The sequence below is a fragment of the Mycobacterium sp. IS-3022 genome (assembly GCF_001500065.1).
Classification (GTDB): Bacteria; Actinomycetota; Actinomycetes; order Mycobacteriales; family Mycobacteriaceae; genus Mycobacterium.
In genome coordinates, this window is record NZ_LQIN01000045.1 from 57,430 (window position 1) to 113,397 (window position 55,968).

General features: G+C 67.6%; 57 protein-coding genes (2 of these 57 cut by a window edge). 19 read left to right on the forward strand and 38 right to left on the reverse strand.

The genetic code is table 11. From position 1 onward, the window contains the following. The 10 genes from tsaD to glmS all read right to left on the reverse strand — a co-directional run. On the reverse strand, positions 1–908 hold the 5' portion of the coding sequence (tsaD, locus tag AU188_RS19185; protein WP_059165093.1) for a tRNA (adenosine(37)-N6)-threonylcarbamoyltransferase complex transferase subunit TsaD. It extends 115 nt beyond the left edge of the window; the window shows 908 of its 1,023 coding nt (coding positions 1–908); the start codon lies at positions 906–908; its stop codon lies off the left edge, out of view. Beyond that, positions 905–1,357 (reverse strand): ribosomal protein S18-alanine N-acetyltransferase, encoded by a 453-nt coding sequence (gene rimI / locus AU188_RS19190; protein ID WP_059165094.1) that lies wholly within the window; start codon positions 1,355–1,357, stop codon positions 905–907. Before rimI ends, tsaD begins: the two co-directional genes overlap by 4 nt. Continuing rightward, positions 1,354–1,956, reverse strand: a complete 603-nt coding sequence (gene tsaB, locus AU188_RS19195; RefSeq protein ID WP_059165095.1) for a tRNA (adenosine(37)-N6)-threonylcarbamoyltransferase complex dimerization subunit type 1 TsaB — start codon at positions 1,954–1,956, stop codon at positions 1,354–1,356. The genes rimI and tsaB overlap by 4 nt, the downstream gene beginning before the upstream one ends. Next, positions 1,941–2,408: a tRNA (adenosine(37)-N6)-threonylcarbamoyltransferase complex ATPase subunit type 1 TsaE gene (gene tsaE, locus AU188_RS19200; protein WP_059165096.1), complete on the reverse strand. Its 468-nt coding sequence runs from the start codon at positions 2,406–2,408 to the stop codon at positions 1,941–1,943. Before tsaE ends, tsaB begins: the two co-directional genes overlap by 16 nt. Beyond that, on the reverse strand, positions 2,401–3,423 hold the full coding sequence (locus tag AU188_RS19205) for an alpha/beta fold hydrolase (RefSeq protein ID WP_082686716.1): 1,023 nt from the start codon (positions 3,421–3,423) through the stop codon (positions 2,401–2,403). Before AU188_RS19205 ends, tsaE begins: the two co-directional genes overlap by 8 nt. A 95-nt stretch (positions 3,424–3,518) precedes the next feature. Next, a complete protein-coding gene (gene alr, locus AU188_RS19210) occupies positions 3,519–4,682 on the reverse strand; it encodes an alanine racemase (protein ID WP_059165264.1) in 1,164 nt (387 codons plus the stop codon). Positions 4,683–4,775: 93 nt separating this feature from the next. Then, positions 4,776–6,158, reverse strand: coding sequence for a glutamate decarboxylase (gene gad / locus AU188_RS19215; RefSeq protein WP_059165098.1), 1,383 nt, complete (start codon positions 6,156–6,158; stop codon positions 4,776–4,778). 13 nt (positions 6,159–6,171) lie between these two features. Continuing rightward, the gene (locus AU188_RS19220) at positions 6,172–7,593 is read right to left on the reverse strand and encodes a bifunctional ADP-dependent NAD(P)H-hydrate dehydratase/NAD(P)H-hydrate epimerase (protein ID WP_059165099.1); all 1,422 of its coding nucleotides are present in this window, start codon (positions 7,591–7,593) and stop codon (positions 6,172–6,174) included. Between the two features lie 123 nt (positions 7,594–7,716). After that, positions 7,717–8,610: an alpha/beta fold hydrolase gene (locus AU188_RS19225; protein WP_059165100.1), complete on the reverse strand. Its 894-nt coding sequence runs from the start codon at positions 8,608–8,610 to the stop codon at positions 7,717–7,719. Next, complete coding sequence (gene glmS / locus AU188_RS19230; RefSeq protein ID WP_059165101.1) at positions 8,610–10,478, reverse strand: glutamine--fructose-6-phosphate transaminase (isomerizing); 1,869 nt, start codon at positions 10,476–10,478, stop codon at positions 8,610–8,612. Before glmS ends, AU188_RS19225 begins: the two co-directional genes overlap by 1 nt. 55 nt (positions 10,479–10,533) lie before the next feature. Here glmS and AU188_RS19235 point away from each other — a divergent pair, with 55 nt between their 5' ends. From AU188_RS19235 to AU188_RS19245, 3 genes are all read left to right on the forward strand, one after another. Continuing rightward, entirely contained in the window at positions 10,534–11,379 is an 846-nt protein-coding gene (locus tag AU188_RS19235) for a dienelactone hydrolase family protein (protein WP_059165102.1), read from the forward strand. A 36-nt stretch (positions 11,380–11,415) separates the two neighbouring features. Beyond that, positions 11,416–12,456, forward strand: coding sequence for an LLM class F420-dependent oxidoreductase (locus tag AU188_RS19240; RefSeq protein ID WP_059165265.1), 1,041 nt, complete (start codon positions 11,416–11,418; stop codon positions 12,454–12,456). 178 nt (positions 12,457–12,634) lie between these two features. Beyond that, the gene (locus tag AU188_RS19245; RefSeq protein ID WP_059165103.1) at positions 12,635–13,921 is read left to right on the forward strand and encodes a DEAD/DEAH box helicase; all 1,287 of its coding nucleotides are present in this window, start codon (positions 12,635–12,637) and stop codon (positions 13,919–13,921) included. A 637-nt stretch (positions 13,922–14,558) separates the two neighbouring features. Here the strand turns inward: AU188_RS19245 and AU188_RS19250 are convergent. From AU188_RS19250 to rplM, 6 genes are all read right to left on the reverse strand, one after another. After that, positions 14,559–16,034: a hypothetical protein gene (locus tag AU188_RS19250; protein WP_059165104.1), complete on the reverse strand. Its 1,476-nt coding sequence runs from the start codon at positions 16,032–16,034 to the stop codon at positions 14,559–14,561. Positions 16,035–16,036: 2 nt separating this feature from the next. Continuing rightward, positions 16,037–16,342, reverse strand: coding sequence for a type VII secretion target (locus AU188_RS19255; RefSeq protein ID WP_059165105.1), 306 nt, complete (start codon positions 16,340–16,342; stop codon positions 16,037–16,039). 39 nt (positions 16,343–16,381) lie between these two features. Then, a complete protein-coding gene (glmM, locus tag AU188_RS19260; protein WP_059165266.1) occupies positions 16,382–17,719 on the reverse strand; it encodes a phosphoglucosamine mutase in 1,338 nt (445 codons plus the stop codon). Positions 17,720–17,861: 142 nt separating this feature from the next. Next, entirely contained in the window at positions 17,862–18,254 is a 393-nt protein-coding gene (locus tag AU188_RS19265) for a hypothetical protein (RefSeq protein ID WP_059165106.1), read from the reverse strand. A gap of 364 nt (positions 18,255–18,618) precedes the next feature. Next, positions 18,619–19,092, reverse strand: a complete 474-nt coding sequence (gene rpsI / locus AU188_RS19270) for a 30S ribosomal protein S9 (RefSeq protein ID WP_082686701.1) — start codon at positions 19,090–19,092, stop codon at positions 18,619–18,621. Further along, a complete protein-coding gene (gene rplM / locus AU188_RS19275) occupies positions 19,089–19,532 on the reverse strand; it encodes a 50S ribosomal protein L13 (protein ID WP_059101413.1) in 444 nt (147 codons plus the stop codon). Before rplM ends, rpsI begins: the two co-directional genes overlap by 4 nt. Positions 19,533–19,852: 320 nt before the next feature. Between rplM and AU188_RS19280 the strand changes: the two genes are divergently transcribed. Beyond that, positions 19,853–20,044: an excalibur calcium-binding domain-containing protein gene (locus AU188_RS19280; RefSeq protein WP_059165107.1), complete on the forward strand. Its 192-nt coding sequence runs from the start codon at positions 19,853–19,855 to the stop codon at positions 20,042–20,044. Positions 20,045–20,147: 103 nt separating this feature from the next. Here the strand turns inward: AU188_RS19280 and AU188_RS19285 are convergent, their stop codons facing one another. The 4 genes from AU188_RS19285 to eccCa all read right to left on the reverse strand — a co-directional run bounded on the left by AU188_RS19285 (position 20,148) and on the right by eccCa (position 25,738). Then, on the reverse strand, positions 20,148–20,444 hold the full coding sequence (locus AU188_RS19285; protein ID WP_059165108.1) for a WXG100 family type VII secretion target: 297 nt from the start codon (positions 20,442–20,444) through the stop codon (positions 20,148–20,150). A gap of 10 nt (positions 20,445–20,454) precedes the next feature. After that, entirely contained in the window at positions 20,455–20,778 is a 324-nt protein-coding gene (locus tag AU188_RS19290) for a WXG100 family type VII secretion target (protein ID WP_059165109.1), read from the reverse strand. Between the two features lie 74 nt (positions 20,779–20,852). Further along, positions 20,853–21,998: a type VII secretion-associated protein gene (locus tag AU188_RS19295; RefSeq protein ID WP_216636194.1), complete on the reverse strand. Its 1,146-nt coding sequence runs from the start codon at positions 21,996–21,998 to the stop codon at positions 20,853–20,855. Next, the gene (gene eccCa / locus AU188_RS19300) at positions 21,995–25,738 is read right to left on the reverse strand and encodes a type VII secretion protein EccCa (RefSeq protein ID WP_059165111.1); all 3,744 of its coding nucleotides are present in this window, start codon (positions 25,736–25,738) and stop codon (positions 21,995–21,997) included. The genes AU188_RS19295 and eccCa overlap by 4 nt, the downstream gene beginning before the upstream one ends. A 119-nt stretch (positions 25,739–25,857) precedes the next feature. Between eccCa and eccD the strand changes: the two genes are divergently transcribed. Then, positions 25,858–27,204 (forward strand): type VII secretion integral membrane protein EccD, encoded by a 1,347-nt coding sequence (eccD, locus tag AU188_RS19305; protein WP_059165112.1) that lies wholly within the window; start codon positions 25,858–25,860, stop codon positions 27,202–27,204. Next, positions 27,201–28,565, forward strand: a complete 1,365-nt coding sequence (gene mycP, locus AU188_RS19310) for a type VII secretion-associated serine protease mycosin (protein WP_059165113.1) — start codon at positions 27,201–27,203, stop codon at positions 28,563–28,565. Before eccD ends, mycP begins: the two co-directional genes overlap by 4 nt. Here mycP and eccB read toward each other — a convergent pair. Continuing rightward, positions 28,533–29,924 (reverse strand): type VII secretion protein EccB, encoded by a 1,392-nt coding sequence (eccB, locus tag AU188_RS19315; protein ID WP_059165114.1) that lies wholly within the window; start codon positions 29,922–29,924, stop codon positions 28,533–28,535. The two genes, mycP and eccB, sit on opposite strands and share 33 nt — an antisense overlap. 149 nt (positions 29,925–30,073) lie before the next feature. Here eccB and AU188_RS19320 point away from each other — a divergent pair, with 149 nt between their 5' ends. Further along, positions 30,074–30,817 (forward strand): cutinase family protein, encoded by a 744-nt coding sequence (locus tag AU188_RS19320; protein ID WP_059165115.1) that lies wholly within the window; start codon positions 30,074–30,076, stop codon positions 30,815–30,817. Positions 30,818–30,881: 64 nt separating this feature from the next. After that, positions 30,882–31,577, forward strand: coding sequence for a cutinase family protein (locus tag AU188_RS19325; RefSeq protein WP_082686702.1), 696 nt, complete (start codon positions 30,882–30,884; stop codon positions 31,575–31,577). A gap of 52 nt (positions 31,578–31,629) precedes the next feature. Here AU188_RS19325 and truA read toward each other — a convergent pair whose 3' ends face one another. The 8 genes from truA to infA form a co-directional block, all read right to left on the reverse strand. After that, on the reverse strand, positions 31,630–32,526 hold the full coding sequence (gene truA / locus AU188_RS19330; protein WP_172799543.1) for a tRNA pseudouridine(38-40) synthase TruA: 897 nt from the start codon (positions 32,524–32,526) through the stop codon (positions 31,630–31,632). Continuing rightward, complete coding sequence (gene rplQ / locus AU188_RS19335; RefSeq protein ID WP_059165118.1) at positions 32,510–33,100, reverse strand: 50S ribosomal protein L17; 591 nt, start codon at positions 33,098–33,100, stop codon at positions 32,510–32,512. Before rplQ ends, truA begins: the two co-directional genes overlap by 17 nt. A 59-nt stretch (positions 33,101–33,159) precedes the next feature. Next, positions 33,160–34,212, reverse strand: coding sequence for a DNA-directed RNA polymerase subunit alpha (locus AU188_RS19340; protein WP_059165119.1), 1,053 nt, complete (start codon positions 34,210–34,212; stop codon positions 33,160–33,162). 82 nt (positions 34,213–34,294) lie between these two features. Then, complete coding sequence (gene rpsD / locus AU188_RS19345; RefSeq protein ID WP_059101401.1) at positions 34,295–34,900, reverse strand: 30S ribosomal protein S4; 606 nt, start codon at positions 34,898–34,900, stop codon at positions 34,295–34,297. Between the two features lie 14 nt (positions 34,901–34,914). Next, complete coding sequence (gene rpsK, locus AU188_RS19350) at positions 34,915–35,334, reverse strand: 30S ribosomal protein S11 (protein WP_059165120.1); 420 nt, start codon at positions 35,332–35,334, stop codon at positions 34,915–34,917. Between the two features lie 4 nt (positions 35,335–35,338). After that, complete coding sequence (gene rpsM, locus AU188_RS19355) at positions 35,339–35,713, reverse strand: 30S ribosomal protein S13 (RefSeq protein ID WP_059101399.1); 375 nt, start codon at positions 35,711–35,713, stop codon at positions 35,339–35,341. Positions 35,714–35,864: 151 nt separating this feature from the next. Next, on the reverse strand, positions 35,865–35,978 hold the full coding sequence (gene rpmJ / locus AU188_RS25070) for a 50S ribosomal protein L36 (RefSeq protein ID WP_003879483.1): 114 nt from the start codon (positions 35,976–35,978) through the stop codon (positions 35,865–35,867). Positions 35,979–36,038: 60 nt separating this feature from the next. Further along, complete coding sequence (gene infA, locus AU188_RS19360) at positions 36,039–36,260, reverse strand: translation initiation factor IF-1 (RefSeq protein ID WP_003418601.1); 222 nt, start codon at positions 36,258–36,260, stop codon at positions 36,039–36,041. Positions 36,261–36,533: 273 nt separating this feature from the next. Between infA and AU188_RS19365 the strand changes: the two genes are divergently transcribed. The 4 genes from AU188_RS19365 (at position 36,534) to AU188_RS19380 (ending at position 41,521) form a co-directional block, all read left to right on the forward strand. Beyond that, positions 36,534–38,234 (forward strand): NAD(P)/FAD-dependent oxidoreductase, encoded by a 1,701-nt coding sequence (locus AU188_RS19365; RefSeq protein ID WP_059165121.1) that lies wholly within the window; start codon positions 36,534–36,536, stop codon positions 38,232–38,234. 63 nt (positions 38,235–38,297) lie between these two features. Then, a complete protein-coding gene (locus AU188_RS19370; RefSeq protein ID WP_059165122.1) occupies positions 38,298–39,785 on the forward strand; it encodes an ATP-binding protein in 1,488 nt (495 codons plus the stop codon). A 29-nt stretch (positions 39,786–39,814) separates the two neighbouring features. Next, the gene (locus AU188_RS19375) at positions 39,815–40,660 is read left to right on the forward strand and encodes an LLM class F420-dependent oxidoreductase (protein ID WP_059165123.1); all 846 of its coding nucleotides are present in this window, start codon (positions 39,815–39,817) and stop codon (positions 40,658–40,660) included. Positions 40,661–40,675: 15 nt separating this feature from the next. Continuing rightward, entirely contained in the window at positions 40,676–41,521 is an 846-nt protein-coding gene (locus tag AU188_RS19380; RefSeq protein ID WP_059165124.1) for an LLM class F420-dependent oxidoreductase, read from the forward strand. Here AU188_RS19380 and AU188_RS19385 read toward each other — a convergent pair. After that, entirely contained in the window at positions 41,518–41,985 is a 468-nt protein-coding gene (locus AU188_RS19385; protein WP_059165125.1) for a MarR family winged helix-turn-helix transcriptional regulator, read from the reverse strand. The genes AU188_RS19380 and AU188_RS19385 overlap by 4 nt on opposite strands. 39 nt (positions 41,986–42,024) lie before the next feature. After that, positions 42,025–42,441, reverse strand: a complete 417-nt coding sequence (locus AU188_RS19390; protein ID WP_082686703.1) for a PAS domain-containing protein — start codon at positions 42,439–42,441, stop codon at positions 42,025–42,027. Between the two features lie 98 nt (positions 42,442–42,539). Here AU188_RS19390 and AU188_RS19395 point away from each other — a divergent pair, with 98 nt between their 5' ends. The 5 genes from AU188_RS19395 (at position 42,540) to mmsB (ending at position 48,192) form a co-directional block, all read left to right on the forward strand. Next, complete coding sequence (locus AU188_RS19395) at positions 42,540–42,980, forward strand: Fur family transcriptional regulator (RefSeq protein WP_059165127.1); 441 nt, start codon at positions 42,540–42,542, stop codon at positions 42,978–42,980. Beyond that, positions 42,977–44,470, forward strand: coding sequence for a catalase (locus tag AU188_RS19400; protein WP_059165128.1), 1,494 nt, complete (start codon positions 42,977–42,979; stop codon positions 44,468–44,470). Before AU188_RS19395 ends, AU188_RS19400 begins: the two co-directional genes overlap by 4 nt. A gap of 104 nt (positions 44,471–44,574) precedes the next feature. Further along, positions 44,575–46,095 carry a CoA-acylating methylmalonate-semialdehyde dehydrogenase gene (locus AU188_RS19405; protein ID WP_059165268.1) on the forward strand — a complete coding sequence of 507 codons (1,521 nt, stop codon included), beginning with the start codon at positions 44,575–44,577 and terminating at the stop codon, positions 46,093–46,095. Between the two features lie 35 nt (positions 46,096–46,130). Beyond that, entirely contained in the window at positions 46,131–47,297 is a 1,167-nt protein-coding gene (locus AU188_RS19410) for an acyl-CoA dehydrogenase family protein (protein WP_059165129.1), read from the forward strand. Further along, entirely contained in the window at positions 47,203–48,192 is a 990-nt protein-coding gene (mmsB, locus tag AU188_RS19415) for a 3-hydroxyisobutyrate dehydrogenase (protein ID WP_286137584.1), read from the forward strand. Before AU188_RS19410 ends, mmsB begins: the two co-directional genes overlap by 95 nt. A 12-nt stretch (positions 48,193–48,204) precedes the next feature. On the opposite strand, the gene AU188_RS19420 is transcribed toward mmsB, so the two are convergent. Both AU188_RS19420 and AU188_RS19425 read right to left on the reverse strand, forming a co-directional pair. Further along, positions 48,205–48,906, reverse strand: a complete 702-nt coding sequence (locus AU188_RS19420; RefSeq protein WP_059165131.1) for a nitroreductase family protein — start codon at positions 48,904–48,906, stop codon at positions 48,205–48,207. Between the two features lie 16 nt (positions 48,907–48,922). Beyond that, positions 48,923–49,726 carry an HAD family hydrolase gene (locus AU188_RS19425; protein WP_059165132.1) on the reverse strand — a complete coding sequence of 268 codons (804 nt, stop codon included), beginning with the start codon at positions 49,724–49,726 and terminating at the stop codon, positions 48,923–48,925. 106 nt (positions 49,727–49,832) lie between these two features. Between AU188_RS19425 and AU188_RS19430 the strand changes: the two genes are divergently transcribed. Beyond that, positions 49,833–50,495 carry a response regulator gene (locus AU188_RS19430; protein WP_059165133.1) on the forward strand — a complete coding sequence of 221 codons (663 nt, stop codon included), beginning with the start codon at positions 49,833–49,835 and terminating at the stop codon, positions 50,493–50,495. A gap of 43 nt (positions 50,496–50,538) precedes the next feature. Here the strand turns inward: AU188_RS19430 and AU188_RS25075 are convergent, their stop codons facing one another. Then, a complete protein-coding gene (locus AU188_RS25075; protein ID WP_082686705.1) occupies positions 50,539–51,723 on the reverse strand; it encodes an RNA-guided endonuclease InsQ/TnpB family protein in 1,185 nt (394 codons plus the stop codon). A 107-nt stretch (positions 51,724–51,830) separates the two neighbouring features. Between AU188_RS25075 and AU188_RS19435 the strand changes: the two genes are divergently transcribed. Continuing rightward, complete coding sequence (locus tag AU188_RS19435; protein ID WP_059165134.1) at positions 51,831–53,063, forward strand: GAF domain-containing sensor histidine kinase; 1,233 nt, start codon at positions 51,831–51,833, stop codon at positions 53,061–53,063. A 101-nt stretch (positions 53,064–53,164) separates the two neighbouring features. On the opposite strand, the gene AU188_RS19440 is transcribed toward AU188_RS19435, so the two are convergent. The 4 genes in view from AU188_RS19440 to AU188_RS19455 are tightly spaced (at most 6 nt apart) and all read right to left on the reverse strand, a layout consistent with a single transcriptional unit that may run on beyond the window. After that, positions 53,165–53,677, reverse strand: a complete 513-nt coding sequence (locus tag AU188_RS19440; RefSeq protein WP_059165135.1) for a MarR family winged helix-turn-helix transcriptional regulator — start codon at positions 53,675–53,677, stop codon at positions 53,165–53,167. Positions 53,678–53,683: 6 nt separating this feature from the next. After that, the gene (locus AU188_RS19445) at positions 53,684–54,751 is read right to left on the reverse strand and encodes a pyridoxal phosphate-dependent aminotransferase (protein ID WP_059165269.1); all 1,068 of its coding nucleotides are present in this window, start codon (positions 54,749–54,751) and stop codon (positions 53,684–53,686) included. After that, complete coding sequence (locus AU188_RS19450; protein ID WP_059165136.1) at positions 54,751–55,761, reverse strand: 3-oxoacyl-ACP synthase III family protein; 1,011 nt, start codon at positions 55,759–55,761, stop codon at positions 54,751–54,753. The genes AU188_RS19445 and AU188_RS19450 overlap by 1 nt, the downstream gene beginning before the upstream one ends. A gap of 6 nt (positions 55,762–55,767) precedes the next feature. Next, positions 55,768–55,968, reverse strand: partial view of a hypothetical protein gene (locus tag AU188_RS19455; protein WP_059165137.1) — the end only. Its footprint extends 465 nt past the window's final position; 201 of the gene's 666 nt are visible here — the last part of the coding sequence; its start codon lies beyond the right edge, outside the window — the gene reads right to left on this strand; the stop codon is at positions 55,768–55,770.

Sequence of the window (55,968 nt, forward strand, 5' to 3'; positions counted from 1 at the left end):
TTGTCGGTGCACAACCTGGGCCGCGGGATACGCAGCGTCAGCCCGTTGGCGACGCACCGCTCCTGAGCCAGTTCCCGTAGCCGCGAGTTCGCCGCCACCCCGCCGGCGATCAACAGCGTCTTGACTCCCAGTTCGTTGCACGCGCGCACGGCCTTGAGCGTCAGCACGTCGGCAACCGCCTCCTGGAAGCCCGCGGCCACGTCGGCCTGCGACGCATCCGGGTGGCTCTCGACGTAGCGCGCCACACTGGTCTTGAGTCCGGAGAAGCTGAACGCATACGGGTCGTCGCGTGGGCCGGTCATTCCGCGAGGGAACACGATCGCGTCGCGATCCCCCTCTCGCGCAAGGTCGTCGAGCACCTTGCCGCCGGGATAGCCGAGGCCGAGCAGTCGCGCGACCTTGTCGTAGGCCTCGCCTGCGGCGTCGTCGACGGTGCTGCCCAGTTCGATGATCGGCTCGCCCAGCGACCGCACGTGCAACAGGTTGGTATGCCCACCCGACACCAGCAGGCCGACGCTCTCGGGCAGCGGGCCGTGGTCGTACACGTCGGCGGCCAGGTGCCCGCCCAGGTGGTTGACGGCGTAGAACGGCACCTGCCACGCCGCCGAATACGCTTTGGCCGCAGCCACTCCCACGAGTAGCGCACCCGCCAGGCCGGGACCGATCGTCGCCGCGACGATGTCCGGTTTGGCCAATCCGGCTGCCTGCAGCGCGCGTCGCATCGTGGGGCCCAACGCCTCCAGGTGCGCACGGGACGCGATCTCCGGGACCACTCCGCCGAACCGTGCGTGTTCGTCGACGCTCGATGCGACCTCGTCGGCGAGCAGCGTCACCGATCCGTCAGGACCCAATTCGGCGATCCCGACGCCGGTTTCGTCACACGAGCTCTCGATGGCCAGGATGATCATGTCGAATCGCGCCTCATCGTATAGGCGTCCGCGCCGCTGGCGCGATAGTAGCGCTTGCGTATCCCCACGTTGACGAAGCCGACGCTCTCGTAGAGCTTGATCGCCGCTTCGTTGTCCGTGCGGACCTCGAGAAATACCGCGCCGCCTGCCGCGTGCTCGAGCAGTTCGGCGAGCATCCGGCGGCCGATACCCTGCCCCTGATAGGCGGGGTCGACGCCGATTGTGTGAATCTCGTACTCGTATGGCTTCTTTCGGCCCAGCCGCGCGATTCCGGCGTATCCGACGAGCTTGTCCCCATCGCGCGCGGCGACGTAGCGGATGTGCTTGGCGGCGAGTTCGGCGAGGAATGCACGCGTGGGCCACGGGTCGTCACCGTCGAACAGCTGCGCCTCCAATTCGGCGCACCGAGTGGCGTCGGACGGCTCGAGCGGGCCGTACTCGATGTTCATCGGCGGGCGACCGACGGTTTGGCGTCGGGGCGACGCAGATACAGCGGCATCAGGGGCGCCGGCTCGGACGTCCAGTCCGCCACCGCACGCACGAGCCCCGCGACGGTCGGGTAGACGGGCGGTCGGGCGAGCGCCTCCGCGGCCCCGGGCACGTCCGCCGGTGCGTTCACCGCCGGCCCGTCGACACGGACCCCGTCGCGGTAGCGCGCCCAGTACACCTCGCGGCGGCGCGCGTCGGTCACCACAAGAACCTCCGAGCCGTCGCCTCTGCTTTCTATGCCGATCGCGTCGAGGCTGCACACGCCACGCACCGGTATGGCGAGGGCGTGCCCGAAGGCGGCGGCGCTGGCCATCCCGACGCGCAGGCCGGTGAACGGCCCGGGCCCGCAGCCGACGACGACGGCGCCGAGGTCGGCGACGGTCACCTGGGCGTCGGCGAGCGCGGCGACCACGTTGGGCGTGAGCTGTTCGGCGTGTGCCCTGGCGTCGACGGTGACCCGCTCGGCCAGCACCTCGAGCCCATCGAGGCGGACGACACCCGCGGTGACCGCCGGCGTCGCAGTGTCGATGGCCAGGATGAGCGTCACGGGCTGCTCCACTTCCAGATCGCCGTGCGGACCTCGGTGTCGCGAGCCCGTTCCAGCCGGATGTCGAGATGGCTGTCGGAGAGCCGTTCGGCCAGTCCCTCACCCCATTCCACGACGACCACGGCGTCGTCGAGATCCGTGTCCAGATCCAGCGAGTCGAGTTCGGCGAGCAGATCTACCGAACCGTGGTCCAGGAGCCGGTACAGGTCGACGTGGATCATTGCCGGCGCGGCCGGGCGGCGGGCACGGTGCACCCGCGCCAGTACGAACGTCGGCGAGATCACCGGTCCCTCCACCTCCATCGCCTGCGCGATGCCCTTGGCCAACACCGTTTTCCCTGCACCCAGCGGTCCGGACAACACGACGACGTCGCCCGCGCGCAGTTGCTGCCCGAGTTGCACACCGAGCGCGACGGTGTCTTCGGCGGTGGGAAGTTCTGCTGTGCCCGAGGCGCGTTCAGCCATGGTTGCGGACCTTCTCGCGTACCCGGCGGGTGAGCGCGACGAGCTTGGACGGTGTCGAGCGTTCGACGAGCCGCACGAGTGCATCGTTGATGGCCTCGGGCTGCTCGAGCTGGACGAGATGGCCTGCGCCGCCGACGATCACCAACTGGGCTTTCGGCAGCGCGGCGGCCATGGCCTGCGAGTACTCCATCGGTGTGAGCAGGTCGCGGTCCCCGCACGCGATCAGTGTCGGTACCTTGCGCAGCGTCGCCAAACCCTCGCTCTCGTCGTGCACTTCGAGGGCGTGCAGGAACTCGACGAGGGTCGCGATCGGGGTGCCGTGCATCATCCGTTCCGAGAAGGCAACGACGCTCGGGCTGATCTCCTCGTCACCGTAGGACGCGGCCCGCAGAACCGGGGCGATCACCGACTTCGCGGCGCCGCGTGTTCGGTGCACCGCCTTCGGCGCGTAGCGCACCGCGAATCGGGCCGCCTCCAGCGCCGGGTTCTTCAGGATCTCGCCGAGTGGGGACCGCGAAACACCTTCGGCGGCAGAGGCGATGAGCGCGGCACCGACAACACGGGTCGGATAGCGGTGCGGGAACTGCCGCGCGTGCGACAGTACGGTCATCCCTCCCATCGAGTGACCCACCAGCACCACCGGACCGCGCGGTGCCACCACCGCCAACACAGCTTCCAGGTCCTGACCGAGCTGTGACACCGTGTACGTTTCGGGCGGCGCCTCGTCCGACTGCCCGTGACCACGCTGGTCGTAGAACACCATCCGGACCTGGGCGCCCCACTGCTCGGTCAACCTGACGCGCTGAAAGTAGAAGGCGCCCATCCGCAGACAGAATCCGTGCGCGAACAGCACGGTCAACGGGGCGTCTTCGGGGCCGACCTCGCGGACGGCCAGCGATACCCCGTCCGCGGTGGTGACGACGGAACTGCGGTCGGCGTCGAGAAGCTCGAAATCCTCGTCGCGGTACTGGTCGTCGGCGGTGACGCGGCGCCGCAGCGAACGGGCGACCGACATTCCGGCGGCGCTGCCGACCGCGGTCAGGCCAGCTGCGCCCGCGAGCCAGCGCGTGTTCGAGTTGCGGCCGCGGGGCCGGGGGAAATCGAGTTCACTCAACGTGTTTCGCCCGTCGACCCGGTGTAGGTCCGCACGAAACGACCGCGCGGGCTGGTCACCACTTCGTAGTTGATGGTGCCGAGCAGATCGGCCCAGTCCTGAGCGGTCGATTCACCCCGGGTGCCCGGCCCGAACAGGATCGCGTCGTCACCTTCGACGACGTCGCCATCGGGTCCGAGGTCGACGACGAACTGATCCATGCAGATTCGCCCGACACCGCGGCGGAGCCGGCCGTTGATCAGCACGTCGATGCGGTTGCTCAAATTACGGAAGACACCGTCGGCATATCCGACGGGCAACAGCGCCACCGTGGTGTCGCGGTCGGCGACCCAGGTGTGCCCGTAGGACACACCATCTCCGGCACGCAGCGACCGCACCAGCGCGACCGGACATTTCAGCGTCATCGCCGGGCGCAGCCCCATGTCGCCGCGTTCGGGTATCGGTGTCTGTCCGTACACCGCGATGCCGGTGCGCACCAGATCGAAGGCCAGGTCGGGCCGCGTCATCGCCGCCGGGCTGTTGCTCAGATGCACGATCTCGAAATGCACGCCCTGTTCGGCCGCATAGCTTCGCATCTCGACGAGTCGTTGCGCCTGTTGGCTATTGAGCGGATCGTCCGGATTGTCGCCGTGCACGAGGTGAGACATCAGTCCGCGGACCCTGAGTGCGCCGTCGGCCTGGGCGCGCTTCACGGCGGCGATCATCGCCGGATAGTCGGCCTGACCGACGCCGTTACGGCTGAGCCCGGTGTCGGCTTTGACCGTGACCGACGCGCTGCGTCCGGTCCGGCTGACCGCGTCGAGCAGTTCGCCGAGCTGGCGCACCGACGACACGGCGATCTGCACGTCGGCGGCCACCGCGGGCGCGAAGTCGGTGCCGGGCGGATGCAGCCAGGCGAGCACCGGGGCGGTGATGCCGTCACGCCGCAGTGCCAATGCCTCGGCGACCGTCGCCACCCCGAGTTCGGCGGCGCCTGCGGCCAGGGCCGCCCGGCCGACCTGCGTGGCGCCGTGGCCGTAGCCGTCGGCTTTGACGACGACCAGCACCTGCGCCGTGCCCGCGCGTTCGCGCAGCAGCCGCACGTTCTGGGCGATCGCATCGAGGTCGACCACCGCCTGCGGGGCCGCGGTCGCGGTCGAATATGCCTGCAAGGTATCCATCTGGCCCAATTGTCCCAGACCGCCGACCCGGGCCGTCGACACATGAACTTGTGTTCGATTTTTCGCGCACAAGTCGACGTTCGACGCGCATTTTCAGTGCGCGAACGGCTGCTCGCGGTCGAAGTGGCCCTGCGGCTTGAGCTCGTCGAGGTGCGCCAGCACCGTGGCAAGATCGTCGTACAGCGCCCGGGCCAGGTCTGCGGACAAACCCTCCCGCACCACGATGCGCAGCATCGTGACGTCGGCGGCGCCTTCCGGCATCGTGTAGGCGGGCACCTGCCAGCCGTAGGAGCGCAACGCCTGGGACACGTCGAACTCGGTGTATCCGAAGTCGCCGGCCAGTTTGAAGCTGACCACCGGAATCGCCGACCCGTCGGCGACGACCTCGAAGTGCTTGCTATCGCGCAATTGGTCGCCCAACCACCGTGCAGTCTGCGAAAGGCACTGCATCACTTGTGAATACCCGCCCCGACCGAGACGCAGGAAGTTGTAGTACTGGCCGACCACCTGATTGCCGGGCCGCGAGAAGTTCAATGTGAAGGTCGGCATGTCGCCGCCGAGGTAGTTGACATGGAAGACCAGGCCCTCGGGCAGGCAGTCCGAATTGCGCCACACCACGAACCCGATGCCCGGATAGGTCAGGCCGTACTTGTGGCCGCTGACGTTGATCGAGACCACCCGCGGCAGCCGGAAGTCCCATTCCAGGTCGGGATGCAAAAAGGGCACCACGAAACCGCCGCTGGCCGCGTCCACGTGGACCGGAACATCCAGTCCGCCGCCCGCTGCGAGGTCGTCGAGCGCGGAGCAGATCTCGGCTATCGGCTCGAGTTCACCGGTGTACGTGGTGCCCAGGATGGCCACCACCCCGATGGTGTCCTCGTCGATGTTCTCCAGCACCTGCTCGGGGGTGATGACGTAACGGTCCTCCGCCATTGGCAGATACCGCGGTTCGACGTCGAAGTAGCGACAGAACTTCTCCCAGACCACTTGAACGTTGGACCCCATCACCAAGTTCGGCGTGCGGCCCTTCCAGTCTTTTCCGACGCGTTCGCGCCAGCGCCACTTCATCGCGAGGCCGGCCAGCATCACCGCTTCGCTGGAACCGATCGTCGACACCCCGACCGCGCTCGACGGGTCGTCGTCGCGCAGGCCCTCGGCGTGGAAGAGGTCGGCCACCATGCACACGCAGCGCTGCTCGATCGCCGCGGTCGCCGGGTATTCGTCCTTGTCGATCATGTTCTTGTCGAACGTCTCGGCCATCAGCTTTTCGGCCTGCGGGTCCATCCATGTCGTGACGAATGTCGCCAGGTTGAGCCGGGAACTGCCATCGAGCATGAGCTCGTCGTGGATGAAGCGGTATGCGGCATCGGGATCCATCGCATCGTCGGGCAGCCGCAGTGACGGCACGGGCGCCATCGCCAGCCGTCCGGTGTAGGCGGGGGCGACCTGCGGCGCGTGACTGCGCGTGGGCGACATGGCGTTCCTCTCGTTACAAACTGGCTAGGGCACTTCGGACGTGCGCGAGAATCCGCGAAGCAGAAGTCGGGGCGGGATGCGGTCCCGGATCGGAAGCGGCCAGATTTGCGGCGCGGGCGTGGACGAATGCCGCGGCGGCGGCGGCCTCGCCGGCGGGCAGACCCGCGGCCAGTAGCGCGCCGATGACGCCCGTCAGCACGTCGCCGGATCCGGCTGTGGCGGCCCATGATTGGCCTGCGGGGTTGAGGTAGACCGGCCCGCCCGGCTCGGCGATGACGGTCACGTTCCCCTTCAGCAGCACGGTCACGCCGAGCCGGTCGGCCAGCTTGCGGGTGGCTCCGACGCGGTCGTCGCCGGGAGCCGAACCGGCCAGTCGCGCGAACTCACCGGCGTGCGGCGTAAGCACCGTGGGCGCCGCGCGACCGTCGACGAGATCAGGATGCGCAGCCAGGATCGTCAGGCCGTCGGCGTCGACGACCACCGGCAGGCCGCTGTCCAAGGCGAACCACAGCGCCGCCGCGCCCGTGTCATCGGTACCCAGACCGGGCCCGACCGCCCACGCCTGCACGCGACCCGAAGCGCCCGCACTCGGCGCGGCAATCACCTCCGGCCACTGCGAAAGAACCTGCTGGCCAGCGCTTCCCGCGTATCGCACCATGCCCGACGTCGCCGCGACCGCCGCGCCGGTGCACAGGACCGCGGCGCCCGGGTAGGTGGCGGACCCCGCGAGGACGCCGGTGACTCCCTGGGTGTACTTGTCGTCCTTCGGCCCCGGCACCGGCCAACGGGCGGCCACATCGGCGGCGTCGAACGACATCATGTCCGACAACGGAAGATCGAGCCCGATGTCGACCAACTCGACGCGGCCGCAATCGCCCAGTGCGTGAACGGGTTTGAGGCCACCGAACGTCACGGTCAACGCGGCCCGCACATGCGGCCCGTCGGCGAACCCCGTCTGCACATCCACGCCGCTGGGTATGTCGACGGCGACCACGGGAATGGCGGCTTCCTCGACGGCGGTGAACACCTGGGCCGCGTTCGGCCGCAGTGGCCCGGTGCCGGAGATACCGACCACGCCGTCGATCACCAGGTCTGTCTCTGCGGGGACCTTTTCGACGATCCGTCCGCGCGCGCCGGTGAACGCCGCGAGCGCCGTGCCGTGTGTGCGGTCGGGGTTGAGCAGGATTGCGTCGGCCGCGGCGCCGCGACGCCGCAGGAACGTCGCCGCCCACAGCGCGTCGCCGCCGTTGTCGCCGGAACCGACCACCGCGCATACGCGGCGACCCGAAATCCCGCCGGTGCGCAACGTCAGTTCGCGGGCGATCGCGACGGCGAGACCGTAGGCGGCGCGGCGCATCAGGGCACCGTCGGGCAGGGACGCCAGGAGCGGCGCTTCAGCCTCGCGGACCTGGTCCGCGGTGTAATAGTGCCGCATCGCCGCCTACGTTAGTGCGCGAGGCGCCCTATCGTCAGGCATTCGCGCCGAGCGATGGAGGCGCCGGCCGACCGCCGAAACTGAACTCATCGTCGAAATTCCGACAGATTCGCGCGCATATGTTCAGTTTCGGCGGTCGGCCTGCTTCCAGAAATCCGCTGCCCGTTCGGCGATCTCGACCGCGTACTCGCCGTTGATCGCGTGCGAGGCGTCGCGCCACAGTTCGACCTGCCCGCGTGCCAGCAGGCTTCGCGCCCGCTCCGCCGCCCGCTCCGCGTCGTGCATCACGCTGCGGCCGCCGATCAAAGCCAGCACCGGGATGTCCAGCGAGCGCAACTGCTCATCGGTGGTCATCGTGGGCATCGCCTTGCGCACTGTGTAATCGCTTGAGCCGGCCGAGATCAGTGCCGCCTCGCTGGCCGCTTCGTCGATGTCCGCGCCCCCGGAGATCCAGCTGAGCACCCGCTTGCGCACGCCCGCGGGAACGCCGGGAAGGAACAACGCGGGCGACGCCAGCACGGCCTTGATGGCGATCGGGGCGAATGTGAACACCGGATCGAGCAGCACCAGTGAGGCGGCTCGGCCCGGGCGTCGGACGGCGTAGTTGGTCGCCGTCCATCCGCCGATCGACACTCCCATCAGGTGCACCCGGGAGAGCCCCAGGCCCGCAAGTGTTTCGTCCAGCCACTGCGCCTCATCGTTTGGGCCGGCGATCGGCTTCCTCTGCACGGACAGTCCCGCCTCGCCGAGCAGGTCGACGCCGAAGACGGGCCGGTGCTGCAGCAGGTGGACAATGTTGCCCCGCCACATCGGGGTGGACGCATTGCGCCCGGGTAGCAACATGACCGGCGTCCGCTCCGCAGGCTCGCCGAACCGATACACCCGCACGGTGCCGAACGAGGTTGACACATCCTGTGATTCGCTGACGGTCGGCAGCCCGGTCATCGCCGCCCGGTAGACGTCGAGGAAGTGGGCGCGAGCCTGGTCGCTCTTGAAGTCTCCGACCCGGCTCGGCACTACTCGACGGTGACCGACTTGGCCAGGTTGCGCGGCTTGTCGACGTCGTAACCGCGGGCCTGGGCAACGCCGGCGGCGAACACCTGCAGCGGAATCGTCGAGAGCAGCGGCTGGAAAAGCGTTGAGACGGCGGGAATCTCGATCAGATGATCGGCGTACGGGCGGACGGTGTCGTCGCCCTCCTCGGCGATGACGATGGTGATGGCCCCGCGGGCCTGGATCTCGCGGATGTTCGACAGCAGCTTGGCGTGCAACATCGGCGAGTTCTTCGGGGACGGCATCACGACGATGACGGGGAGGTCGTCTTCGATCAACGCGATCGGACCGTGTTTGAGTTCGCCCGCCGCGAAGCCCTCGGCGTGCATGTACGCCAGTTCTTTGAGTTTGAGGGCGCCTTCGAGCGCTACCGGGTAGCCGACATGCCTGCCGAGGAACAGCACGGTCTGCGACTGCGCGAAGCGGTGCGCCAACGCCTTGACCGGTTCGACGGTCTCCAGGACGCGGGCGACGAGGTCGGGCATGGCCTCCAGTTCGCGGTATTCGCGCTCCACCTCGTCGGGGTACTTGGTGCCGCGCGCCTGCGCCAGCGCAAGCCCGACAAGATAGTTCGCCGCGACCTGAGCCAGGAAGGTCTTCGTCGACGCCACCCCGATCTCCGGTCCGGCGCGGGTGTAGAGCACCGCATCGCACTCGCGTGGGATCTGGCTGCCGTTGGTGTTGCAGATCGCCAGCACCTTGGCCTTCTGCTCCTTGGCGTGCCGGACCGCTTCCAGAGTATCGGCGGTCTCACCGGACTGCGAGATCGCGACAACGAGCGTGTGTTGGTCCAAAACCGGGTCGCGGTAACGGAATTCGCTGGCAAGCTCGGCTTCGACCGGCAGCCGGGTCCAGTGCTCGATCGCGTACTTGGCCAGCAGCCCGGAATGGTAGGCGGTGCCGCAGGCGACCACGAACACCTTGTCGATCTCGCGCAGTTCCTGATCCGACAGGCGCTGCTCGTCGAGCACGATGCGGTTGCCGGCGAAATGGCCGAGCAGCGTGTCGGAGACCGCCGCGGGCTGCTCGGCGATCTCCTTGAGCATGAAGTACTCGTAACCGCCCTTTTCGGCCGCCGACATGTCCCAGTCGATATGGAAAGGGCGAGCACGCGCGGACGCATCATTGCCGTCGAAGTCGGTGATGCGGTAACCGTCTGCGGTGACGACGACCGCCTGATCCTGGCCGAGTTCCACCGCGTCGCGGGTGTGTTCGATGAACGCGGCGACATCCGAACCGACGAACATCTCGCCATCCCCGACGCCGACGACCAGCGGGGTGGAACGGCGCGCCGCGACGATCATGCCCGGATCGTCGGCGTTGGCGAACACCAGCGTGAAGTGGCCCTCCAACCGGCGCAGCACCGCGAGGACGGACGCGGGGAAGTCGCCCGCGGTGTTGCCGTGGCGGAACTGCCACGAGACAAGGTGCACCGCGACCTCGGTGTCGGTGTCGCTGGCGAACTCCACCCCGGCGTGCTCGAGTTCGGTCCGCAGTGCGGCGTAGTTCTCGATGATGCCGTTGTGGACGACCGCGATCTTGCCTGCGGCGTCACGATGCGGGTGCGCGTTGCGGTCGGTGGGCCTGCCGTGGGTGGCCCAGCGGGTGTGCCCGAGGCCGGTGCTGCCCGTCAGTCCGGCGGCGCCGGTTTCGGTGAGCGCCGTTTCGAGGTTGGCCAGCCGCCCGGCCCGGCGGCGGACCGTGAGCCCGCCGTGGCCGTCGAGCAGTGCGATACCCGAGGAGTCGTATCCGCGATACTCCATCCGGCGCAGCGCGTCGACGACGATCTCGCAGGCAGGACGCTGCCCGACGTAGCCGACGATTCCGCACATAGGCATTCAGGGTAGTGCAAGAGCCGGCTGAAACCCGGTCGGCTACGGTCGTTCTGTGGCCAGCACGAAGAAGCTCTTCAAGGCCCTGACCCGCCGCGGCCCGCACCGCGTTTTGCGCGGTGACCTGGCATTCGCCGGGCTTCCCGGTGTCGTCTTCACCCCCGAAGCCGGGCTGAACCTGCCCGGAGTCGCGTTCGGCCACGACTGGCTTGCGACAGCGGACCGCTACCACGGCACCCTGGAGCACCTGGCGTCCTGGGGCATCGTCGCGGCGGCGCCTGCGACGGAAACGAGCCTGGCTCCTTCCGCGCTCAATCTGGCCTATGACCTGGGCACGACGCTCGACATCATTTCCGGTGTCCGACTGGGTCGCGGCGACATCAGCGTGCACCCGACCAGGCTCGGCGTGCTCGGGCACGGGTTCGGCGGCTCGGCTGCGGTGTTCACCGCGGCCGGGATGCCCGTCAAACCGAAATCCGTGGTTGCGATCTTCCCCACAGTCACCGCGCCACCCGCCGAGGAGCCTGCGGCGACGCTGCAGGTCCCGGGGCTGGTGCTGAGCGGGCCGGGCGACCCGATGACGCTGCGGTCCAATGCGGTGGAACTGGCGCGGGCGTGGAAGACCGCGACGCTGCGCACCGTGAACAAAGCCAAGCCCGGCGGCCTCATCGAGGGCCGCCGATTGGCCCGGGTCGTCGGACTGCCGGGTGCCGACCGCAGCACCCAGAAGGTGGTCCGGGCCCTGATCACCGGTTATCTGCTGCACACCCTGACCGGCGACAAGGCGTACCGCGACTTCGCCGACCCCGAAGCGGCGCTGCCGAAGGCGCCGCCGGTCGACCCGTTCGCCGACGATCCAGTGGATCTGGAGAACAAGGTCGTCGCCTTGCTGAAGCCCTGAGGTGACCAACCAACCGGTTGGGTATATAACTCGATGATGCGCACCGGAATCTTCCTCAACTACACCGACGGTTTCCTGCAGGCGGTGGATCAGGTCGTCGAGCTCGAGAAGGTGGGCGTGGACCTCGCGCTGGTGGCCGAGGCGTACTCCTACGACGCGATCAGCCAGCTCGGCTTTCTGGCGGCGAAGACATCAAGCATGGAACTGGGCACCGGCGTCGTGCCGATCTACATCCGCACGCCGACGTTGTTGGCGATGTCGGCCGCGGGGCTCGATTACGTCTCCGGCGGCCGCTTCCGGCTCGGCATCGGGACGTCGGGCCCGCAGGTGATGGAAGGTTTCCACGGCGTGCCGTTCGACGCGCCGCTGGGGCGCACCCGCGAAGTGGTCGAGATCTGTCGGCAGGTGTGGCGTCGCGAGCGTGTGCAGTTCGAGGGCAAGCATTATCAGATCCCGTTGCCCGCCGAACGGGGCACCGGCCTGGGCAAGCCCTTGCAGTTGATCAATCACCCTGTCCGCGAACGCATTCCGATCACAATCGCGGCTCTGGGACCCAAGAACGTCGAACTCACCGCCGAGATCGCCGAGGGTTGGCAACCGGTCTTCTTCTATCCCGAGCGAGCCGACGACGTGTGGGGTGAGGCGCTGCGGACCGGGTTCGCCAAACGCGATTCCTCGCTGGGTCCGCTCGACGTGATGGTCAGCGCACCCTTGGCGATCGGCGACGATGTCGATGACCGGTTTTCCTGGGTGAAGCCGCAGTTGGCCCTCTACATCGGAGGGATGGGTGCGCGCGGCCGCAACTTCTATCACAACCTGGCGACCCGCTACGGCTACGGCGAGGTGGCCGATGTGATCCAGGATCTCTACCTGTCGGGCAAGAAGGCTGAAGCGATCGCCGCGGTGCCCGACGACTTGGTGCGCAACGTGTCGCTGGTCGGACCGCGCGGTTTCGTCAAGGAGCGCATCGCCGCGTTCGCCGAAGCGGGCGCGACGACGCTTCTGTTGCAACCGCTTTCCGTCGACCGAGACGAAACCGTCGGATTCGTCGAGGAATTGCGCAGCCTGCTGCCGTAGCTGATTTCCCGGAAGTGCCGACTCCCCTGTACAGTGTGCGCAGCGGCATCTTCTGTTCTGCCTTTTGCCGCTTCTCGATCGTCATACCGAGCGCCGCGGGCCATCCGCGCCGGGCAGGACGACCACTCTAATCTCTCGGAGCTTTTACTTGTCTGTCGAAATCGCCAGTGGCACAAGCGTGCCCACCTTCGCCGACCTCGGTCTCCCGCAGGCCGTCGTCGCCACTCTTTCCGCGAACGGCATCGCGTCGCCCTTCCCGATTCAGGCGGCGACGTTGCCTGATTCGTTGGCCGGCCGTGACGTGCTCGGTCGCGGTCGCACCGGATCGGGGAAGACCTATGCGTTCCTGTTGCCGGTAGTGACGAGGCTCACTGCGAGCCCGGCCAAACGCGTTTCCGGTCGCCCGCGCGCGCTCATCCTCGCGCCCACCCGCGAACTGGCCGCCCAGATCAGCGCATCACTCGCGCCGCTGGCAGCGGCCACCAATCTGCGGTCGGTGACGATCATCGGTGGCGTCGGACCCGGCCCCCAGATTCAAGCGCTGCGACAGGGTGTCGACATCGTGATCGCCTGCCCGGGCCGGCTGGAAGACCATGTCAAGTCAGGCCATGCCGACTTGTCGGCGGTCGAGATCACCGTGCTCGACGAGGCGGACCACATGGCCGACCTCGGTTTCCTGCCACCGGTGAAACGACTGTTGGACAAGACTCCGCGCACGGGGCAGCGGATGCTGTTCTCGGCGACGCTCGATGGTGGTGTCGACGTTCTCGTGAAGCGGTATCTGACCGATCCCGTTGTGCACAGCGTTGATTCGGAGCAGTCCCCGGTCGCTGCCATGGAGCATCACGTATTGCATGTCGACAAGGCGGCACGCGTCAATGTGCTGGCCGACCTGGCCGCGTCACCGGGTCGGACCATCGTGTTCGCGCGAACGAAGCACGGTGCGAAGAACCTTGCCCGCCAGTTGAACTCACGCGGAGTCCCGGCGGTGGAGTTACACGGCAATCTGTCACAGAATGCGCGGACCCGAAACCTCACCGCCTTCTCCGACGGCACGGCCACCGTGCTGGTGGCCACGGACATCGCCGCACGCGGGATCCACGTCGACGACGTGGGGCTTGTCGTGCACGCGGACCCACCCGTCGAGCACAAGGCGTATCTGCACCGGTCGGGTCGAACGGCGCGCGCCGGTGCCGACGGCACCGTGGTGACGCTGATGCTCGATGAGCAGGTGTCGGATGTGCGGCAGCTGACCCGCAAGGCCGGGGTGAAGCCGACGATCACCCGCTTCAGCGGTTCCTCACACCCGGTACTGCACGAAATCGCACCGGGGGAACGGACTTTCGGCAGCCCGATCGTCGCCAGCCGGCCCGAGCCCGCGAGGCCACACCAGCCTGCGACGGGCAGAGGACACCAGCCCCGTCGGCGCCGGCCGGCACGGTCGAGGCGGCCGGCGAACGCCTGACAAAGGTCCGGCCTGGCCATGTTGGTTTCAGGCTCGCCGGCGGTCGGGTGTCCACCCGGCCGAGCGGGCGCCGACACTGATGACGACAGCGTTCGGGCAGTCGTCGTCATCCAGTCGGCGCAGAGCCCGGCGTACTCCGACATTTCGGCCCTTTTGCGAGGTGTGTCCTCCCAACACCACAAGAATCGGCTGCGAAAATAGAGCCATGAGGAGTCCAAAATGAGTGCTCTCTCATGAACGTTGTCTGCCAACTCACCTGCCAACGCGAACCGTCCGGAGGTTCCCGCCAAACACCCGCTTAAGCCGCACACCTGTGGGTATCCAGGTTTCACTCGCGAAGGAGATGCAGCTATGAACTCTGATACTTATGGGCTGCTACCCAACACCGGAATTTGTGCGCGTCCCCCGCGGCCGCTGGCCTACCGTCGGACAACCACGGGAGCAGGGCTCGCGATGCTCCTGAGCCGCGGGCACCGACGGACTGATCGCGGCATGGTTCATTGCTGGTGTGAGCACTGCGGCACAACCCATCGCGATCGATTGGTGACGGCCGAGTGCTTCCGACTGCTCGTCAACGGTCCCGACTGGCCGGAGTAGGCGCCCGAACCTGCCCGCTGTCCGGCTCGGGCGCAGAACGTCACTCCCCCACTTGGGGTAGTTCATCGGCGGCGATCTCACACGGCGTCCCAGAATCCGATCCGCCGGACGGTGGATCGGAAGGCGGATCCGGCGTGACCTCCAAAGGTTCCGGCGTGACCTCCAAAGGTTCCGGCGTGACCTCCAAAGGTTCCGGCGGCAGGGGTTCAGGCGGCGGCGTCGCAGCCGGCACCGGCTCCGGCGGACAACCGGGCGCGGCGGCTGGGTCGATGGCCTCCCCCGCCGCGTCGATTTCGCCTGTGGCCTCGGCCTCGTCGGGCACTTCCTCTGTTTTCTCAGCCTCAGTGGCCTCTGACTCCTCGATGTCCGGTTTCTCGCCATCATCGGGTCCGTCGATATCCGTCTCCTCGACGTCCATCGGCTCGTCAACCTCCAGGGGATCGCCGAGCGCGCCATCGCCGAACAATCCGCCTAGCATGTCGCCGAGCTGCTGGCCGAAACTCGCTATGCCACTGCCGAAGTCGGGCACTCCCCCGCCCAGCGATGGTGGCGGCGGAGCGGCCGCCGGCTGCGCCATTGCGGCATCGGTCAGTGGCGCGGCCGGAAGCGGCGCCGGCTGGTGTGGCACGGCGGCCGCCGGCATCGGCGCCGCAACAGGCGCGGCAGCGGGCGCCGGTGCGGCGGCCGCGGGTGCCCCCCATGCCGCCGGTACGACGGGGGCCGACGCCTCGGGCATACCGCCCGAAACGGGTGCTGCGGTAACGATTCCCGCGGGTGCCGTCGTTGCGACGCCGTCATTCACCGGCGACGGCGTCCATGCCGGTCCGATTTCGCCCGGCACATCGAACGTCGCTTCGGCCTCCGAGGCGAGTTCGGCCTGCACCGCCTGGTAAGCCGCCTCCACCGCGTCGACGGCTGCCCGCATCGCCGCGAGCCACTGGCCGCCGATGACGTTGTCCACGAACGGCTTCACTTCTTGGTCCACGAGCTCGCTGGCGACCGCCCGGTCCCCGGCGCCCGTGGTGACGGTCTGCGACGCCGCCAGCCAGTCGGCGCGCCGCGCGTGCGCGCCGTCACCGACGGCCAGCACGGCCGCGACCTTGCAGTCCACGGCCCGCCAGAGCCGGTCGCGCAGATCGGCATAGGCCTGCGCCGCGGTGCGCACGGCCGCGGCCGCGAGGGCAGACGCTTCACTGTGGCGGCGCAGGAACTCCCGAGACGAGTTCGCACCAGCGCCCTGCCAGGCCGTCATGAGCCTGCCCAGCTGGTCCTCCTGGCGGGCGAGCGCGTCGCCAACCGCCGTTTCCGCCGCCCGCAGTGCAACGCAATCGGTGTCAAGCGCGGTCAAATCCATACCTTCTTCGTTGGCATACCGGTCACGCACCTGCGCTGGGTGCGCTGTCAGATCCGGATGCTGGTAGCCGAGAGCCTGGCACGCCCGCACGTACTGCTCGATATCGGCGACACCTGGCATCCCGTCCGCCAACCGCGCGGCAACGTCGAATGTTTCGGCCATCCTCAGCCCACCCTGCGTGCGGCGCGCTCATCGGCTTCGGCGTATCGGTCGGCGGAAACCCGCAGCGCTGCGGCGATCTCCGCCGCCGCCCGCGACCATCGGCGCAGTTGGTCCACGACTTCCTCGACCGCCGACCGCACCGCGTCACCATGCGCGACATACGACCGGCCCGCGCTAGCGCCGTCAAACACCAAGTCGCTCAAATGCGTCCGCACAGCCCCGTCGACGAGGTCGACGACAACCTCATACTGATCCGCGATGCTCAACAGCGCGGCGACGTCGACGCGGGACGCGTCCCTTGCTCCCATGTAAAGGTTGGACGCGCAGGGACGCTCGCGGGTTCCCCTCTAGTGTTGAGCGCTGACCTGCTCGGCGACCCGCACCGCCAGTTGCCGCGCGGTGTCTTCGTCGGCCGCCTCGACCATCACGCGCACGACCTGCTCGGTTCCGGACGGGCGCAACAGGATTCGGCCAGTGTCGCCGAGTTGCGCTTCCACCTCGGCGACCGCGGTGCGCACCGACGGAGCGTCGGCCACGGTCGCCTTGTCCGCGACCTTGACGTTGATCAGAACCTGAGGCAGGGTCCGCATCGGCTCAGCGAGCGCGGCGAGCGGAGTGCGGGTCTGCGCCATTCGCGACATCAGCCGCAGGCCGGTGACGATGCCGTCGCCCGTCGTACCCAATGCGGGCATGACGATGTGCCCGGATTGTTCGCCGCCGAGCGCGTACGCCCCGGCGCGCAGTTCCTCCAGGACGTAACGGTCGCCGACGCTGGTGGTGCGGACCTCGACCCCGGCCGCCCGCATGGCCAGATGCAGCCCGAGGTTGCTCATCACCGTCGCCACCAACGTGTTCGACGTCAGTTCGCCGCTCTCCTGCATGGCGAGGGCGAGGATCACCATGATCGCGTCGCCGTCGATCACCCGGCCGTGCGCGTCGACGGCAAGGCACCGGTCGGCATCGCCGTCGTGCGCGAGGCCCAAATCGGCACCGTAAGACACGACCGCGGACCTCAGCGTCTCCATATGGGTCGAGCCGCAGCGGTCATTGATGTTCAAGCCGTCGGGCGCTGCGTTGATCGTGATGACGTTGGCGCCCGCGGCGCGGTAGGCGTGCGGCGCGGCGGCCGAAGCGGCGCCGTTGGCGCAGTCGACAACGACCGTGAGCTGGTCCAACCTGGTGGTGACGGCCTTGCTGACGTGCCGCAGATAGCGGTCCAAGGCATCCTCGGCATCGACCACGCGGCCGATTCCCGCGCCGATGGGCCGGTTCACGGGGCCCTGGGTGACCAGTTCTTCGATCCGGTCCTCGGTGGCGTCGTCGAGCTTGTGCCCGCCCGGACCGAAGATCTTGATGCCGTTGTCGGGCATCGGATTGTGCGAGGCGCTGATCATCACGCCGAAGTCGGCGTCGTAGGCGCTGGTCAGGTAGGCGACCGCCGGCGTCGGCAGTATCCCGACGCGCAATGCGTCCACACCCTCGCTGGTCAGTCCCGCGATGACGGCCGCTTCGAGCATTTCTCCGCTGGCCCGCGGGTCACGCCCGACGACGGCCACTCGCCTCGCGTGCCCGCCGGAGCTGGCCAACCGGCGCGCCGCCGCGGAGCCGAGCCCCAGCGCCAGCTCAGCGGTCAGGTCCTGGTTGGCGACGCCGCGCACTCCGTCGGTGCCGAACAGTCGAGGCATGCCGACAAACTTCTCATACCTGCCCGGCGAAGACACAACCGACGAGGTGATCAACCATCTCTACGTCGAACTGGTACTCGGCCGAGACCCGACAGGAAACACCGCCCGCACCCCTGAGGATGCGGGCGGTGTGTCATCCGGTTCAGCGAGCCGGACCGCCCGGGGTCGGGTTACCCGGAGCCTGAGCGGGACCGCCGCCCGGCGCCTGACCCGACTGACCCGGAGTACCGGCGTTCTGCGTGAGGTTGATGGGGCCGCCCGTCACGTCGCAGACCGTCTCGGTACCACCGTCGGCGTCAACCGACTCGGCCAGCACGTTGACCGGTCCCACCTCGAGACCGCAGATCGCAGCAGCCACATTCGCGGCCACGCCCACGTTCACGTCTTCGAGGATGGTCACATCGCCCACAGCGACGTTGACCAGTCCGTCCTGCAGGTTCAGCGGCTGGGCCTGGGCCATTCCCAAGCCCGCGGTGAACAGCAGCGACCCTCCCATTACGGCGCCTGCGGACGCCCTCTTCACGATGTTGTGCATGAGATATTCCTTCCTGTCAGGAAGCAGCGGATCCGGCCCCCGACGGGCAAAGCCCCGGTGGCAGGGTCTGCCTGCCCTGGCGCGAAAGGCGCCTCTGCTTCCGGGGGGCTGGGTTCCACGATCAATCGGGAAGTCAAACCGGAATCTTGGAATACAGATTGCGCATCGTGGGTATTCTGCGACCGACTAATTAACTGAGGCGACAATTAGATCCGGTGTACGCCGCAGGTCAGAGCATCTACTCCCACATCGCGCTGTCCTGCGCAGGACGTTACTCATGGCCGGTAAATCAATCGCGGCGTCTTTTCGTTGGAAACGAAAACCGCCGGGCATGCGGTGCACACCCGGCGGTTTCGCGGCTTGATCAGCGCTTGCTGTACTGAGGCGCCTTACGGGCCTTCTTCAGGCCGTACTTCTTGCGCTCGATGGCCCGCGGGTCGCGGGTCAGGAAGCCGGCCTTCTTCAGCGCAGGCCGGTCCTCAGGCTGGACCAGGATCAGCGCACGCGCGATGGCCAGGCGCAGCGCGCCCGCCTGACCGGACGGGCCGCCGCCGTCGAGGTGGGCGTAGATGTCGAAACTCTCCAGCCGGTCGACGGTGACCAGCGGAGCCTTGATCAGCTGCTGGTGGACCTTGTTCGGGAAGTAGTCCTCGAGGCTGCGACCGTCGAGGTCGAACTTGCCCGTGCCGGGAACCAGCCGCACCCGGACCACGGCCTCTTTGCGGCGGCCGACGGTCTGGATCGGGCGATCGATGAAGACCGGCTCGCGGGGAGCCGCTTCCACCGCGGCGTCGGTCGCGGCTTCAGTGGTGTCGACGGTTGTCTCTGGCTGAGTCACTGGGCCACCTGCTTGATTTCGTACGGAATCGGCTGCTGGGCGGTATGCGGATGATCCGGCCCGACGTAGACCCGCAGCTTCTTCTGGATCTGACGGCCCAGCTTGGTGTGCGGAATCATGCCGAGGATCGCCCTCTCGACGACCCGGTCGGCGTGCTTTTCCATCTCGTCGCCGAGCGAACGCTTGCGCAGGCCGCCGGGATAACCCGAGTGCCGGTAGGCGAACTTCTTCTGCAGCTTGTCGCCGCCGATGGCGACCTTCTCGGCATTGATGACGATGACGAAATCGCCACCGTCGACGTTCGGCGTGAATGTCGGCTTGTGCTTGCCCCGCAGCAGATTCGCTGCTGCGACGGCGAGCCGGCCGAGCACCACGTCGGTGGCGTCGATGACGTACCACGAACGTGTGGTGTCACCCGCCTTCGGCGTGTACGTAGGCACAGCGCTACCTTCCTTTTGCCCTGTCGGGTTTCGAGTCCCGGTGACCGGGTGCCGGTCAGGCGTTTGCGGAGGGGCTGATCTCGGCGACCGACGTTGACCCGAGGACCCGTGCTCACCGCACGCCAACGACGCAGCTTACCTGCGGGCGTCGTCGCAGGTCAAAACGGTGCCTCGAGGGGCTCGTCCGATCACCGCGAGCCCGACCCGAACATAGGGAAATCCCGGATTCCTTTTCACGTCCACCGCCCTAGCGTCGTCGCGGGGGTGGCAGCAAACCGGCCGTCTCGCATTCGGAAATCCAACATCGCAATGGAGTGAAAATGATTCGTGGCTTGATCGTCGCCGCATTCGTCGTCGCCGCAACCGCGGCCGGTGCTGCGACCGCGTCTGCTGACGTGTACTACAAGAACTGCACCGCTGCGCGCGACGCCGGGGTGGCGCCGATCATGCAGGGTGAAGACGGTTACGCCGAGCACCTGGACCGCGACGGCGACGGGGTCGCCTGCGAGTAGGCGGTATGCGCCACCGTGGCCGCTCTCCTCGACCACGGTGGCGCCAACCGTGCGATCCCGTTGGCTCCCCTCCAGTCGGGACCGCACAGGCATCTTTCCCCGGTCACGACCCCCAAGCATTCGCGGCGCTGCGGTCGGTCGCGGCGACGTCATCGGCGCCATCACGGACCGCATTGCCGAGGCTGACCAGAATTTCGTTCAGCGCGCCGGCCGCCTGCTCCCACCTCGCCTGCTCGACGCGATATGCGTCGGCCGCTTGGCGCGTCCACACTTCCCGAAGCGGCGCGATCTGCGCGCGCAGGTCCTCGAGCGCGCCGTTCAACCGGGCCGACGTGGCGTGGATCTCCTGCCGGACGGTGTACTCGATCTCGTCGAAGTTGTACGACAACACGTGATCCATCACGACTCCTCTACAGGTGGTTGGCCACCGCACCGATGCGGTTCGAGTGGCTTTCGGTGGCTTCCCGGAGCGTCTGCTCGTTGAGCCGGATCGTTTCGGCGATCCGCTGCAGCGAGGCATGAAGTCTCAGCGATTCGGAGTTCCATCGCTCGACGACATCGCGGAAGCGAGTCGCCGCGACGCCGCCCCACACCGACGGCGGCACCGCGCTCATCCGCCCGATGAACGACTGCAGCATCGCGCGGATCTCCTCGTTGCGGGCGTCGGTCTTGTTCGCGACCGCGGCCATCAGGTCGAAATCGGTGTTCAGTGAACCGCCTTGCGGTGTCGTCATGCGCGTCCTTCCGTTTCCTCACTTCGGTTCTGATTGGTACGACGCATCCGGTGCCGGTTCGGTTCCACCGGATTTCAGGCAATTGCCCGAGCGGACCGGACCGCCTGGTCGCACACCTCGCGCACCCCGGATTCGCGGCCCGGCGCGCTCTGGCAGCCGATCGCGATCCGGACCCGGCCGTCGACGAGCACGGTCCAAGCGACGTGATGGTCCGGACGGAGCTCCCGATAGGTGACAGCGCTGCGGCCGGCCGGGGACCCGGATGCGTCGAAGTCGACGAAGACGTCGCCCGCCTCGTCGGCCAGCGCGGCTCGCAACGATGTGGCAGTCTGCGCGAGATCGGTTCCCGGCGGGCCGACCGACTGGGTGAGGTGAAGCCTGACATCGTCGTCCGACGGTGAAACCACCTCGAGCCGAGCCGATCCCGGCCCGGACGTGATCCGCTGCACGGGCCATGCCACGGGCACCATCATCTCGACCCGGCCCTCCGCCAACAGCGTTGTCGCTGCGACTGCAGGCTCTGCGGCGCCCCCGCGCAGAGTGAGCCCGCCGCAAACCGCCACCGCCGCCACGACGACGCTCGCCATCGCCGCTGTCCGACGCCGTCGGCTCCCGCCGGGGCCCGGGGCGACATCGATGGGTGCCGCCTGCCGCGTTGCGGCCCGACGCACCGCATCCTCGTCGGCCAGGCGAGCCGACACGCCGGAGCTACGAAGCCGTTTCAGAACTCCGTCGACCAATCGACCGGCATGCATGTTCGCGGGCGCGTCGATCAGCACCGGCCCGACCAGCCCGACCGCGGCGGTCACCTCCTCCGCTACGTCGCCGTCGTGATCAGCGATGACCACCGCACGCGCGCCCACCCTGGTGACAACGACCAATTCCGGGGCGATCTCGACGACGGCCGCGCGAGTGTCGTTCTGCAGCACCGCAGTCCGCCCGAGCACCTCGACGGTCGTCGCGGCCCGCTCCGCGGCTGCCCGGACCCGCTCGATTCGCGTGCTCGGCCACCATGTCGGACACACGAGGACGACAGCGTCGGCGCCGTCCACCGCCACACGCATCAGTTCGGCCCACAGTTCGGGCACCGACACTGGCTGTTCGGCGAGCAGCGCAAAATCGTCGTCGATGGCTTCCAACGCCGCCGAAACCGCCTCCTGCTCAAGGCACGTTGGCCCACGCACCGTACTCGGGCCCACTTCGACAACCGGATGGCTCACGGCGGATCGGTCCAGCCGACCTGGATGAGCTGCTCCCCGTCGCCACGGGTGATCAGCGTGCCACGACCCGGTGGCTGCGCCGACGGCCGAACCGAGCCCAGCAGTACGCCGTCGTCGGGACTTGCACTCATCATCACGCCCATGCATCCGAGCTCGCGCATCCTGGCGAGCACGGGATCGAACATCGCTCGCGCGGCGCCGCCCGATCGACGGGCGACGACGAGGTGTAGCCCGAGGTCTTCGGCATGCGGGAGAAGATCGGCCAGCGGAGTCAACGGATTGCCGGTCGATGCGGCCACCAGGTCGTAGTCGTCGATGACGAGGAAGACCTCGGGGCCTGACCACCACGACCTGTCCCGCAGTTGCCGCTGTGTCACGCTCTCGCCCGGCATGCGCGCCTCCAGCCGGCCGAGCAATTTGGGCAGCCTCGTGGCCAGCGCCGCCGGCGATGCGGCGTATCCGCAGAAGTGCTCGGATTCCACGACACCGAGCAGCGATCGCCTGAAATCGACGATCTCCAGCAATGCCCGGCTTGCGTCGCAGGTGCGGACGATCTCGTGGCACAGCAGCCGCAACAACGAGGTTTTACCGCAGCCGGCCTCTCCGAGCACGAGCAGATGAGACTGATCGGCGAAGTCGACTGTGAGCGGCCGCAATTCGCGCTCTTCGATCCCGATCAGCAAGGTACCCGCGTGCTGTGCGGCCGGAGCCGACTCGATCAGCTGAGAATGCGTCACGAGCGTCGGCAGGAGCTCGATGCGCGGCGCGCACTGCCCCGCCCATCGCTGTAGATGCCGGTCGACGGTCGCGGTGATCGCGTCGCGCAAACCGGCCACACCGCACACGCCGTCCCAGCGAGGTAGCGCAATGACCATCTCCCGCCCGTCGGCGGTGATGCCGCGCCCCGGCGGTGAGTTGGTCAGCGCGCGGGCCCGCCGGCGATCCATCTCCGACTCAGTCGGGTCCCCGAGCCGCAGTTCGATGCGGGTCCCGATCTGGTCTTTGAGCGCCGGGCGAAGTTCGGCCCACCGCGACGCGGTGACGATCAGGTGTACGCCGAACGCGAGTCCCTGTGCGGCGATGGCGGTGATCTCCGCCTCCAGATACTCGAACTGCTGGCGCAGCTGAGCCCACCCGTCGACAACGAGGAACACGTCGCCGTAGGGGTCGTCGGCCGCAGCGGGGTCGCCCGCGGTACGCCGTGCGTGGTAGTCGGTCATCGAATCGACTCCCATCCGGCGAAACCGGTCCTCCCGCGACCGGATCAGCGATTCGACCACAGCCACCGTGCGGCGACACAGGTCCGTATCGGCTCGACCCGACACTGATCCCACGTGCGGAAGCTTCCCGAGCCCCATCAGTGCACCGCCGCCGAAATCCAGGCAGTAGAAACCGATCTCGGTGGGATCGTGCGCCTCCGCGAGAGCCAGCATCAGCGTCCGCACGGCCGTCGACTTGCCCGACTGGGACGCACCGACCACCGCGACGTTGCCCGCCGCCTCGCCCAACTGCGCGACCAGCACATCGTGACGCTGGTGAAAAGGGCTGTCCACCAGTCCGATCGGCACACTGAGCCGGCACCGCGAATCGGGATGCACGATCTGGTCCAGCGTCGGCGACGCCGCCAGCGGCGGCAACCACACCGGGTGTGCGCCCGGCCCCCGCCCGCCGACTCGGTCCAACACCGCGTCCAACAGCGTCGGCACCGGGAGACGGTGCTCGGGCTGGGCATCGCGCTCGGTGACCGGTCTGACGGGTGCCGCTGTGAACAGCATCGGCCCGGGTGCTCCGGCCCGGCGTTCGCGCTGCCGTTGTGGGCACGGACCGGAGACGAAAGCGGTCTGGAACCGGATCAGCTCACCGGCAGCGGTTTTCAAGTAGGCCGCACCAGGTGTGCCGGGCAGGGAATGGGCGTCCGCGACGCCGAGCACGGCACGTGACTCGCTGGCGGAGAAGGTCTTGAGGCAGATCCGGTACGACAGATGCGTGTCCAGGCCACGCAGCCTGCCCTCGTCGAGCCGCTGACTCGCCAACAGCAGATGGATGCCCAGCGATCGGCCCAGCCTGCCGATCGCCCCGAACAGCTCGGCGAACTCGGGATGGTGGCTGAGCAGTTCGGAGAACTCGTCGACGACGATGAACAGCGCGGGCAACGGCGGCAGCGGGGCGCCGCAGGCCCGAGCGCGCGAGTACTCCGTCACGTTGACGAAATTGCCTGCCGTGCGCAGCAGCTCCTGTCTGCGATGGACCTCGCCGGCGAGCGCATCGTTCATCCGGGCGACCAGATGAGCCTCGTCGGCGAGGTTCGTGATCACCGCAGCCACATGCCGTGCCCGCTCCAGCCCGAGAAACGTCGCGCCGCCCTTGAAATCGACCAGCACGAGGTTGAGGGCGCCCGGCGAGTGGCTGGTGATCATGCCGAGCACCAAGGTGCGCAACAGCTCCGACTTCCCCGAACCGGTGGCGCCGACACACAACCCATGCGGGCCGATGCCGTTACGCGCGGCCTCGTTGATGTCGATCAGCACCGGCGCACCCTCGGTCGTGACGCCGATCGGCACCGGGCGGATCTCATCGGTTCGCAGCCAGTGCTTTTCGGTGCTGATCTGGCTGGGCACGGCGACGTCGAACAGGTCGAGCCAGCCACGTGCCAGAGAGGCACGGTACGCACCATTGGCGGGGGCCGCCTCGCGTCGGGTAGCCGCCAGCCGCCGGGCGCACATGAGCGCCTGCGCCGGTGTCAACGAGTCCGGCCGGCAGATCACCTCATGCCCATCGGCGGAATTCAGGCTCAGCCGGTCGGAATCGACGATCACAGGCAACGCGGTCGACCGCGCCTCGGCCGAGGTGGCTCCGATTGCGATGACGGTGACGTTGCGGGTCGGGCTCAGCCGTTCGGCGTCCGTTGCCGATGCGCCGTCGGCGATCACCACGAGGTGCCGGTCCGCTGGATCCACGTCGGTGTCCTGGTGGTGTGGCAGCCATTTGAGCCAATCCCATTCGTCACGCGTCGACGGGGCGGTGACTGCGGCGATCGCCACCAGGTGAGCGCCGTGAAGCGCGGCCAGCTGACACACCATCGCCCGCACCAGTGCTCGCGCACACTGTTCGTCGCCGCCGACCGCGATGACGGCGTGTCGCCGCAGTGCCAGTGCGATCGGCACCTGCTCGACGACCGAACGCCTTCGAATCAGCGAGCGCACGGCGGTGACCGTCACGGGATCCCGGTCGTCGACGGCACCGAGGTCGGGCTCCAGCAGAGGCGCCGACAGTTCCTGGTCACCGATACCCAGGCGGACACAGCAGAAGTCGTCATCGTCCGGTCTGCGCTCGGCAATCCGGTCGTGTGCCAACGTCCACAACGAATCGGGGGCGGGATGGCGCCGGTGTTGTGACCGGTGCTGGTCGATCGCGGTCGTCACGATGTCGTCGTCGAGACAGTCGAGGTAGTGCAGGTAACTTCGCCGATTTCCGTCGATCTCGGTGGACCGGCCGACGCCGCCGCGGGCACCGTAGGCCACCGTCCCGAGCACCGACATGATCATCATCACCGGAAAGAACATGAACATGGGGCTGCGGCTCGTCCCGGTCCCCGAGGTGAAGTAGACGGCCATCATGCCGATCGCCGCGACCAGCATGGCCACCGGCAACAGGCGCGCGACGGGATTGCTCGGCACCTCTTTCGGAAGCGCCGGGGGCGGTTTCACCACGACGCCGCGCGGCTCACGGTAAGGCTCCATCGATGAGGTGGACGCGGCGGGTGTCGGTTCGGTTCCATCCCCGACGAAGAAATCTGGTGCGCGTGTGACCTCGTCGGCTGCGTTACGGTGAGCGCACCGGCGTCATTCGGGGGGATGCGATGCCTGATTCACTGTGCCGAATCGCGGTTCACGTCGGCGACGGAAGCGCCATGGAGACAATCGATCTCGCGTTGCCGAGCGGTGCCGTTCTGGGCGATATGCTGCCGTCGATCGTCGAGCTGGTCCATCCGGATCACCAGCGCGCCTGGACCGGGCGGCGCTGGCGGCTCCGCCGGATCGGTGGACCGCCGCTCGACGAGTCGCTGACACTGCAGGACAACCAGGTCCGCGACGGTGAGCTGTTGTGGCTCACGACTGACGACGTTCCGGCGCCCGTCTACCTCGACCGCGACTCGAGTCGTATGGTCGCCAGGCTCGGGCCCGCCCGCGCAACCGTGCCCGCGCAGTTGTGTGTCGGCGGCACCCTCACCGCCGCTTGTATCGGGGCCGCCGCGATCATCTGGTCGGCGCGCTTCACCGGGGGTGCGGGACCGCTCGTCACCGCCGCCGTCTTGACTGCCGCGGCGGTCGGGGCAGCGCAATTGGCTCGACGCGCACATCCCGAGACGTCGCTTTTCCTCGATCTCAGCGCAATTGCGGTGATACTGGCCGCGGTCACTGGCGTCGTGACCGTGCCCGCCGGCCCGCCTGCCGCGCATGTGCTGCTGGCGTCCGCCGCCGCACTGTCGGTGGCGGTGCTGCAACTGCGGTTCGCCATCTGCGGCCATACCACGTTGACGGTCTGCGCCACCACCGCGCTGCTGTGCACCGCGGCCTCGGCGACCGCAATCGCGTGCAATCTGGACGCCGCCGCCTCAGGCGCATTGCTCGCGACGCTGGCGCTCGCGGCGCTGAGTTCGGCTCCGCGGTTGGCGATCCTGGTCACCCGCATCGGTCCCGCGCCGCCGGACGACGACAACGATCCTCCGGCCACCGTTGCGCACAGCCGTGCGATGCTCGCCCATGACACGTTGACCGGCATCGTGATCGGCGCATCGCTGGCCGCGGCGACCGGTACCGCGCTCGTCGGCTGTGCCGCCGCTGAGCGTCGTTTCCCGGTCACCGCAACGGTGTTCGCCATTGTCGTCGGCGTGACGCTACTGCTGCGCACCCGTACCCACGTCGGAGTCGGTCGGCGCTGCGCATTGGCGGTCTGCGGGTTCACCGGCGTGGCAACCGGTTTCGCGCTCATGGCGATCACGGCACCGCAGCGCGCACACTGGGTCGGCGCGTTGGCCGTCGTCGCGGGCGCGGGCGCCCTGCTGCCCCTTGCCGGTATCACGCCGAGCCTTGCCGCGCGCCGCGCCGCCGAAGTTGTCGACTATGTGGCGTTGGCGGCGGTGATACCGCTGGCCTGCTGGATCGCCGGTGTCTTCGACCTCGTCCGCCATCTGGCGCTGACATGAAGTGCACCGTCAAGCGGGTACTCCGCATCGTCCTCACCGCGGTGTTCGCCTGCGTGCCCTGGGTCGGCACCTTCGAGGCGGCCGCGATAACGCCGCCGGCAGTTGATGATTCGCTGCTCCCGAACCGGGGGTCTCCCGTACCGCCGCGGCGCACCGAGCAGACGGAACAATGCGTGACCTCCAACGGCGTTTCCGTCGAGAACGACGTCGGTGATCAACTCGACGACCTGGATATGCAGCCAGTGTGGCGACTGTCCCGCGGGGCGGGTCAGACCGTCGCGGTGATCGACACCGGGGTGTCCCGCCACCGCCTGCTGCCTCATCTCGTTGCCGGCGGCGATTACGTGTCAAGTGGCGACGGCACCGACGACTGCGACGGTCACGGCACGATCGTGGCGGGAATCGTCGGCGCCGCCCCGGATCCGGACACGGCGAACCGGTTCAGCGGTATCGCACCGGACGCCACGGTCATCGGTATCCGCCAGTCCAGCAACAAGTTCACGGCCGCCGACGACCCCGCCGGATCCGGTTTCGGCGACGTCGACACCCTCGCCGGAGCGGTTCGCACTGCGGCGGACATGGGTGCGACCGTCATCAACATCTCCACCGTCGCGTGTGTGGCGGCTGACGCGAAACTCGACGACCGGGCGCTCGGCGCCGCACTGGCGTATGCGGTCGAGGTGAAGAACGTCGTGGTGGTGGCCGCCGCCGGCAACGTCGGTGCGCCCGGACAGTGCCCGCACCAGAATCCCATCCGGCCCGGCCCGCCCGACTGGAACGACGTCAAAGCGCTGGTCAGTCCCGCGTGGTACGACGACTACGTCCTCACGGTCGGATCGATCGGGCCGAACGGACGGCCCTCCGACTTCAGCCTCGCGGGACCCTGGGTCGACGTCGCCGCCCCGGGCGAGCAGGTGGTGTCGCTTGACCGCGATGGCGAGGGCCTGATCGCAACCTTGCCGACGGCCACCGGCGAGAAGCCGCTCGCCGGAACCAGTTACGCCGCACCCGTGGTCGCGGGCGTGGTCGCGATTCTGCGATCGCTTTCGCCGGAGTTGACCGCCCGGCAGGTGATGCACCGCATCGAGGAAACGGCACGCCGTCCCGCCGCCGGGTGGGATCCCGTCGTCGGCCACGGGGCCGTCGACGTGCTGGGCGCGGTGACGGGCGGGTCCCCGCCCGCCGCAGATCCGGACCGAGCGACCGTCGTGTCGGTTCCGGCGCCCGCGGTGCACGACGGTCGGTCCACCGACATCGCGGTCCGCGGCGCAGCGATCTGCCTGGGAATCGTCGTTGCCGTCATCGCAACGACGTTGTCGAGTCGGCGGTTACGGAGCTTTCAGGCCGTCGCGCGCGACTGAGGCGGCCGCGACACTGAGCTCCGGTCCTCGTGGCAGTCGTGCCAGCAGCGCCCACGGTGCCGGCACCGGCTCGCCGGTCAGGCCGAGCCGCTCGGCCGTTTCCCCGTCGCGGATACCGAACACCACACCGGCGTCGCTGACCAGGTAGAGCGTTCCGTTCCGCGCCCCGTCGCCGGTCACGCCGACCGCGCGCACGTACGCGCTGCGTCCCCCGCCCATCGAGAAACCGTCGATGCCGGCGCCCGCGGCGTCGGCCTGCGCCAGCTGTACCGGAGGTGCGGTGCCTCCCAAGGGAAGTGAGCCGGCGGTGACGGTCGCGGTGGCGACGGACTTCGAGCCGGCCGACCACCGCCACTGCCCGCACAGCACCGGATCATCCGTGGTACCGACGCGTTCGGGAAACTCACCGATCGGCAGGTCGTCGACTACCGGCACAGCGCCGATGGCACCCGGTTCGACGGTGACGATTTCGTGCCCTTCCTGCGCTTGACTGAATCTGATGAGATCAGCCGCCACCACGCCTATTCGCTGCACTCCCCGCGTGAGCACCACATAGAGCTCCTCCGAATCGGCGCGTGATACCCGCACCACGGTGCCCACCCGCAAACCGTGCAGGGGTGCGGGCCCGACCGAACCGGCGTTGCGGATGTGTGGTGCGGCGATCTGGGGGACCTCGGGCATGGCGTCCAGAAGCGCGCGTGAAACGGGCCGGGGCGCAATCCCGTCGAGCTCGAGCGCGCGGATCACGGCGGGGTTTCGCAAGTCCACTTTCGCGCGCCGCCCGTCGAACAGCAGATAGGTGGCCGCAGCGCCCTCGCCCGCGGCACTGACGAGCACGTTGCGTCGCGCGGTGGGCGGCTCTGCGACCGGTCCGGCCAGCACCGTGGTCGTCGAGGATCCGTCGTCGCAGACGAGCCAACCGGATTCGTCGCCAGTCAGCGGCGCGGCGATCGTGTCGGGGGCACCCGGGATGCCGAGCATGGCGCCGCGGGGTGTGGTGTCGACGGCTGATGCGCTGACGAGCCGGGGCTTGTCCGACGAACCGGTGATCAACCGGGCCGATGCCAGATTCAGCACCGGGTGCAGCGTGGGGCCGACCCGCACGTACAAGGCGCCGGTGTCGCGCACCATGACGATCGGGACGTCACCGAGCGCTGCTCGTGGCGCAAGGAACGCCAGAACGGCGCAGGCCCCGATCGCGATGACCGCCAGCACGCCGCCGACGAGCAGGGAAAGCGCCTGCGCGCGCATCGGATCGTCGACCATCCGGACATCGCCGCGCACGAGGGCGTGTTCCATGCGCCGCAGCAGAAACCGATGTCCGCTGATCTGCAGTTTTGTGGTCGACCGCCCTGTCATCACTCCCCCGGGGGTCAGCCTAAGCCCGCCGGGACACCCCGCCGGTCACCGTTTCACCCGCCTCCGCGGGAGGAGCAGCGGTCGGTTGAGCTTCCTCGTTGCGGGGGAACTGTTGGCCGACGGCCCCGTCGGTATGTGAGTATGTCCGCGTGACTTTGCTGCGTGAGACGGCCCGACTGGTGGCCGCCGTGGCCGCCGTCGTCGCGCTCGTCGGCGGCGTGGCCCCGCTGTCGGCGGCCCAACCGGGTCCCCCACCGGGACCGGTCGGCCCCGGATACGGCTCCGGCGCCGCGCCCGGGGCGGCGACGCCCGGATACGGCTCCTCGGATTCTTCGTGCGCCGACATCGAGGTGATCTTCGCCCGCGGCACCGACGACACGCCTGGGCTCGGGACACCCGGCACGGCGTTCGTCAGCGCGCTGCGGAGCCTGACCAGCGGCCGCAGCCTCAGCACGTACGCGGTCAACTATCCCGCCTCGTACGATTTCCTGGCCGCCGCCGACGGCGCGACCGACGCCACGAACCGCATCGCGATGATGTCGCAGCAGTGCCCGTCGACCCGCCTGGTGCTCGGCGGGTACTCGCAGGGGGCCGCGGTCATCGACATGCTGGCCGGCGTGCCGCCGCTCGGCAACAAGATCGGCTCGGTCGGTTCAGCTCCTCCGCTACCCAGGAGCCTCCTGCCCAACATCGCCGCCGTCGCGGTGTTCGGAAACCCGGCGACGAAGTTCAGCAACCCGATCACCAGTTCCGTGTTTGCGGGCAGGGCGATCGATCTCTGCAAGGACGGCGATCCCATCTGCTCACGCGGCCGCAACCCGTTCGCGCACAACGACTACGTGAGCTCCGGAATGGTTCAGCAGGCGGCGAATTTCGTCGCCGGTCTCGTCTGACCGCACCGACGACGCAGCAAATCTATCTACCTGCGCGTCGATTAGTTCCGTTAAGATCGGCGGGGTGCAAAGTGATCTTGTTCGCCGTTGGGGCCGTCGGGGGACGCTGCTCGTAGGTGCAGTCGTTCTTGCCGCGGCCGGACTCATCGTGCCCGCCGTCGCCGGCCAGCGGGAGGCCGTGCCGCTGGCCGGCGCTCAGTCGTGCCCGCAAGCCGAGCTCATCTTCGCGCGCGGCCGTACCGAAGCGGCCGGTGCGGGGGTGGTCGGTGTCGCGCTCATCAGCGCCGTGCGCAACAAGACCGACAAGAACGTCAACCTCTACGCCGTCAGTTACCCCGCCGATTACGAGATCGACATCGGCGCGAACGACATGAGCTCGCGCATCCAGGACATGGCCGGCCGTTGCCCCGACACCCGGCTGGTGCTGGGCGGCTATTCGCTGGGCGCTGCGGTCACCGACGTCGTGCTGGCCGCGCCCATTGCGGCGTTCGGCTTCGACAAGCCGCTGCCACCGGGCATGGACCGGCATATCGCGGCGATCGCGTTGTTCGGAAACGGGGCCGCATGGGTGGGTCCGATCACCAACTTCAGCCCGCTCTACCGGGAGCGCACGATTGAGCTCTGCCACGGCGCGGACCCGATCTGCAACCCAGCCGAACCCAAGACCTGGGAAGGCAACTGGCCCGACCACGCGGCGAGGGCCTACGTCAACGCGGGCATGGTCAACCAGGCCGCGGACTTCATCGCGGGCCGCATCTAACAGGTGGTTTCGGTGTCGTTGGTCGCGATGAGCGCGACCGGCGACACCGAAATCACTCTTCGACGACGCGCAGATCTCGGGTGACCTTGGTGCGGGCCTCGAGTTCGTCGTCGGGCGGATAGTCGACGCCGACGAGCGTCAGACCCTGCGGCGGTGCCGCCGCGAACTCGCTGGAGCGTCGCTCGGCCGTCAACAGCGTGGCGCACCAACCGATCTCGCGACGGTGCTCCCCGACCGCCAGCAGCGCACCCACCAGCGACCGGACCATCGACCAGCAGAACGCGTCGGCGGTCACATGAGCGGTGACCCGTGTGCCCTCGCTCGACCAATCGAGGCGCTGCAGGTCGCGAATGGTGGTGGCCCCCTGGCGGTGTCGGCAGAATGCCGCGAAGTCGTGCAGGCCCAACAACTGCCGCGAAGCCTCGGTCATCGCCACGACATCGAGGGGGCGAGGCCAAGCGGTCACGTAGCGCGCGTCGTGCGGTTCGACCCCGTACGGCGCCGTCGACAAGCGGTAGACATAGTGGCGACGTAGCGCGGAGAACCGGGCGTCGAAACCCGGCGCGGCCCGAACAACGTCGAGTACCCGAACGTCGTGAGGAAGGAACCGCCCGAGCCGTCGCACCAGCGGCAGGAACTCGCTGTCGCCGGGGCGCGTGGCGCGCGGATAGGCGTTCGGCAACGCATCCACCGGCACGTCGACGTGCGCGACCTGACCGGTGGCGTGCACCCCGGCATCCGTGCGGCCCGCCGCCCGCAACACCACCGGGATGCGGAACACCGTTGACAGCGCGTCTTCGAGGACACCGGAGACGGTGCGTTGCCCCGCCTGCACCGCCCAGCCCGCGAATTCGGTTCCGTCGTACGCGATGTCGAGCCGGAGACGAACGAACCCGCCACCGTTGCCGGTGGCGGGTTCGTTCACAGCACTACTAGGACTTGTCGTCATCCTCGGCTTCGGCCGTCTCGGCCTCGGCGGGCGTCTCGGCCTCGGCGGCTTCGGTCGAGTCCGCCTTTGCCTCCTCGACCGTCTCGGTCTCCGTCGGCCCCTCGGTGGCCTCCGGCTCCACGGCCGCCTGCGGCGCGGCCGCCGCGGCGACGGGCTGCTCGGCCGCCTTCTGCGCGCCTGCGGCCCGGCGGGCACGGTTGGCCTCCGAGGTCACCGTCTTCTCCCGCACCAGCTCGATGACCGCCATGGGCGCATTGTCGCCCTTGCGGTTCTCGACCTTGATGATGCGGGTGTAGCCACCGTCGCGGTCGGCGAAGAACGGACCGATCTCGGCGAACAGCACATGCACGATGTCCTTGTCGCGGATCTTCTTCATCACCTCGCGCCGGTTGTGCAGCGTGCCCTTCTTGGCGTGCGTGATGAGCTTCTCCGCGTAGGGCCGCAACGCCCGCGCCTTCGGCTCGGTCGTCTTGATCCGGCCGTGCTCGAAGAGCGCCGTGGCCAGGTTGGCCAGAAGCGCCTTCTGGTGAGCGGATCCCCCGCCGAGGCGAGGACCCTTGGTGGGCTTGGGCATTGCGACTATCTCCTAAATGGGGCCGATCCCCGTATCAGGTAGGACCGGGACGGATTCTTCTAGAGCTGTTCGGTTTCGGCGTAGTCCTGGTTGTCGTCCAGGTCGTAACCGGCGTCGCTGTTCCAGGTGCCGGTGGCGACGTCGTAGCCGGCGACCTCGGACGGATCGAACGTCGCCGGGCTGTCCTTGAGCGACAGACCCAGCTGGTGCAGCTTGATCTTCACCTCGTCGATGGACTTCTGACCGAAGTTGCGGATGTCCAGCAGGTCGGACTCCGTGCGGGCCACCAGCTCGCCCACCGTGTGCACACCCTCGCGCTTGAGGCAGTTGTACGACCGCACCGTGAGGTCCAGGTCGTCGATCGGCAGCGCGAACGAGGCGATGTGGTCCGCCTCGGCCGGCGACGGGCCGATCTCGATGCCTTCCGCCTCGACATTGAGTTCCCTTGCCAGACCGAACAATTCGACCAGCGTCTTACCGGCCGATGCCAGCGCATCACGCGGTGTGATCGAGTTCTTGGTCTCGACGTCGAGAATCAACTTGTCGAAGTCGGTGCGCTGCTCGACGCGGGTGGCCTCCACTTTGTAGGTGACCTTGAGGACCGGCGAGTAGATGGAATCGACCGGGATGCGGCCGATTTCGGCGCCCGACGCCTTGTTCTGCACGGCGGGGACGTAGCCACGACCGCGCTCGACGACGAGCTCGACCTCGAGCTTGCCCTTGTCGTTGAGGGTGGCGATGTGCATCTCCGGGTTGTGCACCGTCACACCCGCGGGCGGAACGATGTCGCCGGCGGTGACCTCGCCCGGGCCCTGCTTGCGCAGGTACATGGTCACCGGCTCGTCCTCCTCGGACGACACGACCAAACCCTTGAGGTTCAGGATGATGTCGGTGACGTCTTCCTTGACGCCCGGCACCGTGGTGAACTCGTGCAGCACCCCGTCGATGCGGATGCTGGTGACCGCCGCGCCCGGGATGGACGACAGCAGCGTACGCCGAAGCGAATTGCCAAGGGTGTAACCGAAACCGGGCTCCAGCGGCTCGATGACGAACTGGGAGCGGTTCTCGGCCTTGACTTCTTCGGACAGTGTGGGTCGCTGAGAGATCAGCATTTTTTCTTCTTCTCCTCCTCGGCACCCGCTATTTGATGCCGTCGATGGGGGGTTCTCGGGGGCGGCGCCCCCGAGTGGAGTCTTACTTCGAGTAGAGCTCGACGATCAGCTGCTCGGTGAGCGGGACGTCGATCTGCGCACGTTCCGGCAGCTGATGCACCAGGATGCGCTGGCGTTCGCCGACGACCTGAAGCCACGACGGGATCGGCCGCTCACCCGCGGTCTCCCGCGCGATCACGAACGGATCGGTGTTCAGCGACTTCTCCTTCACGTCGATGATGTCGTACTGCGACACCCGGTAGCTCGGGATGTCGACCTTGACACCGTTGACGGTGAAGTGGCCGTGGCTGACTAGCTGGCGGGCCATCCGGCGGGTGCGCGCCAAGCCGGCGCGGTACACCACGTTGTCCAGCCGGCTCTCCAGGATGCGCAGCAGGTTGTCACCGGTCTTGCCGGGCTGACGCACCGCCTCGTCGTAGTAGCGACGGAACTGCTTCTCCATCACGCCGTAGGTGAAGCGGGCCTTCTGCTTCTCCTGCAGCTGCAGGCGGTATTCGCTCTCCTTGATCCGCGCGCGGCCGTGCTGGCCGGGCGGGTAGGGGCGCTTCTCGAACGACTGATCGCCGCCGACCAGATCGACGCCGAGGCGGCGTGACTTACGGGTCGCGGGTCCGGTGTAACGAGCCATGACTTAGTTCCTCCCTAGACCCGACGCCGCTTGGGCGGACGGCAGCCGTTGTGCGGCTGCGGCGTGACATCGGCAATCGCGCCGACCTCGAGGCCGGCGGCCTGCAGCGATCGGATGGCGGTCTCGCGGCCCGAGCCCGGGCCCTTGACGAACACGTCGACCTTCTTCACGCCGTGTTCCTGCGCCTTGCGGGCGGCGTTCTCGGCGGCCAGCTGCGCGGCGAACGGCGTGGACTTACGCGAGCCCTTGAAGCCCACGTGGCCCGACGACGCCCACGCGATGACGTTGCCTTGCGGGTCGGTGATCGTCACGATCGTGTTGTTGAACGTGCTCTTGATGTGCGCGGCGCCGTGCGGAACGTTCTTCTTTTCCCGGCGACGGGTCTTCTGACCCTTCTTCGATGATGAAGCGGCTGCTTTCTTAGCTGGAGGCATCTACTTACCTGGCCTTCTTCTTGCCCGCGATGGTGCGCTTCGGTCCCTTACGGGTGCGCGCGTTGGTCTTGGTCCGCTGACCGCGCACCGGAAGGCCGCGGCGATGCCGCAGACCCTGGTAGCAGCCGATCTCGATCTTGCGGCGGATGTCGGCCTGCACCTCGCGACGCAGATCGCCTTCCACCTTGAGGTTGCCCTCGATGTAATCGCGCAGCGCCGTCACCTGATCATCGGTGAGGTCTTTGGTGCGCTGGTCCTTGTCGATACCGGTCGCCGCCAGGATCTCCTGGGACCGGGTACGGCCGACGCCGTAGATGTAGGTCAGCGCGATCTCCATGCGCTTGTCGCGCGGTAGATCGACGCCCATGAGACGTGCCATCAGGCAGTGTTCCTTCTTCTCTGCGGAGGTCTGGTCCCAGCCCGTTCCCTCTTCGTGATGGGGTCCGGCCTCCGTGCCGGACGTGTCGAGCGGCGTACCCGCTCAGTGGCGCTGGGAGTTCGTCATTGAGTTGTCGGCAGCAGAGTGCGGTCTAACCCTGTCTCTGCTTGTGGCGTGGATCTGAGCAGATCACCATGACCCGCCCATGCCGACGGATCACCCTGCACTTATCGCAAATGGGCTTGACGCTCGGGTTCACCTTCACGGCTCGTTCGATCCTCTGTGCTCTGTAGTCGACTCGCGCAAGCGCTCGTCGGTGGTCTGGTTACTTGTACCGGTAAACGATGCGGCCCCGGGAGAGGTCGTAGGGAGACAGCTCCACCACGACGCGGTCCTCGGGCAGGATGCGAATGTAGTGCTGCCGCATCTTGCCGCTGATGTGGGCAAGGACCTTGTGTCCGTTCTCCAGCTCAATGCGGAACATCGCATTGGGCAGGGGTTCGACCACCCGGCCCTCGACCTCGATGGCACCGTCTTTCTTGGCCATTGGTTTTCGGAGATCCTCCGTGTCCGTCTAGATAGTTGGCGCCTTTCCGCCGCGAGCGGCGGATACTGCTCGAGCGCAGAATCCGCTCCGACTACAAAACGTGAGCCAGTAGCCAGAAATTCCAGAACAGGGCACGCAAGAGTCGGCGCGATCACCGCACCGTTGGTCCATATTACCTGCTGGAGCGCTCGCCCCAAAATCGCCGGACGACCATCTCACAGCGACCGGATTCACCACTATATCCGCTGGACAACCGGCGCATACTTGATCACGATGACCGGCGCCACTCCGCAACCCCGTAAGCCCGTGATCCTCTCCGTCGACGACGACCCTGCCGTGTCGCGCGCGGTCGCCCGCGATCTGCGACGCCACTACGGCGAGAACTTCCGCATCGTGCGCGCCGAATCGGGACCCGATGCGCTCGAGACGCTCAACGAGCTGAAGCTGCGCGGCGAGACCGTCGCGGTGTTCGTCGCCGACTACCGGATGCCGCAGATGAGCGGCATCGACTTCCTCGAAGAGGCGATGGACATCTACCCGATGGCCCGTCGCGTACTGCTCACCGCGTACGCGGACACCCACGCCGCGATCGACGCCATCAACGTCGTCGACCTGGACCACTATCTGCTCAAGCCCTGGGACCCGCCGGAAGAGAAGCTCTACCCGGTGCTCGACGCGCTCATCGAGGCGTGGCGCGAGACGGGCGACCGCGCGATTCCCCACACCAAGGTGATCGGCCACCGCTGGAACGAGCGATCGTGGCAGGTACGCCAGTTCCTGGCGCGCAACCAACACTCGTTCCGCTCGTTCATGGCCGACGAGCAGAAGGGCAAGCAGCTTCTGGACGCGGCCGGGCTGGACGAGTACCGGCTCCCGGTGGTGATCACCGAACAGGGCGAGACGCTGGTCGAGCCGACCGACGCCGAGTTGGCCGCGATGCTCGGACTGTCCACCAACCCCACCCTCGAGCTGTATGACCTGGCCGTCATCGGCGGCGGGCCCGCGGGCCTGGCGGCGGCGGTGTACGGCGCCTCGGAGGGCCTGAAGACCGTGCTGATCGAGGCGACGACGACCGGCGGTCAGGCCGGCCGCAGTTCGCGAATCGAGAACTATCTCGGCTTCCCGACCGGCATCTCGGGCGCCGAACTGACCACCTCCGCCCGCCGGCAGGCCGAGCGCTTCGGCGCCGAGGTCATCACCACGCGCAAAGCGGTCAGGCTGCACGCCGACGACAGCGGGGCTGCGCGGACTATCGAATTCGCCGACGGCGGAACCATCGCCGCCCGAGCAGTCATCCTCGCCACCGGCGTCGCCTACCGCCAACTGCGCGACGTCCCGGGCTGCTGGGACGACCCCGACGAGAACGCGTGCAACTACATCGGCCGCGGCGTCTTCTACGGCGCTTCGGTGTCGGACGCCTCCGAATGTGCGGGCGAGGACGTGTACATCGTGGGAGGCGCCAACTCGGCGGGCCAGGCCGCCATCTTCATGTCGGAGAAGGCCAAGTCGGTGACCCTACTGGTGCGGGGCCCGTCGCTGGCCGCGTCGATGTCGCACTATCTCGTGGATCGCATCGAGAAGAACCCGAAGATCCACGTGCGCACCTGCACAGAGGTCGTCGACACCTTCGGCGAGGACGACCATCTCGCGGGCCTTGTCCTGCTCGACAAGCAAACGGGCGCCAAAGAACGCGTCAACTGCGACCGGATGTGCTGCTTCATCGGCGCCGAACCACGGACCGAATGGCTGGACCTGGTGGCCAAGGACGACCACGGGTTCATCCTGTCCGGCCCGGATGTGTCGAAGGTCGCCGGGTGGACTTTGGACCGCCCGCCGCACCATCTGGAAACAAGCCTGCCCGGTGTGTTTGTTGCAGGAGATGTGCGTTCTGAATCCGCCAAACGGGTGGCGGCCGCTGTCGGCGAAGGGTCGATGGCGGTGATGTTGGTGCACCGGTACCTGGCGGAAGCGTGATTGTCGGCACCACCGATGAGGCATTGATTGTCGGCACCGCCGACGAGGCATAGGAGGAACGACATGGGCGACTCACCGCAGTGCCTGCCCGACGAACTGCGGACACTGTTCCTGTTCGAGAAGCTGACCGACGCGCAGCTTCAGATCCTGTGCGAGAACGGGCACATCCAGACGTTCGAGCCGGGCCCCGTCGTGGTGGAGGGCGAGCCGGCGACCTGTTTCTACGTGTTGATCGACGGTGAGTTGGTGATGTCGAAGCGCTCAGGCGGCGTCGATATCGAGACCACCCGTACGTCGCAGCGGGGCGTGTACTGCGGGGCGTGGTCGGCGTACATCCCGGGCGCCGAAGCGGCCTACTCGGCCTCGGTGCGCGTCACCAAGCCGTCGCGGTTCTTCGTGCTCGACGCGGATGCGTTTGCGCGCTTCATGCAGTCGGAATTCCCGATGGCCGTGCACCTGCTCGAGGGACACCTGGTCGGCGGCCGACGGCACAGCCAGATCATCGGCCAGCGCGAGAAGTTGTTGGCGCTGGGCCAACTCTCGGCGGGACTGACCCATCAACTCAACAATCCCGCGGCGGCAACTGCCCGTGCTGTTGCGGATCTGCGTGATCGGGTCGGCAAGATGCGGCACAAGCTGTCGATGCTGGCCGACGGGAAGTTCAGCCCGGAAGCCTTGTGCGTGCTGACGCGGATCCAGGACGAAGTCGCCGAGCAGGTCGCCAAATCCAAGGCCACCGAACTCACCGCGTTGGAAGCCGCCGACCGTGAGGAAGCGATCGGAGAATGGCTCGAGGGGCACGGCATCACCGGCGGATGGGATTACGCACCGACTTTCGTCGACGCCGGGCTGGACACCGATTGGCTGGAACGGGTGTCCGCCTCGGTCGATGAGGTCGATGCTTCGGCGTCGCTGCAGGGCGCCATCGGCTGGCTGAAATACACGATCGACACCGAACTGCTGATGAACCAGATCGCCGAGGCGAGCAAGCGGATCTCGGCGCTGCTCGCCGGCGCCAAGCAGTACTCGCAGATGGACCGTGCCCCATACCAGTCCGCCGATGTCCATGAGTTACTGCACAGCACGTTGATGATGTTCGGCGAGAAGGTCGGCAAGGACCGGCCCGTCAAGGTCGTCAAGGAGCTGGACAAGTCGATACCGGAATTGCTCTGTTACCCAGGTGATCTCAATCAGGTGTGGACGAACATCATCGACAACGCGATCCAGGCGATGGATGGTAGCGGCACGTTGACGTTGCGGACCAGGCGTGAGAACGAGGAGATGATCCGTGTTGAGATCTGCGACGACGGGCCAGGCATTCCCGAGGACATCATCGGCAACATCTTCAACCCGTTCTTCACCACCAAGCCGTTCGGCGAGGGCACCGGCCTCGGCCTGGACCTGGCCCGTCGGATAGTGGTGGAGAAGCACCTCGGTGATCTACGGGTCGAGTCCGAACCCGGGCACACGAAATTCATCGTGCTGCTGCCCCTGGTGGCTCCCGGTCCGGAGGCGTCGACGCCGGCAGAGCTTGCGGCCACAGCGGAATAGCCGGACGAACCCGACGGGTTGCAGCGACCATGACGAAACCGGATCTCGGCGCGTACGGTGCCTTCGGCCACCACTCGATGTGGCGGCAACTCAGCGCGGACCAATTGCGGGCGATCGAAGGCCTCGGCCACGGGGCCATCTGGGCCGGCGGCTCCCCGGCGGCCGAACTGCCTTGGGTGGAGCCGATTCTGGAGGCGACCACCAACCTCAAGGTCGCCACCGGCATCGTCAACATCTGGACCGCGGACGCCGGCCCGGTCAGCGAGTCGTTCCATCGCATCGACTTGGCCTATCCGGGCCGCTTCTTGCTCGGCATCGGTGTCGGCCATCCCGAAGCGCACGCTGAATACCAGAAACCCTTTGACGCGCTGCGCCTGTACCTCGACAAGCTCGACGAGTACGGCGTTCCCAAGGACAGCCGGGTGGTTGCCGCGCTGGGGCCGCGGGTGCTGAAGCTGTCGGCGCAGCGCGCGGCCGGCGCGCACCCCTATCTGACGACGCCCGAGCACACCGCCGAAGCGCGAGAGCTGCTCGGCCCCGATGCGTTCATCGCACCCGAGCACAAGGTCGTGCCGACCACCGATGCCGAGAAAGCCCGCGCCGTCGGCCGCAAGGCGCTCGAGATCTACCTCAACCTGACGAATTACCTCAACAGCTGGAAGCGTTTGGGCTTCACCGACGCCGATGTCGCCAAGCCCGGCAGCGACCGCCTTGTCGACGCCGTGGTGGCCTATGGCACCGTCGACACGATAGCCGCACGATTGAAGGAGCACTTCGATGCGGGAGCGGACCACGTTCCGGTGCAGGTGCTCACCCGACCGGACAAACTGGTGGACGCACTCGCCGATCTGGCCCGCCCGCTCGGGCTCAACTGACACAGGGGGAACCGCATGACTGAGCTCAAGCCCGATTTCGGCCGCTACGGCGTGTGGACGTTCGGCGTCCCCAAGCCGGAACAGGCGGTCGAGATCGAGAAACTCGGCTACGGCGCGGTGTGGATCGGCGGGTCGCCCGCCGGCAACCTCGAGTACGTCGAGCCCATCCTCGAACGCACGGAGAATCTCCAGGTCGCCACCGGCATCGTCAACGTGTGGACGGCGCCCGCCGACGAGGTCGCCGAGGCGTACCACCGCGTCGAGGACGCTTATCCGGGACGGTTCCTGCTCGGCATCGGCATCGGCCATCCCGAACACACCGACGAGTACCGCAAGCCCTACGACGTGCTGGTCGAGTACCTCGACGCGCTGGATGCCAAGAAGGTGCCGACAAGCCGGCGCGTGATCGCCGCGCTGGGCCCGAAGGTGCTCAAACTGGCCGCGCAGCGCAGCGCCGGAGCGCATCCGTATCTGACCACGCCGCAGCACACCGGTGAAGCGCGAAATCTCCTGGGCCCCACCGTGTTCATTGCCCCGGAGCACAAGGTCGTGTTGGCTCGAGATGCCGAGACGTCGCGCAAGATCGGCCGTGAGACCGTCGACTTCTACCTGAACCTGTCGAACTACCTGAACAACTGGAAGCGGTTGGGCTTCACCGACGACGACGTCGAGAAACCGGGCAGCGACCGGCTGATCGACGCCGTTGTCGCGCACGGCACGACGGACGCGATCGCTGCGCGACTGAACGAACACCTGGAGGCGGGGGCCGATCACGTGGCGATCCAGGTGCTCGGAGGGTGGGATGCGCTGCTCCCCACGTTGACCGAACTGGCGGGGCCGCTGGGCTTGAAGGGCGCCTAGAACCGCATCGAGTTGTGCCGATCGTCGGGCCCGAAACGCTCGTGCAGAGTTCGCAGCACGGCGGCGCAGGCGGCACGCTCGGCCGGATCGATGCGATCCAACACCCGGCGCAACTCGCGCCGTCGATACGCGGTCACCCGCCGGACCACATCGCGGCCCCCGTCCGTCAACTCGAGGGTGACGACGCTGCGGTTGGCGGGGTCTCCGCCACGCACCAGATACCCGCGGGCATGCAACCGATCGGCCAGGCGGGTCACCGAGGAGCCCACCACGCCAAGGGCCTTGGCGCACTCCGACGACGTCGAGCGCCCAGCCCGCTGTAGCACCAGCAGCAGCCGAAACTGCGGCAGCGAGACGTCGACCTGTTCCACGCTGCGCAGCGCGACACCCACCAGGTCGCCGGTGGCCACCTCGAACGCCACGAGCTCGTCGAGCGGCGTCTTGGTCGTATCACCCTTACGCACGTGCGAAGTATTGCATGGTGCAAGCCCTGCAGACGTCCATCAGTGGCGGGCCGCCAGCTGACGCCGTAGCTTCCTGGTCTCCTCGAAGCGCGCGGTGACATCGCGCAGGGTCGCTGCAATACCGAGCATCTCGTCATCGGCGCCGAACAGCGGCGCAATGGTGAACTCGACGGAGATGGTGCTGCCGTCGTTGCGCACCGCCGGTACCGCCAGGAGGTCACCGGCCCCGTAGCGGCTCTGCCCGGTGTCCATCACGTTCTGCCAACCCTTCCAGTGCCGTACGCGAAGCCGCTCGGGGATTATCAGGTCGAGTGACTGCCCGACGGCCTCGGCGGGGGTGTATCCGAAAATTCGTTGGGCACTGCCGTTCCAGAACGTGATGACGCCGTCGCGGTCCGCGCAGATGATCGCGTCAGGTCCGGTCAGAATCGCCGCGCCGACCAATGCGTCGTCCATGTTCACCCCACGTTTGCATACCGCAACACTTGCAATATGCAAGAGAAGGTAGCAGAGTGGGACTTGAGTCGACCCAATCTCCGAAGGAGGGTGCGATCGTGACCCTCTGGCACGACAGGCTGCGGGCGTCGGGATTGCGGGTGACCAAACCACGTCTGGCGGTGCTGGCCGAGGTGAGCGAACACCCGCACGCCGACGTGGAGCGCATCACCGCGGGCGCGCGCAAACGCATCGGATCCTTGTCGACACAGGCTGTTTACGACGTGCTCTACGCGCTGACCGATGCGGGCCTGTTGCGGCGCCTCGAGCCGGCGGGCTCACCGGCACGGTTCGAGCTCGAAACCGGTGACAACCACCATCATCTGGTCTGCAGGTCGTGCGGTGGGATCGCCGACGTCGACTGCGTCACCGGCGAGAAGCCCTGCCTGCGCGCCGGCGACCAGTCGGGCTACCTGATCGACCAAGCCGAGCTGACGTTCTGGGGCATCTGCCCCGACTGCCAAGTCCGTAACAGCCCAACTGATTGGAGATCGGCATGACCACACCACGTTTCGGGTCGACCACCGGGTCCGGCGCACCGGCCGCCAGCGACCGCAACTCGTTGACGGTGGGCGCAGGCGGTCCGATCGTCCTGCACGATGTGCACTTCCTCGAACAGATGGCGCACTTCAACCGCGAGCGGGTGCCCGAGCGCAGTCCACACGCCAAGGGATCGGGGGCGTTCGGTGTCCTGAAGGTCACCGAGGACGTCTCGCAGTACACCAAGGCGGCGCTGTTCCAGAAGGGTGCCGAAACCGATCTGCTGGTGCGGTTCTCGACCGTCGCGGGCGAGCAGGGCAGCCCGGACACCTGGCGCGATGTACGCGGCTACGCGATGAAGTTCTACACCTCCGAGGGCAACTACGACATCGTCGGCAACAACACCCCGATCTTCTTCCTGCGCGACCCGATCAAGTTTCCTCACTTCATCCGCAGCCAGAAGCGGCTGCCCGACTCCGGCTTGCGGTCCGCCCAGATGCAGTGGGATTTCTGGACTCTCAACCCCGAGTCGGCCCACCAGGTCACCTACCTCATGGGTCAGCGCGGGCTGCCGCGAACGTGGCGGCACATGAACGGTTACGGCTCGCACACCTACATGTGGGTCAACGCCGGTGGCGAAAAGTTCTGGGTGAAGTACCACTTCCACACCCACCAGGGCATGGAATTTCTCACCAACGACGAAGCCGCGACCATGGCCGGTGAGGACGCCGACTTCCACCGCCGCGACCTGTTCGACGCCATTGCCGCCGGCGACTATCCAAGCTGGCGGCTGTCGGTGCAGGTGATGCCGTACGCGGAGGCGGCCGACTATCGCTTCAACCCGTTCGACCTGACCAAGACCTGGTCGCACGCGGACTATCCACTGATCCCGGTCGGCATCTACACGCTCAACCGCAATCCGGAGAACTTCTTCGCCGAGATCGAGCAGGCCGCGTTCTCGCCCGGAAACACCGTGCCGGGGGTCGGACTGTCGCCGGACAAGATGCTGCTGGGCCGAGCGTTCGCCTACAACGACGCTCAGCGCAACCGCATCGGCACCAACTTCCACCAACTGCCCGTCAACCGGCCCCGCCACGGGGTCGAGGTGAACACCTACATGTTCGACGGGCAGATGACCTACCACCACTCCGGCGACGCCGCGGTCTACGCGCCCAACAGCACCGGTCGGCCGTGGGCCGATACGACCGGACCGGCAGAGGACGGTTGGGAGGCCGACGGCGAGTTGTTGCGCGCGGCATACTCGCTGCATTCCGAGGACGACGACTTCGGGCAGGCCGGCACGCTGGTACGCGAGGTCTGGGACGACGCACAGCGCAGCGCTGCGGTCGAGACGATCGCCGGGGCCCTGCTCGGCGGTGTCAGCGGCGACGTCCTGGACCGCGCGCTGCAGTTCTGGCGCAACATCGACGCCGACCTCGGCGCGCGCGTCGAAAAGGCCGTTCGCGCAGGCGATGTGCCCGAGCCCGTCGACGGCATGGGCGACGCGTAGGCCGCCTCACCAGAGCCGGGTTCCGGGACACGGGACCCGGCTCTTGCGTCGGCGACCACCGCATTACTAGGATATCCAACTATCTATCAGTGAAGGGCACGCTCATGAGCACACAGATTCCGCATTTCATCGACGGCAAGCGCACGAACGGCCAGTCGAGCCGCACCGCCGACGTCTTCAATCCCAGCACCGGCGAGGTGCAGGCTCAGGTGGCGATGGCATCGGCCGCGGATGTGGACGCCGCGGTGGCGGGCGCCGCGGAGGCGCAGAAGGCATGGGCGGCGTGGAATCCGCAGCGCCGTGCCCGTGTGCTGATGAAGTTCATCGAGCTGGTCAACCAGAACGCGGACGAACTCGCCGACATGCTCTCCCTCGAGCACGGCAAGACCCACGCCGACTCCCTCGGCGACATCCAGCGCGGGCTGGAGGTCATCGAGTTCTCGGTCGGAATCCCCCACCTGCTCAAGGGCGAGTTCACCGAGGGTGCGGGCACCGGCATCGACGTGTACTCGCTGCGCCAGCCACTCGGCGTGGTCGCGGGCATCACGCCGTTCAACTTCCCCGCCATGATCCCGCTCTGGAAGGCCGGACCCGCGCTGGCGTGTGGCAACGCGTTCATCCTCAAGCCGTCCGAGCGCGATCCCTCGGTTCCGGTCCGGCTCGCCGAGTTGTTCCTCGAAGCCGGCCTACCTCCGGGCGTGTTCCAGGTGGTGCAGGGCGATAAGGAGGCCGTCGACGCGATCCTCGAGCATCCGGTCATCCAGGCGGTCGGCTTCGTCGGCAGCTCCGACATCGCGCAGTACATCTACTCGACCGCGACGGCAAGCGGCAAGCGCGCCCAGTGCTTCGGGGGCGCCAAGAACCACATGATCGTGATGCCCGACGCGGACCTCGACCAGGCCGTTGACGCCTTGATCGGCGCCGGCTACGGCAGCGCGGGTGAGCGCTGCATGGCGATCAGCGTGGCCGTGCCCGTCGGCGAGGAAACCGCCAACCGCCTGCGCGCCCGGCTCGCCGAGCGCGTCGCCGAACTGCGCGTCGGTCACAGCCTCGACCCCAAGGCCACCTACGGTCCGCTCGTCACCGAGGCGGCGCTCAAGCGGGTGCGCGGCTACATCGACGCGGGTGTCGAGGCCGGTGCCGAGATCGTGGTCGACGGCCGCGAACGCACCAGCGACGACATGCAATTCGGTGATGCCAGCCTCGAGGGCGGCTTCTTCATCGGGCCGACCCTGTTCGACCATGTCACCACCGACATGTCCATCTACACCGACGAGATCTTCGGCCCGGTGCTGTGCATCGTGCGGGCCCACGACTATGAGGAAGCGTTGAGGCTTCCCTCCGAGCACGAGTACGGCAACGGCGTGGCCATCTTCACCCGCGACGGCGATGCGGCTCGCGACTTCGTCTCCCGGGTGCAGGTCGGCATGGTCGGCGTCAACGTGCCGATCCCGGTTCCGGTGGCGTACCACACCTTCGGTGGCTGGAAGCGGTCCGGCTTCGGCGACCTCAATCAGCATGGGCCGCACTCGATCCTGTTCTACACCAAGACGAAGACCGTCACGCAGCGGTGGCCGTCGGGCATCAAGGACGGCGCCGAGTTCGTCATCCCGACCATGAAGTAGCGCCCGACGAGCGCTCGCGCGAGGAGAAAGCAGCGGTGGACTACTTCGGCTTCGACGACGACGAACGCGTGATCGCCGAGACGGCGGCCGCGTTCGCCGAGAAGCGCCTCGCGCCACACGCTTTGGAGTGGGATGCCACCAAGCACTTCCCCACCGACGTGTTGCGCGAGGCCGCGGAACTGGGGATGGCGGCGATCTACTGCCGCGACGACGTCGGTGGCAGCGAGTTGCGACGGCTGGACGCCGTGCGGATCTTCGAGCAACTCGCGGCGGCCGACCCGACCGTCGCGGCGTTCCTGTCGATCCACAACATGTGCGCCTGGATGGTCGACACTTACGGCACCCACGAACAACGCAAGACGTGGGTGCCGCGGCTGGCGTCGATGGAGCTGATCGCCAGCTACTGCCTGACCGAACCCGGTGCCGGCTCCGACGCAAGCGCGTTGCGCACCAGGGCCGTCCGTGACGGCGACCATTACGTCCTCGACGGCGTCAAGCAGTTCATCTCGGGCGCCGGGTCGTCGAATCTGTACATCGTGATGGCTCGCACCGGCGGTGACGGGCCCCGGGGCATCTCGACGTTCCTCGTCGAAAAGGACACTCCCGGGCTGAGTTTCGGCACCGACGAAGACAAAATGGGCTGGCACGCCCAGCCCACCGCACAAGTGATCTTCGACAACGTTCGGGTGTCCGCCGAAGCGATGCTCGGGGGCGCCGACGGCGAGGGTGCAGGCTTCGGGATCGCGATGAACGGCCTCAACGGCGGCCGCATCAACATCGCCGCCTGCTCGCTCGGCGGCGCCCAGGCCGCCTACGACAAAGCCGCCGCCTATGTGCGCGACCGGGAGGCGTTCGGCGGCGCACTGCTCGACGAGCCCACCATCCGGTTCACCCTCGCCGACATGGTCACCACGCTTGAGGCATCGCGAAACCTGTTGTGGCGCGCGGCCCGAGCGCTCGACGAGAACCACCCGGACAAGGTGGAGTTGTGCGCGATGGCCAAGCGCTACGTCACCGACTCGTGTTTCACCGTCGCTGACCAGGCGCTGCAACTGCACGGCGGCTACGGCTACCTCACCGAGTACGGGCTGGAGAAGATCGTCCGGGATCTGCGGGTACACCGGATCCTCGAGGGCACCAACGAAATCATGCGCGTGGTCATCGGGCGGTCTCAGGCCGCCAAGGTGCGCGAATCGGCATAGCGTCGGAACAGGAGAGCACATGAGCACAGTGGCGTTTCTGGGGCTCGGCCACATGGGCGGGCCGATGGCGGCGAACCTGCTCGCCGCCGGGCACGCCGTGCACGGCTTCGACCCGGTGCCCGCGTTGAAGGACGCCGCCGCCGGCAAGGGCGCATCGGTGTTCGACAGCGGCGCAGAGGCGGTCGCCGCGGCCGACGTCGTCATCACCTCGCTGCCCAACGGCGACATCGTGAAGGCCTGCTACGCAGAGGTGTTGCCCGCCGCGCGCGAAGGGGCGCTGTTCATCGACACCTCCACGATCTCCGTCGACGACGCCCGCACCATCAACAAGCAGGCGGCCGACCGCGGCTTCGCCCAGTTGGACGCACCGGTTTCCGGCGGGGTGAAGGGCGCGACGGCGGGCACGCTGGCGTTCATGGTCGGAGGTGAAGAGTCGGCGGTCGAGCAGGCTCGTCCGGTGCTGGAACCGTTGGCGGGCAAGATCATCCACTGCGGCGCCGCCGGCACCGGCCAAGCCGCCAAACTGTGCAACAACATGGTGCTCGCCGTGCAGCAGATCGCGATCGGTGAGGCGTTCGTGCTGGCGGAGAAGCTGGGCCTGTCGGCGCAGTCGCTGTTCGACGTGATCACCGGCGCCACCGGCAACTGCTGGGCGGTGCACACGAATTGCCCCGTGCCAGGGCCGGTTCCGACGTCACCTGCGAACAACGACTTCAAGCCCGGCTTCGCGACCGCTCTGATGAACAAAGACCTCGGACTGGCGATGAACGCGGTCAAGTCCACGGGCTCGAACGCGCCGCTGGGCAGCCACGCCGCGGAGATCTACGCCAAATTCGCCGCCGACCACGCGGACAAGGACTTCAGCGCCGTGATCAAAGTGCTCCGCGAAAGCTGATCCAAAGCTGATTCAGAGCGTGCCCGCTCGCCCGTCGAGCCAGGCACGCTTGCCGTAGCCGTCGAGGTGGGCAACTTCGGTGACCGGTTTGCGCGTCGTCGGCCCGTACCGACCACGCGGCCAGCCGAGGGGGACGACACATACGGGTGTCACCGTCAGCGGCAGCCCCAGGGTTCGGCGCGCGGATGTCACGCTCCACAGCGGCAGGGTGATCAGCGACGCACCGAGCCCCATCGCCCGCGCGGCGAGCAGCAGGTTCTGCACGCTCGGGTAAATCGATCCGAAGAACGACGATTCACCGACGAAAGGCGACGGCACGTACGGCAACCGCATACCGCCGCGCAGACACGGCACGACGAGGACGGGTATCTCACTGAAATGATCGACCTGCCACTGCACGGCCCGCAGAATCTTCAGCATCGACTCGTCACCGGCGGCGACGCGCCGGCCGAGTCCGCCGTAGAGCGACCAGGCTTGCCGGTAACGTTTGCCGAGCGCGTCCTTGACAACCTGGTCCTTCACCACGATGAACTCCCAGTTCTGCCCGTTCGAACCGGTGGGGGCCCGCAAGGCCAGCTCGATGCACTTCAGCACGACGGCATCGTCGACCGGATCGGGAAGAACGCGGCGCACCGCACGCTGGGTCATCATTGCCTCGACCAGCGGCATGTCGAGCCGGGCGAGCGCTTCGTCAGTTGTGGGGATGTCGGTCATGTGACCGACGCTACCGCTACGCGGCGGCGGGCTTGCGGACCTTCCACCAATTCGCATGCAGCCGTTGGCAATCCGCGACGGTCAACGGAGGCTCGCCTGCGTAGTCCGGCCGCACCGCCAGGGCGGTCGGGATGTCGGGGGTGCCCTCGCCGGTGACCACCACGGTGGCCAGGCCCGCGGCGTTCGCGGCTCGCAGCCCGCAGGCCGAACCGGTCACGGCGATCGCGTCCTCGGCGGACAGGCCCAGTTCGTCGAGTGCGTGACGATGTGCTTCGGGGTCGGGCATCGGCTTGGTGATGTCTTCGGTGGTGACAACGGTCTCGACCAGCCCCTCGCCGACCAGTTGCCGCACCAGTGGCTCTGCCCAAGCGCGCCTGCCATTGGTCACGACGGCCAGCTGGACGCCGGCGCGGACCGCGTCCATCACGAAGTCGACCAGACCGGGTCGCGGTGAGAGGTCGCGTTCGAGGATCAACTCGTCGAACATCATTGCCTTGGTCGTGTAGATGTCGTCGGCCAGCAGCGCGGTCAGCACATCGGACTCGGTGGCGACGCAGCGCTTGCGCAGTTCCGCGGCAATGCGCTGGCGCTCGTCGGTCAGTGCCAGCAGCTGCCGGTACCGGGCCACCGACCACTGACAGTCCAGGCCGTGTGCCGCGAAGGCCGCGTTGTAGGCCACGCGGTGGCCGTCGCATTCGATGTCGGTCAGCGCGTCGAGGTCGAAGACCACGGCGCGGATGGAACAGCCCGGCCCGGTGGGCGATGCGCAGTCCCACCAGAACCGGCCGGCGCGCCACGTCGTCTCATGCGTTGTCGGCATGCAGACAAGGGTGGCCGATGTCACATGTTCCCGACCTCCCCCAATCGGGGGATCGGCGATGCCAAGTTGCGCTACCACGGCAAACGGCACCTCTAAGGTTGGTGCCATGCCGAGCAGCCCCCCGGTGCGATTAGTGCTGGTCGACGATCACGAAATGGTCATCGAAGGCCTCAAGGCCATGCTCGCGGCGTTCTCGGATCGGGTGCAGGTGGTCGGGCAGGCCGTGGGCGCTGAGCGAGCGCTCAGCGTCGTCGACGAACTCGACCCCGACATCGTGTTGTCCGACGTCCGCATGCAGGGCTCGAGCGGACTCGACCTGTGCCTGGAGCTGCGCGAGCGCAAGCCGGAGCGCAAGGTCGTGATGCTGTCGGTCTACGACGACGAGCAGTACCTGTTTCAGGCGCTGCGGGTCGGGGCGTCGGGTTATCTGCTCAAGAGCATCAGCAGCGACGAGTTGGTGCGCCAGTTGGAGTTCGTCCACCGCGGCGAGACCGCGATCGACCCCGGGATGGCGGCCCGCGCCGTCGACACCGCGGCGCGGCTGCAGCGCGACGAGTTCTGGCCCGGCGCCCGGCAGGGGCTCACCCAACGCGAGAGCGAGATCCTGTCGTTCGTCGTCAACGGGCTGTCCAACCGCGCCATCGCCACCAAGCTGGTGATCGGCGACGAGACCGTCAAGACGCACCTCAGCTCGATCTACCGCAAGCTGGGGGTCAGCGACCGCACCGGCGCGGTGGCGACGGCACTGCGGGAAGGGATCTACCATTGACGTCCTCCCCACACCCAAGCCGGGGATTCCAACTCACATCCCCCTACGCGGCAGGGTTAGCGAGTTGAGGTTCACGGTTCACAGACTGCCCGTCGGCGAGGTCTCCCCGTGCAGTCACCGCCCGTCCGGCGGCGATATTACGCGCAGCATTCACATCGGCATTGCACGGTCCGGCATCGCACACTTCACACTCGAAGACCGCTTGGCTCTTGCGGTTTCCAGAGGCGATGTGCCCACAAACGGAGCAGCGCTGCGATGTGTACGCAGCTGGTACTTGCTCGACTCGGCCGCACGCTTTGTGCCCCAGGCGCAAAACAAGCTGGCCCCATCCACTTCTGCGGATTGCGCGGTTGAGCGCACGTTTACGCGCGACTCCGACACCCGGCCGCTCGATTGTTCCCCGGGCCGAGCGGGTCATCGCACGAATGTCGAGACCTTCGACTCTGATGATGTCGAATCGTCGCGCCAAATCTGTGCTGGTCTTCTCGATCCAGTCCTTACGCCGATCGACCTCGCGTGCCTGCAATCTAGCGACGGCGTTTCTCGTCTTCCGGCGACGGTTCGAACCGGGCGCGGCCCGAGACAGTCGCTTTTGCAGCAACCGCAATCGTCTCGACTCTCCTCGACTGAGGCCCGGCACCGACAACAGTTCGCCATTCGAAAGCGCTGCGGACACCGTTATCCCGCGATCGATGCCAACCACACTGCCATCGGCAGGGCCCGGGATAGCGCTCGGTATATGTGCGAACGAGATATGCCAGCGGCCAACACGATCGCACGTCACCCGGTAAGACTTGACACCATCCGGCACTGGCCGCGAGAGCTGAAACCGTACCCAACCAACCTTCGGTACCCACACTTGACCGAAGCGGCGGTTCAGTACCCGGATGTGTCGCGGCTTCACAGCAACTTGCCGAAACCCCTCGTTCACACGGGCTTTGCGGTACTTCGGGCGGCGATGCGTCCCACGGAAGAAGTTCTGCATCGCCTGCGCGAAGTCACGCAGTGCCTGCTGCTGAACAGTTTGGCTTCCGGCACGGAGCCATGCATGTTCCGCTCGCACTTCGGTCAACTGGGCGCACTGGTCGACGTAATTCGGAGATCTCCGTCCAGGTCGCCAGTGTCGAGACTGCTCCACCGCCAGATTCCAAACAAACCGCGCATGACGGCAGTGCAGCATCAACACCTCTTCCTGGTGAGGCGTCGGTACAAGTCGGAACCGCGACATACCAGGACGGTAACGTCACACACCGACATCCGACGCGGACGTAGGGTGCAGGCAGGGTGAGCGACTATGAACTGCAGAACCGATTCGTCGGTTGATCGGAAACCCATATGAATGCCGGATATCCCGACGCCGTGCGGGAGCTGAGCCAGTACGCGTTGGCCGCCGACCGGGAGCTGGCGCTGCTGCGCGAGCTGATCCAGGCGGCGTCGAAGGGGCCGGGCGTCGAACCGCTCGCCGCGGCGGCGGCACGGATGATCACCGCCGCGACCGCCAGCGACGTCTGCTTCGTTCACGTCCTCGACGACAGCGACCGGTCGCTCACGCTGGCGGGCGCCACGCCGCCGTTCGACGCGGAGATCGGCAAGATCAGACTGCCGCTGGGACAGGGGATCTCGGGCTGGGTGGCCAGCCACCGCGAGCCCGTGGTCATCACCCAGGACAAGGAGTCCGACCCCCGCTACATGCCGTTCCAGTCGCTGCGCGGCTCGGACTTCACCTCGATGGTGTCGGTCCCGATGGAGACCGACCCCGGCGGCTTGGTCGGCGTGCTCAACGTGCACACCGTCGAGCGCCGCGAGTTCACCGAACGCGATGTCGAGCTGCTCGTGGTGATCGGAAGGCTCATCGCGGGCGCCATGCATCAGGCCCGGCTGCACCGGCAGCTGGTGGCCCGCGAGCGGGCACACGAGAACTTCGTCGAGCAGGTGATCGAGGCCCAGGAACTCGAACGGCGCCGGCTCGCAGGCGATATCCACGACGGCATCTCGCAGCGCCTGGTCACGCTGAGCTACCGATTGGACGCGGCCACCAGATCCGACGACCCCGCGATCGTCGCCGAACAACTGGGCAAAGCGCGCGAGCTTGTGGAGTTGACCCTGCAGGAGGCCCGCGCGGCGATCAGCGGGCTGCGGCCACCGGTGCTCGACGACCTCGGGCTGGCCGGCGGGCTGGCCAGCCTGGCGCGCTCGATACCGCAGGTCGGCATCGAGGTGGACCTCGCCGAGCGCCGGCTGCCCGACCACATCGAGCTCGCGCTCTATCGGATCGCGCAGGAGTGCCTGCAGAACGTCGTCAAGCATGCCAAGGCCACGTCGGCCCGGCTGATGTTCACCGTCGACGCGGGTGACAGCAGCGACGTCGCTCGGCTCGAAATCATCGACGACGGCGTGGGTTTCGACACCTTCGAGCATCCGCTCGGCGGTGACGACATGGGCGGCTACGGTCTGCTGTCGATGGCCGAACGCGCCGAGATCGTCGGCGGCCGGCTCAACATCAGGTCTCGCCCGGGAGCGGGCACCGCGGTGACGGCGACGATTCCCATTCCGTCGGTTCCGGATTAGGCGCGACCAGACGCAAAGTGACCAATTTTCGGCGGTTTTCCGGTCAATTTGCGTCTGCTCATGCTGAGAGGTCGCCCGCCCAGCGCGCCCTCCTAGCGCGGCTAGAAGTCACCCGAGTTGCGGCGCAGCGTCTGGATCGAGGCGGCCAGGGCCCGCGACTCGGCGTCGGACATTCCGATGTCGGCGAACACCTCGTTGTTCAACGTCACCGTGGCGTCCTCGACCGTCGAGCGGCCGAGGTCGGTGATCTGCACCAGCGTCGTGCGCCCGTCGGTCGGATGGGGGACCCGCTCCACCAGGCCGTCGGCTTCCAGGCGCCGGATCGCGTGGGTGACGCTGGTGACGTGCACCTGCAACCGGTCGGAGGCCTTGGTGATCGGCAGTGCGCCGTTACGGCTGAACGCCAACAACCGAAGCAGCTCGAACCGCGAGAAGCTCAAGTCGTAAGGCCGCAGCGCACTCTCGACGCGGGCCAGCAGGATCTGATGCGCCCGCATCACCGACGTCACCGCGACCATGCCGTCGGCGACCTCGCCCCATCCACAGCGCTCCCAGTTGGCCCGCGCGAGCGCGATCGGGTCGCGGTCGTCCTGCCGCGGCGATTCGAAGGGCACGCCCCTTCATACCGCATTGGTCGACGCGGTCAGCGGCTTTCGGCGCACGGCTTGGGCCACCGCCGCCACCACTGCGCGGGTGGATTTGCGGTCGCCCACGGTGATGCGCACGCCGCCGTCGGGGTAATGGCGCACGCGCATCCCGATCGTGTCGAACGCCTCTTTCCAGCAACGGCCGCACTCCGGCAGGTACACGAAGTTGGCGTTGCTCTCGGTGCTGTACACCCCCATCGCCCGCAGCCGCATCCGCAGGTACCGGCGCTCACAGGTGATCATCCGGATGCGTTGGCGCAACTCGGCTTCCGCGTCGAAAGAGGACGCCACCGCGACCAGTGCGGTGATGGGGACGCCGAACGGCAACTGCACGGCCCACAGCCGCCGGGCCAGCCCCGGCGCACAGAAACCGTAACCGATGCGTAGTCCGGCCAGCCCGTACGCCTTGGAAAAGGTCCGCAGCACAACGACGTTCGGATGCCGTGCGACCACTGCCACGGCGTCGATCCGGCATTCCGGTGGTAGGAATTCCACGTAGGCCTCGTCGAGCAGCACCACGGTGTCCGGCGGCACCCGTCGCAGGAACCGCTCGAGGTCGGCGGCGGTTTCGACGGTGCCGCTCGGATTGTGCGGCCGGCACACCACCACGACCCTGGCGTCCGCTGCGGCGGATGCCATCGCGTCGAGGTCGTGATGACCGTGCGCGTCGAGCGCGACGGCGACCGATTTCAGCCGGGCCATGTGCGCGAAGACCGGATACCCGTCGAACGTCGGTGAGGCCGTCACCATCGTGTCGCCGGGACTGGTCAGCGCCTGCAGCACCTGCATGATCACACCGGTCGCGCCGGCCCCGATGACCACCTGCTCGTCGCGCACCCCGATGCGCTCGGCGATCAATGTCCGCAGCCGCTCGGGCAGATACTCCGGATACCGGTTGGCCGCCTCGATCGAGGCGATCAGCGCCGACCGGACGGACGGCAGCGGCGGGAAGGGATTCTCGTTCAGCGACAAGGCCATCGGGTTCGTCGCGTTCGGTAGCGCGCCGACGGCCACCAGTCCGCTGCACCCCGGTGTCGCCATCACCCGCGACCGCCCCACCGCACGGCGGCCGCGCCGGCGAAGTCGCCGGCATGGGCGAATGCGGCCATCAGCACCACGTCACCCGCAACGAGGCGTCCGCTGCCGATCGCGCGGTCCAAGTTGACCGGAATGCCCGCGGCAAACAGGTTTCCGCACGTTTCGAAGGTGTCGACGTGCCGTTCGGCGGGCAGCTCGAGCGCTTCGCGCCAGTTCCTCAGGAACACCCGGTTCGGCTGGTTGGTGACGAGCAGGTCCAGGTCGGCGGGCTTGACGCCGATGCGGTCGCACACCGCATAGGACACCTCGGGCACCTGCCGGTTGCCGCGCGCGAGCACCTTTGTGATCTTGCTTTCGGTGAAGCCGATGCACCCCTCCCCCGGCCCCGGCTGCCACCATTTTCGCGGCGGGTCGATCGCGATCGTCATATCGCCGGCGAACTCGCCGTAGGTGCGGCATTCCACGTCGAGAATCGGCGACTGCTCCGAGACCGCCACGAGCCCGACGGCCGCGCCGTCGCCGGGCACCGACGCCTGCGCCTTGCGTCGCACCCCGGGTTGGTCGAACACCTGCCCGGCGGCGTTCTGCGCGACGGCGATCAGCGCCGTCCGGCCCGCCCCGGAGGACAGGAGTTGGCGGGCCACCTGGAGTCCCAGCACGAAGGCCGCGCAGCCGCCGTTGTGCAGGTCGAGCACCCAGTCCGGCTTCATGCCGAGGCGATGGGCCATGGCGCCGCCGCCGCCGTAGAACGGCATGTCGGGCATCTGGGTGTGGGTGATGAGCACGTCCGCACCGGCGATCGCGTCGTGGCCGTGCCGCTCGATCAGTCCGGCCGCCGCACGCTCGACCATGTCGACCGCTGTCTCGTCGGGCGCAACGTGGTGGCGGAACCTGGGTGCGCGGAACATCACGTTGTCACGCAGGTCGTCGGATTCGGCGAACTGCGCGTAATAGTCGGCGCCGATCGGATCACCCGGCAGGTAGGTCGAAACATCCAGAAGGCTGACGGTCATCGGTGCTCACCTCATCCAGTCGGGTGTCACGGGAAGGCCGTTGCGGTGGCGGTACTCGACGATCGCCTTGAGATTGCGCAGCTCCAGCAGGTGACCGGCACCGAACATGTCCCAGAAGTCGCCCACCCAGACCGGTCGCTCGGGCGGCGCCGTCTCCGGATAGGGATTGCGGTCGTAGAACGGGTGGTGACAATTGGTCCACAGCAC

Excerpts from the sequence above, each read along its gene's own strand:
- rimI (WP_059165094.1), bottom strand. The coding sequence starts at position 1,357 with ATGAACATCGAGTACGGCCCGCTCGAGCCGTCCGACGCCACTCGGTGC.
- tsaE (WP_059165096.1), bottom strand. The coding sequence starts at position 2,408 with ATGGCTGAACGCGCCTCGGGCACAGCAGAACTTCCCACCGCCGAAGAC.
- AU188_RS19205 (WP_082686716.1), bottom strand. The coding sequence starts at position 3,423 with ATGTCGGTCGCCCGTTCGCTGCGGCGCCGCGTCACCGCCGACGACCAG.
- alr (WP_059165264.1), bottom strand. The coding sequence starts at position 4,682 with ATGGATACCTTGCAGGCATATTCGACCGCGACCGCGGCCCCGCAGGCG.
- gad (WP_059165098.1), bottom strand. The coding sequence starts at position 6,158 with ATGTCGCCCACGCGCAGTCACGCGCCGCAGGTCGCCCCCGCCTACACC.
- AU188_RS19220 (WP_059165099.1), bottom strand. The coding sequence starts at position 7,593 with ATGCGGCACTATTACACCGCGGACCAGGTCCGCGAGGCTGAAGCGCCG.
- glmS (WP_059165101.1), bottom strand. The coding sequence starts at position 10,478 with ATGTGCGGAATCGTCGGCTACGTCGGGCAGCGTCCTGCCTGCGAGATC.
- AU188_RS19240 (WP_059165265.1), top strand. The coding sequence starts at position 11,416 with ATGCGCACCGGAATCTTCCTCAACTACACCGACGGTTTCCTGCAGGCG.
- AU188_RS19250 (WP_059165104.1), bottom strand. The coding sequence starts at position 16,034 with ATGGCCGAAACATTCGACGTTGCCGCGCGGTTGGCGGACGGGATGCCA.
- AU188_RS19255 (WP_059165105.1), bottom strand. The coding sequence starts at position 16,342 with ATGGGAGCAAGGGACGCGTCCCGCGTCGACGTCGCCGCGCTGTTGAGC.
- glmM (WP_059165266.1), bottom strand. The coding sequence starts at position 17,719 with ATGCCTCGACTGTTCGGCACCGACGGAGTGCGCGGCGTCGCCAACCAG.
- AU188_RS19265 (WP_059165106.1), bottom strand. The coding sequence starts at position 18,254 with ATGCACAACATCGTGAAGAGGGCGTCCGCAGGCGCCGTAATGGGAGGG.
- AU188_RS19280 (WP_059165107.1), top strand. The coding sequence starts at position 19,853 with ATGATTCGTGGCTTGATCGTCGCCGCATTCGTCGTCGCCGCAACCGCG.
- AU188_RS19285 (WP_059165108.1), bottom strand. The coding sequence starts at position 20,444 with ATGGATCACGTGTTGTCGTACAACTTCGACGAGATCGAGTACACCGTC.
- AU188_RS19290 (WP_059165109.1), bottom strand. The coding sequence starts at position 20,778 with ATGACGACACCGCAAGGCGGTTCACTGAACACCGATTTCGACCTGATG.
- eccCa (WP_059165111.1), bottom strand. The coding sequence starts at position 25,738 with ATGGAGCCTTACCGTGAGCCGCGCGGCGTCGTGGTGAAACCGCCCCCG.
- eccD (WP_059165112.1), top strand. The coding sequence starts at position 25,858 with ATGCCTGATTCACTGTGCCGAATCGCGGTTCACGTCGGCGACGGAAGC.
- mycP (WP_059165113.1), top strand. The coding sequence starts at position 27,201 with ATGAAGTGCACCGTCAAGCGGGTACTCCGCATCGTCCTCACCGCGGTG.
- eccB (WP_059165114.1), bottom strand. The coding sequence starts at position 29,924 with ATGACAGGGCGGTCGACCACAAAACTGCAGATCAGCGGACATCGGTTT.
- truA (WP_172799543.1), bottom strand. The coding sequence starts at position 32,526 with ATGACGACAAGTCCTAGTAGTGCTGTGAACGAACCCGCCACCGGCAAC.
- rplQ (WP_059165118.1), bottom strand. The coding sequence starts at position 33,100 with ATGCCCAAGCCCACCAAGGGTCCTCGCCTCGGCGGGGGATCCGCTCAC.
- AU188_RS19340 (WP_059165119.1), bottom strand. The coding sequence starts at position 34,212 with ATGCTGATCTCTCAGCGACCCACACTGTCCGAAGAAGTCAAGGCCGAG.
- rpsD (WP_059101401.1), bottom strand. The coding sequence starts at position 34,900 with ATGGCTCGTTACACCGGACCCGCGACCCGTAAGTCACGCCGCCTCGGC.
- rpsK (WP_059165120.1), bottom strand. The coding sequence starts at position 35,334 with ATGCCTCCAGCTAAGAAAGCAGCCGCTTCATCATCGAAGAAGGGTCAG.
- rpsM (WP_059101399.1), bottom strand. The coding sequence starts at position 35,713 with ATGGCACGTCTCATGGGCGTCGATCTACCGCGCGACAAGCGCATGGAG.
- infA (WP_003418601.1), bottom strand. The coding sequence starts at position 36,260 with ATGGCCAAGAAAGACGGTGCCATCGAGGTCGAGGGCCGGGTGGTCGAA.
- AU188_RS19365 (WP_059165121.1), top strand. The coding sequence starts at position 36,534 with ATGACCGGCGCCACTCCGCAACCCCGTAAGCCCGTGATCCTCTCCGTC.
- AU188_RS19370 (WP_059165122.1), top strand. The coding sequence starts at position 38,298 with ATGGGCGACTCACCGCAGTGCCTGCCCGACGAACTGCGGACACTGTTC.
- AU188_RS19375 (WP_059165123.1), top strand. The coding sequence starts at position 39,815 with ATGACGAAACCGGATCTCGGCGCGTACGGTGCCTTCGGCCACCACTCG.
- AU188_RS19380 (WP_059165124.1), top strand. The coding sequence starts at position 40,676 with ATGACTGAGCTCAAGCCCGATTTCGGCCGCTACGGCGTGTGGACGTTC.
- AU188_RS19390 (WP_082686703.1), bottom strand. The coding sequence starts at position 42,441 with ATGGACGACGCATTGGTCGGCGCGGCGATTCTGACCGGACCTGACGCG.
- AU188_RS19400 (WP_059165128.1), top strand. The coding sequence starts at position 42,977 with ATGACCACACCACGTTTCGGGTCGACCACCGGGTCCGGCGCACCGGCC.
- AU188_RS19405 (WP_059165268.1), top strand. The coding sequence starts at position 44,575 with ATGAGCACACAGATTCCGCATTTCATCGACGGCAAGCGCACGAACGGC.
- AU188_RS19420 (WP_059165131.1), bottom strand. The coding sequence starts at position 48,906 with ATGACCGACATCCCCACAACTGACGAAGCGCTCGCCCGGCTCGACATG.
- AU188_RS19425 (WP_059165132.1), bottom strand. The coding sequence starts at position 49,726 with ATGCCGACAACGCATGAGACGACGTGGCGCGCCGGCCGGTTCTGGTGG.
- AU188_RS19430 (WP_059165133.1), top strand. The coding sequence starts at position 49,833 with ATGCCGAGCAGCCCCCCGGTGCGATTAGTGCTGGTCGACGATCACGAA.
- AU188_RS25075 (WP_082686705.1), bottom strand. The coding sequence starts at position 51,723 with ATGTCGCGGTTCCGACTTGTACCGACGCCTCACCAGGAAGAGGTGTTG.
- AU188_RS19435 (WP_059165134.1), top strand. The coding sequence starts at position 51,831 with ATGAATGCCGGATATCCCGACGCCGTGCGGGAGCTGAGCCAGTACGCG.
- AU188_RS19445 (WP_059165269.1), bottom strand. The coding sequence starts at position 54,751 with ATGGCGACACCGGGGTGCAGCGGACTGGTGGCCGTCGGCGCGCTACCG.
- AU188_RS19450 (WP_059165136.1), bottom strand. The coding sequence starts at position 55,761 with ATGACCGTCAGCCTTCTGGATGTTTCGACCTACCTGCCGGGTGATCCG.